The organism is Streptomyces achromogenes subsp. achromogenes, from assembly GCF_000720835.1.
GTDB classification, from domain to species: domain Bacteria; phylum Actinomycetota; class Actinomycetes; order Streptomycetales; family Streptomycetaceae; genus Streptomyces; species Streptomyces achromogenes.
The window spans coordinates 56142-113812 of the sequence record NZ_JODT01000026.1 but is presented as its reverse complement, the minus strand read 5'-3'; the positions used below and the strand labels follow the sequence as shown (position 1 = coordinate 113812).

Genomic DNA, 57671 nt, shown 5'->3' with positions numbered 1-57671 from the left:
CGGGCGCGGCGCGCGCCGAGGCGTCCGGGCCCGCCCGCGAAGGCCGTGATCCCCCTCCTGCTGCTGGCGCTCGTCTGCTACGCCGTGGGCTTCTGGGCCCTGACCCGACTCTGACCCGGCTCTGCCAAGGCGACCGGTCCCGCCGTCACCGTTTCCGGGTGTCCGCCCGCCGGGCCGCCACCGTCCAGCCGCCGAGGACCAGCAACAGCGCGGTCCCCGAGCCGATCCCCCCGACGGCGACCAGCCGCATCACCCCGTCACCGCCGCCGTCCCCGGCCCCCTGCCCCCCGGCGGCCCCGGTGACCGCGTCCCCGAGGCCCCCGCTCAGCGCGGCGGCACGGTCGGCTTCGCTGATCGTGAAGACGTCCTCGGGCACGGGCCCGCCGTCGTACCCGGGACCCGCGTGCGCCCGCCCGTCCACCCGCACCCGCAGGGTCACCTCGTACGGCCCCGGCCCGAACGGCTCGGCCAGCCGGGTGCTGAGGTGCACGACGAGGTAGTAGTCACCGGCGAACCGTACGGAGGTCACCCCGGCCGGTACCGCGTACCGGTTGGCGTACTCCACCGGCGGCAGCGGGGCGAGCGCGGTGGGCTTGGCGGTGCCGGTGTAGCCGGCGGAGGTGTCGTCGACGGCGCCGCGGACGGGGTTGTAGAGGGAGAGGGTCAGGGCCCCGCCGACGTAGCCGTGGCCCTGGGCGCCGCCCAGCTCGGCGGAGGCGTGCAGCCGCCGGCCCCAGTCCAGCGGGACCTTGTAGAACCGGGTCTCGCCGGGGGTGAGCGCCGTGTGCCAGACGCCCTGGCCCACGGTCCGCGCGGTCGCGAACCCGGAGCCGCCCGAGCGTTCGCGGGGCCGGCCGGAGGGCGGCTCGGGACTGGCCGAGTCCCCGTCGGGCGGCGGGGTCGTGGAGCCGGCCCGGACCAGGCCCGGTTCCGTGACGGGCGCGATCTCCAGGTCCCACCCCCCGGCTCCGGCCGTCGCGTCCGGGCGCCCGCTGTCGAGGCGCTCGACGAGCAGGTAGTACGTGCCGCCGCCCTGGCACAGCGCCTTGCCGGTCTCGCGCTGCCCCAGGGCCGTGACCGGGCGCGGGCTGATCCCGGCGCCGAAGCGCGCGGAGGCGTAGGAGCAGGAGGTGCCGTTCGCGTTCCGGAGCGAGACGCGGATGCCGTCGGTGGCGGAGACGACGGCGTCGGAGGGCGGTACGGCGGTGACGGGGACGTACGCCGTCTCCGCGGCGGTGAGCCGGAGACGGTAATACAGCCTCCCGGCGCGGGGGAGCGAGCTGCGGTAGGTGTGGCGGGCGTCCAGCTCGACGGCGCTCGCGGTGTCCGGCGCGCCCACGACGGTACGGGCGCCGGGCGTGAAGGCGTAGGCGCCCCCGGCCCGCGTACCGGCTCCCTCGGCGCGCGCGCCGGCCGTCGGACCGACGAGGGACCACAGTCCCAGCAGCAGCACCACCGCGCACCGGGCGGCGTTCCCGCACCCCCGCGACGTACCCCCTCGGCCCCGCACGCACCACACCCCCACTCGTCGGTCCACCGCACCGCGTCGCGCGCTCCATCCTGCCCCGGCCCGCCCTGCGCCATCCGGGCAACGCGTACACCCGTCCGAAACGTCCGGCGCCCGCCGCACCAGGCCCCGCCCCGGCTACCCCGGCCCGCGGACCCCCGCAACCCGGGACGCCCCCGGACAACGCAGAACCCCGGCCGCTCGGGCGACCGGGGTCTGTACAGATCAGGTATCGGCTTCGACAGGGGGACTCACGAACCCGTGGGCACGGAGTCGGTCGCCTCCGTCCACAGGTCCTGCTCGGCGCGATCCGCCTGGATCTGGCGGTACACGAGGAGCCCGCCGATGGCGGCCAGTGCGACCAGGAGCAGCTTCTTCACCGCGCGACCTCGTCTTTCCTTGACGTAGGGGACCTCTGGCGCCCGACTATACACACCGCCCGATATCGGTCGGTGACCTGCGTCGGCGCTCAACTCCCGCACCCGGCGGCGCAGTAGGCGGGGCGGGATACCGCTCCGGCCGGAGCGTGACCGGGCCCCCACGGACCGTCACTTTGCTCCCCTTTTGATCTCACTCATCGCCTTTTAGGGGGCTTTCTCCCTCCTTGCGTCCATCCGAGTGGTGTTCATCGGAACATCGACGCGCCACGGGCGTCGGTCCACCACATCGCGACCCTCATACACATCATGAACAAAGTACGCAAATCGCCCAACCCGAAAGTGAGGGGATCATGGCCCGGACCAAGGTCATGAAGATGTGGACCGCCATCGTCACCGCCTTCCTCGCGCTGTGCACGGCGCTCGGACTCGTCTCCGCCGGCGCCGCCCCCGCCACCGCCGCCCCGGCCGGACCCCGGACCGAGAGCGCCGACACCGGCACCGCGCACCGCACGCTCCCGACGATCCCGGTGACACATCCCTGGGCCTGGTCCCACGCCAGGGCCCTGCCCCCCACGATGAAGCAGCGGATCCGGGCCGAGGCCCACGGAAAGTCCCCCAGCTGCCGGCACCGGCCGCCGGCCGAGACCCAGCAGAGCGAGACGGAACTCCAGCAGCAGACCCGGCCCCGGACCCGGGCCGAGGAACAGGCCCAGAGCCCCGACCACGCCCCGGCGGCGCTCGACTGCTGAGCCCCCGCCCCGCCGCAGTACCGCAACGTCTCGACAACAAGGCGACTTGCGTACGCACCAGTCGACACGGAAGACCCCCGGCCGCCCCGGCCGGGGGTCTCGCGCTGTTTCCGGGACCCGCCGGGTGCCCGGACCCGTCGTACGCCATGCTGGCAGCGACCACAGGCTCCGACCGCACGGAAAGGTGGTGAGCGCTGCCGTGAGCCGGCGCGTCACCGTAGTCACCGCTGTCCACGGCCCGTCCGCCCGGTTCCTGCCGGACGCGTACGCGTCCCTGTGCGCGCAGCGGCTGCCCGCCGGCTGGGACTGGGAGTGGGTCGTCCAGGAGGACGGGACGACGGACCAGGTCCGCCCGTACGTCCCGGACGACGCGCGGGTGTCCTTCCGCCAGGGCCGGCCGGGCGGTCCCGGCGTGGCCCGGACCATCGCGCTGTCCCGCGCCGAAGGCGCCTTCGTCAAGGTGCTGGACGCCGACGACCGGCTCACCCCGGGCGCGCTCGCCCGCGACCTGGCCGTGCTGGAGGCGCGCCCCGCCGTCGGCTGGACGACCTCCGGCGTGCTGGACCTGCTGCCCGACGGCAGCACGGCCGGCTTCCCCGGCGATCCCGACGAGGGCCCGCTGGAGCGCGGCACCGTCCTCGAGCACTGGAAGCGGAACGACTTCCGCCTGCCGGTCCATCCGGCGACCCTGTGCGTACGGCGCGAACTGCTGCTCGCGCTCGGCGGCTGGATGGCGCTGCCGGCCTCCGAGGACACCGGGCTGCTGCTGGCGCTGGACGCGGTGAGCCGCGGCTGGTTCACGGCGCGGGCCGGTCTGCTGTACCGCAAGTGGGACGGGCAGGTCACGGGCCAGGCGGCCCATGTCGACCCCGCCGAGCGGGCGGCCCGTACGACGGTCGCCGAGGCCCGGGCCCGGGCGCTCGCCGGCCTCGGCTGGACCTGGCCGCCGACGGCACCCGCACCTCCCGCGTCCGCCTAGCGACCGGCGCCCCGCGCTACTCCGGCGCCCGCGTGACGTCCCGCTCGCCGGGCCCGCCGGTCCGCTCCCCTGGCGCGGCGGCCGGTTCCCTCAGCTCCCTCAGCGCGATGGCCTGCGAGGGGCACTTCTCGGCCGCCTCCAGGACCGCCTCCCGTATCCGCGGATCCCCGACGGCCCGGACGGCCGCGGGGCGCACCACGCCGTAGCCGTCCTCGAACGCGAACACGTCCGGTGCCCGGTGCGCGCACTCGGCCGAGCCGTAGCACAGGGCGCGGTCGACGGAGACCTCCATACGTCCTCCAGCCGTCGGCGGTGACCTTCGCTACGTCACTGCCCGCCGGACCGCCCTCCCAACCGGCCCGGAAAACCGACCGGTCGCTCCGGACCACCGCCCCGGCCCCATGGCCGGGCCCACCGTATGGATCGACCGATTCCGTTTCCGCTTCCCGCCCGCCCGGCACCGGTCCCTCCCCTCGCGGGGACCGGTGCCGAACGGTGCGGGAACGTCGACCCACGCCATGTCGGCGCGGCGCGGGCCGAAGTGCGAGGACGGGTTCCGGGGCGCTCGCGGGCTCATCCGCCCGGGCGCGGCACAGGGTGGCCGAATTTGACCGAGAACATTCGGCGCCATGGGCCGTCTCTGCGAGCACCGGGCCGGTGGCCTGTCCGGACGGTGTGTGACGAGTCAGCTACCGGGTTCGGATCCTGCCATTTGTCGTCACCGGAGAGGAGGTTCCGGACCGCGATCCACCCCTTAACCGCAGGTCAGACGTATAGGGTGAGTTTTCCGGTCCGGACGTCCGACACGCGGGGGAAGTAAGGGGTGGAACCTTGAGTTCCGACTCAGGGGCACGCACAGCCTTCGCCGAGCGGCTCGCGCTGCTCTACAAGGAGGCCGGAAATCCTCCCCTCAAAAGCGTCGCCCAGGCGGTCGTACGGCTCCAGCGGGTCGACGAGCGCGGCCGGCCCGTACGGGTGTCCGCGCAGCGGATCAGCGACTGGCGGCGGGCCCGGAACGTACCGGCCCAGTTCACGGCCCTCGCGGCGGTCCTGCACATCCTGATCCCGGAGGCCCGGCGGCTGCGGCCCACCCCCGTCTCGGCCGGCCTGTACGACCTCGCCCACTGGCAGCGGCTGTGGGAGCTGGCCCTGGCCGGCCCCGCCGCCGACCGGGCCGCGCCGCCCGCGCAGGAGAACCGGCGGCCACCGGCCCAGGCGCCCCCGGTCGCCGGCGGCGTGTGCCCGTACCGGGGGCTGGCGCCGTACCGGCGCGAGGACGCCCGCTGGTTCTTCGGCCGGGAGCGCAGCACGAAGGCCCTCGTCGCCCAGCTCCGCGCGGCCGAGCGGTCCGGCGGCCTGGTCATGCTGGTCGGCGCCTCCGGCGCGGGGAAGTCGTCCCTGCTCAACGCCGGCCTCGTCCCCGCGATCCGGGACGGCGCCCTGCACGACGGCACGGCTGCGGACCCACCGGACCCGTCCGCCACCGACGACTCCCCCGAACCCGCCGAGGCCCCGGCCGCCCCCGGCCCCGTCCTCCAGCTCGTCCCCGGCGCCGATCCGCTGGGCGAGCTGGTCCGCCGGGTCCCCGAACTGGCCGCCGTCGCCGCCGAGGCCCGCCGGGCCGAGCGGGAGGCGGCGCGGAACCCGTCGCTGCCGGGCAGCGACGCCCCGTACGTCACCCGGGCCGTGCGCGCGGCGGTCGCGGCCTGGGCCCGCCGGACGTTCGCCCCGGGCACCCGGCCGGTCGTCATCGTGGACCAGTTCGAGGAGGCGTTCACCCTCTGCGCCGACGAGGCGGACCGGCGCTCCTTCATCCAGTTCCTGCACGCCGCCTGCACCCCGCCGGCCGGTTCCGCCGAGCCCGCGCCCGTCCGGGTCGTCCTCGGCATACGGGCCGACTTCTACGAGCAGTGCCTCGGCTACCCGGACCTGGCCGACGCGCTCCAGCACCGGCACATGGTGCTCGGCCCGCTGACCAGCACCGAGCTGCGCGAGGCGGTGACCGGGCCGGCCAAGGCGGTGGGCCTGGAACTGGAGCCGGGGCTCACCGAGCTGATCGTGCGCGAGGTGAGCGCCGACGGCCCGCGCGGGGCGCACGACGCGGGCGTGCTCCCCCTGCTGTCACACGCCCTGCTGGCCACCTGGCAGCGCCGCAAGGCGGGAAAGCTGACGCTGGCCGGCTACCGCGCGGCCGGCGGCATCCAGGGCGCGGTCGCGGCGACCGCCGAACGCGCCTGGTCCGGCCTGGACCCGGCGGCCCGGACCGCCGCCCGCCTGCTGCTGCTGCGGCTGGTCCGGCTGGGCGAGGACACCCAGGCCACCCGGCGGCGCGGCACCCGCCGGCAGCTGGCCGAGGAGTCGGCGGACCCCGGCAAGACGGAGGAGTCGCTGGAGGCCCTGGTGCGGGCCCGGCTGGTGACCCTGGACGCGGACACCGTGGAGATCACCCACGAGGCGCTGCTGCACGCCTGGCCCCGGCTGCGGCACTGGATCGACGAGGGCCGCGGCGACCATCTGCTGCGCCAGCGGCTGGAGGAGGACGGCCGGGCCTGGGAGGACTCGGGCCGGGACAGCTCGCTGCTGTACCGGGGTTCGCGGCTGGAGCAGGCCCGCAGCTGGGCCCGGTCGGCCGGGGACACCTATCTGACCCGCAGCGCGATGGAGTTCCTGGCCGCCTCGGTACGGCTGCGCAAGCGGACGGTGTGGCTCAGCCGGGCCGCGGTCGCCGCGCTGGTGGTGCTGGCCGTGCTGGCCGCCGGTTCCGCCGTGATCGCCTGGAAGCAGCGCGACGACGCCGTGTTCGAGCAGGTCCTCGCCGAGGCCGACCGGGTCCAGCACACCGACCCGTCCCTGGCCGCCCAGCTCGACCTGGTCGCGCACCAGTTGCGCCCCGGCGACGAGGGCACGTACAGCCGCCTGCTGTCGATCGTGAACGCGCCGCTGGCCACCCCGCTGTCCGGGCACACCGGCGCGGTCTACCTCACCTCCTTCAGCCCGGACGGCCGCACCCTGGCCACGGCCGGCTACGACCACACGGTCCGGCTGTGGAACGTCACCGACCCGAACCGCCCGGCCCCGCTCGGCAAGCCGCTCACCGGCCACACCAGCTGGGTGAGCAGCGCCGTGTTCAGCCCGGACGGCCGCACCCTGGCCTCGGCCGGCGACGACGGCACGATCCGGCTGTGGAACGTCGCCGACCCCGCGCACCCCGTGCCGCTCGGCGATCCGCTCACCGGCCACCGGGGCACCATCTACCTGGTGGCGTTCAGCCCGGACGGCCGCACCCTGGCCTCGGCCGGGGAAGACCACACGGTACGGCTGTGGGAGGTGGCCGACCCGCGCCGCCCGAAGCCGCTCAGGACGCTGCGCGGACACACCGCCGCGGTGCGCTGCGTGACCTTCTCCCCGGACGGACGCACCCTCGCCACCGGCGGCGACGACAACTCGATCCGCCTGTGGAACGTGGCCGACCCGCGCCGGCCGGAGCCGCTGAAGACCCTGCACGGACACACGGACGTGGTGCACTCGGTGGCCTTCGGCCCCGACGGGCACACCCTGGCCAGCGGCAGCGCGGACGACACCATCCGGCTGTGGGACGTACGCCGGCCCGGCCGCGCGACGGCGCTCGGCTCCCCGCTGACGGGCCACACCGGGCCGATCTGGTCGGTGGCGTTCAGCCCCGACGGGGGCCGGCTGGCCGCCGCGAGCGCGGACAGCACGGCCAGCCTGTGGAACGTCACCGACCCCGCGTCCCCCTCCCAGCTCGGCGAGCCGCTCGCGGGCAGCAGCGGGGAGATGTACGCCCTGGGGTTCCGCCCGGACGGCCGTACCCTCGCCACCGGCAGCGGGGACGGCAAGGTGCGGCTGTGGTCGGTCCCGACCTCGGACATGGTCGGCCGCGGCGGGGCGTTCCGGCGGGACGGCCGGGTGCTGGCCACCGCCGCCCGGGACGGCCGGCTGCGGCTGTGGAACGTGACCCGGCCCGGCCGGCCCGAGCTGCTGGGCAAGCCGTTCATGCGGGCCGACGGCGACCAGCGCTCCATGGTGTTCTCACCCGACGGCCGCGTCCTGGCCGTCCTCACCGGTGCCCGCACGGTGCACCTGTGGGACGTCTCCGACCCCGCCCGCCCGGTCGCCGCGGGTCCGCCGCTGGCCCTGCGGACCCGCTTCATGGGCCCGGACGCCCTCGCCTACAGCCCGGACGGGCGCACCCTGGCCACCGCCTACGACGACCGCACCGTCCAGCTCTGGGACGTCACCGACCCCGCGCACGCGGTACCGCTCGGCAGGCCGCTCACCGGCCACCGGGGCTATGTCAACGCGCTCGCCTTCAGCCCCGACGGGCGCACCCTGGCCAGCGGCAGCGCGGACAGCGAGATCCGGCTGTGGAACGTCACCGACCCGGCGCACACCGTCCCCCTGGGCTCCCCGCTGGCCGAGCACACGGGCCCGGTGAACTCGCTGGCCTACAGCGCCGACGGCCACACCCTGGCCAGCGGCAGCGATGACGACACCGTCCGCCTGTGGAACCTCACCGACCCCGCGCACGCCGAGCCGCTCGGCAGGCCGCTGACCGGCCACACCGAGGCGGTGACGTCCCTGACCTTCAGCACCGACGGCCACACCCTGGCCAGCGGCGGCAACGACAACACCGTCCGCCTGTGGAACGTCACCGACCCGGCCAGGGCGACCCCGATCGGCCAGTCCATGAGCCCCAACGCCAAGACCGGCCACTTCCTCTCCTTCAGCCCCAACAGCCACGTCCTCGGCGTCTCCAGCGGCACCGACACGGTCCGCCTGTGGAGCCTGGACGCGGACACGGCGATCCGCCACATCTGCTCGGTCACCCGCGGCGTCCTGACGAAGCAGCGCTGGCAGGAGTACCTGCCCCGCCTCTCCTACGACCCCCCGTGCGGTCGATGATCGGCCAACCTGCCTGATTTCCCCCGCACTTGGCCCCACACAACCGACAACCTTGTTACCCTTGGCCATAGCCCGATCGCTGGTGCATCCCCCGTCGCCAGCGGTCGGGCCTTTTGCTTCCTCACCGAAAACCACCCACACACGCAGAAGACCCCCGGCCCATAGGACCGGGGGTCTTCTCGCTGGTGGGGCTAACAGGATTTGAACCTGTGGCCTCATCCTTATCAGGGATGCGCTCTAACCAACTGAGCTATAGCCCCGCCGCGCTGTGCGGTGTGTGTCCCGCGCGCTGACTCCTGAAGATTAGCGCACGACACCGTCAGTCCCAAAATCGGTTGCCGGGGGCCGTCAGGACGTCGCCGGCCGGCGCGTCACTCGTCCTCCGCGAGGGTCAGCTCGATGCCGCCCACGAAGCCCGCGGAGAGGTTGTAGATGAACGCGCCGAGCGTCGCCAGCGCGGTCGCCAGGACCACGTCGATGACCGCGATGACCGACGTGAACGTCAGGACGTGCGGAAGGGACAGGAACGCCTGGAGGTCGAAGCCGTTGGCCTCGTTGGAGCCGGTCGCCTCCGAGATCGTGCCGCCGACCGTGGAGAACACGCCCATCGCGTCCATCACCATCCACAGCACCGCCGAGGCGACGATCGTGCAGATGCCGAACGCGATGGACAGCAGGAAGCTGACCTTCATCACCGACCACGGATCCGCCTTGGCCACCCGCAGCCGTGCCTTACGGGTGCGCGGCGCCGTCGGCCGCATCCCCGTGCGCGGCTTGCGCACCGCGCCCTGCGCCGGATAGGCCTGCGGCGGGTGGTACGGACCGCCGGACTGCTCCGGGTGCCGCTCGCCGGGCAGCGGCGACGCCGCCCGTGCCTCGCCGGCCGCGGCCGGGCCTCGGGTGTCCGTCACCGTTCCCCCCTGGGGTCCAGACGTACGGGAGGAGTCCGCCTCGGGCCCCTTCACCGGCTTCAGGTTGGTCGTGTGCGGGTCGCTCGCACCCGCCGCGCGCGCGGCGGAGCCACGGCCGCCGCCGTCCGTTTCCGTACCCGTGGAGGTACCGGCCGATCCGGCGCCCGTGGCTCCGCTCACGCTGACTCACTCCTCGTGCTACTCGGCCGAGGGTGCCTCACCCTCGTCCGTGCCGGTGGTCGCGGCACCTTCCGCGGGCTCGTCCACGGCCACGTCGCCGTCGACTTCCTCCGCCTCGCGCCCCGCCTCGGCGTTACGTGCGATACCGACCACGGCATCGCGCTTGCCCAGGTTGATCAGTTGGACGCCCATGGTGTCACGGCCCGTCTCCCTGACCTCGCTGACTCGCGTACGAATCACACCGCCGGAGAGGGTGATCGCGAGGATCTCGTCGTGTTCCTCGACAATCAGCGCGCCGACGAGCGAACCGCGGTCCTCCACGATCTTGGCGGCCTTGATGCCGAGGCCGCCGCGACCCTGGACGCGGTACTCGTCGACGGCGGTCCGCTTCGCGTACCCACCGTCGGTGGCAGTGAACACGAACGTACCGGGTCGGACGACATTCATCGAGAGAAGCTCGTCGCCCTCGCGGAAACTCATCCCCTTGACACCGGAGGTGGCGCGGCCCATCGGGCGCAGGGACTCGTCCGAAGCGGTGAACCGGATCGACTGCGCCTTCTTGCTGACCAGGAGCAGATCGTCCTCGGCGGAGACCAGCTCGGCGCCGATCAGCTCGTCGTCGCTGCCGTCCTCGCGCTCACGCAGGTTGATCGCGATGACACCGCCGGAGCGGGGCGAGTCGTAATCCTTCAGTGGCGTCTTCTTGACCAGACCGGACTTGGTCGCGAGGACCAGGTACGGCGCCGCCTCGTAGTCCCGGATCGCGAGGATCTCCGCGATCGCCTCGTCCGGCTGGAAGGCCAGCAGGTTCGCCACGTGCTGGCCGCGCGCGTCCCGGCCGGCCTCGGGCAGCTCGTACGCCTTCGCCCGGTACACCCGGCCCTTGTTGGTGAAGAACAGCAGCCAGTGGTGCGTGGTGGAGACGAAGAAGTGGTCGACGATGTCGTCTTCCTTCAGCTTCGTGCCGCGCACGCCCTTGCCGCCGCGCTTCTGCGCCCGGTAGTCGTCCGTCTTGGTCCGCTTGACGTAACCGCCGCGCGTGACGGTGACGACGATGTCCTCCTCGGCGATCAGGTCCTCGATGGACATGTCGCCCTCGTACGGGATCAGCTTGGTCTGGCGGTCGTCGCCGTACTTCTCGACGATCGCGGCCAGCTCCTCGCTGACGATCCCGCGCTGGCGGACCGGCGAGGCCAGGATCTGGTTGTACTCGTTGATCTTCGCCTGGAGTTCGTCGTGCTCCTGGACGATCTTCTGCCGCTCCAGGGCCGCCAGGCGCCGCAGCTGCATCTCCAGGATCGCGTTGGCCTGGATCTCGTCGATCTCCAGCAGGTCCATCAGGCCGCCGCGCGCGATCTCGACCGTCTCGCTGCGCCGGATCAGCGCGATGACCTCGTCGATGGCGTCCAGGGCCTTCAGCAGGCCGCGCAGGATGTGCGCCCGCTCCTCGGCCTTGCGCAGCCGGAACTTCGTCCGGCGGACGATGACCTCGATCTGGTGCGTCACCCAGTGCCGGATGAACGCGTCCAGCGACAGCGTGCGCGGCACGCCGTCCACCAGCGCCAGCATGTTGGCGCCGAAGTTCGTCTGGAGGTCGGTGTGCTTGTACAGGTTGTTCAGCACGACCTTGGCGACCGCGTCCCGCTTGAGGACGATCACCAGGCGCTGGCCGGTACGGGAGCTCGTCTCGTCGCGGACGTCCGCGATGCCGCCGATCTTGCCGTCCTTCACCAGGTCGGCGATCTTCTGCGCCAGGTTGTCCGGGTTCACCTGGTACGGCAGCTCGGTGACCACCAGGCACTGCCGGCCCTGGATCTCCTCGACCTCGACCACCGCGCGCATCGTGATGGAGCCGCGCCCGGTGCGGTACGCCTCCTCGATGCCCTTGCGGCCCACGACCAGGGCGCCGGTCGGGAAGTCCGGGCCCTTGATGCGCTCCATGAGCGCGTCCAGCAGTTCCTCGTGGGAGACCTCGGGGTTCTCCAGGTACCACTGGGCGCCGGCCGCGACCTCGCGCAGGTTGTGCGGCGGGATGTTGGTGGCCATGCCGACCGCGATACCGGCCGAGCCGTTGATCAGCAGGTTCGGGAAGCGGGCCGGCAGGACGGTCGGCTCCTGGGAGCGGCCGTCGTAGTTGTCCGTGAAGTCGACGGTCTCCTCGTCGATGTCCCGGACCATCTCCATCGACAGCGGCGCCATCTTGCACTCGGTGTAGCGCATGGCCGCCGCCGGGTCGTTGCCCGGGGAGCCGAAGTTGCCGTTGGAGTCCACCAGCGGCATCCGCATCGACCACGGCTGGGCGAGGCGCACCAGGGCGTCGTAGATCGAGGAGTCGCCGTGCGGGTGGTAGTTGCCCATGACGTCGCCGACGACACGGGCGCACTTGTAGAAGCCGCGCTCGGGGCGGTAGCCGCCGTCGTACATCGCGTACAGCACACGGCGGTGGACGGGCTTGAGACCGTCCCGGACGTCCGGCAGCGCGCGGGAGACGATGACGGACATCGCGTAGTCGAGGTACGAGCGCTGCATCTCCGTCTCGAGCCCGACGGGCTCGACACGCATCACGAGTTCGCCGCCCTCTTCCGGGGTGACGGGAGTGTTCTCGTCGGCCATTGCTGGTGAAGATCCTTCCTGGTGCGGTCAGCTGAGACCGACTCAGATGTCGAGGAAGCGGACGTCCTTGGCGTTGCGCTGGATGAACTGGCGGCGGGCCTCCACGTCCTCGCCCATGAGGACCGAGAACAGGTCGTCGGCCTGGGCGGCGTCGTCCAGGGTGACCTGGCCGAGGACCCGGTGCTCCTGGTCCATGGTGGTCACGCGCAGCTCCTCGGCGTTCATCTCGCCGAGGCCCTTGAAGCGCTGGATGGAGTCCTCGCGCACGCGCTTGCCGCGCTGGCGGCCCATCTCGATCAGCGCGTCGCGCTCGCGGTCCGAGTAGGCGTACTCCACGTCGTCCCGGCCCCACTTGATCTTGTACAGCGGCGGGCGGGACAGGTACACGTGCCCGGCCTCGACCAGCGGCCGCATGAAGCGGAACAGGAAGGTCAGCAGCAGGGTGGAGATGTGCTGGCCGTCGACGTCGGCGTCCGCCATCAGGATGATCTTGTGGTAGCGGAGCTTCTCGATGTCGAAGTCCTCGTGCACACCCGTGCCGAAGGCCGAGATCAGCGCCTGGATCTCCTGGTTCTGCAGGATCTTGTCGATCCGCGCCTTCTCCACGTTCAGGATCTTGCCGCGGATCGGGAGGATCGCCTGGTACTGCGGGTTGCGGCCGGACTTGGCCGAGCCGCCGGCGGAGTCGCCCTCGACGATGAAGATCTCGCACTTGGCCGGGTCGTTGGACTGGCAGTCGGCCAGCTTGCCCGGCAGCGACGCCGTCTCCAGCAGGCCCTTGCGGCGGGTCAGGTCACGCGCCTTGCGGGCCGCCACGCGCGCGGTGGCCGCCTGGATGCCCTTGCGGATGATGTCCGCGGCCTCGACCGGGTTGCGGTCCAGCCAGTCGTTGAGGTGTTCGTAGACCGCCTTCTGCACGAAGGTCTTGGCCTCCGTGTTGCCCAGCTTGGTCTTCGTCTGGCCCTCGAACTGCGGCTCGCTCAGCTTGACCGAGATGATCGCGGTCAGACCCTCGCGGATGTCGTCACCGGTGAGGTTGTCGTCCTTCTCGCGCAGCAGCTTCTTGTCGCGCGCGTACTTGTTGATCAGGCTGGTCAGGGCCGCGCGGAAGCCCTCTTCGTGGGTGCCGCCCTCGTGGGTGTGGATGATGTTCGCGAAGGAGTAGACGCCCTCGCTGTAGCCGCTGTTCCACTGCATGGCGACTTCGAGGGACAGGCTCTTGTCCTTGTCCTCGGCCTCCAGCGAGACGACCGTCGGGTGCACCGCGTCGCCCTTGCGGGAGTTGAGGTACTTCACGAAGTCGACGATGCCGCCCTCGTAGTGGTACGTGACGGTCTTGACCTCGGCCTTCTCGTCGGCGCCCGCCTCGTCCGCGCCGCTGGTGGCCTTGGCCGACTCGCGCTCGTCGGTGAGCCGGATCGTCAGGCCCTTGTTGAGGAACGCCATCTCCTGGAAGCGCCGGGACAGCGTCTCGAAGGAGTACTCGGTGGTCTCGAAGATCTCCGGGTCGGCCCAGAAGGTGACCGACGTACCGGTCTCCTCGGTCGCCTCGTGCTGGACCAGCGGGGCCGTCGGCACGCCCATCTTGTAGTCCTGCGTCCAGCGGTGCCCGTCGGTCTTCACCTCGACGGCGACCTTCGTGGACAGCGCGTTCACCACGGACACGCCCACACCGTGCAGACCACCGGAGACGGCGTAGCCGCCGCCGCCGAACTTGCCGCCCGCGTGCAGCACGGTCAGCACGACCTCGACGGCCGGCTTGCCCTCGGAGGGCACGATGCCCACCGGGATGCCACGGCCGTTGTCGACGACGCGCACACCGCCGTCGGCCAGGATCGTCACGTCGATGGTGTCCGCGTAGCCGGCCAGCGCCTCGTCGACCGAGTTGTCGACGACCTCGTACACCAGGTGGTGCAGACCGCGCTCGCCCGTGGAGCCGATGTACATGCCGGGCCGCTTGCGGACCGCGTCCAGCCCTTCGAGCACGGTGATGGCGCTGGCGTCGTACGAGGCTGAGGCCGCGCCGGACTCGGTGGCCTCGCCGTTGACGCCGGCGTCGGTGGACGGGATGTTCTCGTTGGGGTTGCCGGAATCGGCCACGAAGCGCCCTTTCTGGCACAGCACGAGCCGGGCTCGTCGGCAGGTTGCCGGAGCGGCTGCGGCATGTTGCGTTGGTAAGCCTTGATCAGCGTTGCTCAGCTTTTCCCGGGCGGTCCCCACGTTGGGGCGGGATTGTCTTCCAGTCTACCGGTAGCACTGACATCGATGGGGGTTTGCGGGCACCTGAGCTCCCATGTGCCGCCCTGAACCGGTCTCGGGCGGGTCCCGATATACGGATGGGGGCTCCAAGGGGCTCACAGCGGCACTCAGCGCTTCGCGCCGTCAACCCGTGGCTACTGGCGGGTCAGAAGGCCATCCGGGGACGATCCGGACGCCGTCCCCACCGCCTCGTACGGCTACGGCGGCCTTCTCCCGCACCCTCGCGGACGTGAGGTACGTCACCCGTACGTATCGCCGGGACCGGTGCTGCCGGGCGCCCGCAGCGGGCCGTAGCGGCGGGCCGGGCCGCCGGGGTTGAGCACCTTGATCACGCGTACGCTGCCCTGCCCCAGATCCTGGTTGAGGCGGGCCACCAGCGCGGGCGCGAGGTGCCGCAGCTGGGTCGCCCAGGCCGTGGAGTCGCAGGCCACGACCAGCACCCGCTCGTCCTCGTCGTACCGCTGCGGCACACAGTGCTTGGCCAGGTCCTCGCCGACGATCTGCGGCCAGCGGCCCATCACCCCGCCGACCGCGGCGGGCGTCTCCCAGCCGCGCTCGGTGATCAGCCGGTTGATCGCGGCCCCCAGCTTCAGCGGGTCGCGCCCGTCGGCGTGGGCACCGGAGCGCAGACCGCCGCCGCGCCGGGCCTGCTTCTTCTGCCGTGCCGCGTCCCCCCGCGCGCGTGCCTGCTCCTTCGCGGCGCGCAACGCCACGCGCGCGAGGTCGACACCGGAGGGCTCCTTGGCGTTCGCCGCCTTCGGGGAGCCGGGGGCCTTCGGGGTGTTCGGGGTGGCCGGGGCGGGGTCGTCGGGGTTCATACGCGCTCCACCGTCCCGCCGGCCACCGCGTACCGGGCGCCGGCCAGCACATGGGGTACGTCGTCGTCCACGGCGGCGGTGACCAGCACCTGCTCGCCGGGGGCGACCAGTTCCGCCAGCCGTTCCCGGCGGCGGGCGTCCAGTTCCGCGAAGACGTCGTCCAGGATCAGCACCGGCTCGTTGCCCTCCGCGCGCAGCAGGTCGTAGGAGGCCAGCCGCAGGGCGAGGGCGTAGGACCAGGACTCGCCGTGCGAGGCGTAGCCCTTGGCGGGCAGCTGTCCCAGTTTCAGCACCAGGTCGTCCCGGTGCGGACCGACCAGGGTGACGCCCCGCTCGATCTCCTGCTTGCGCGCCTCGGCGAGAGCCGCCGTCAGCTGCTCGTACAGCTCCTCGCGGGTGTGAGCCTCGCCCGGCGCCGACGGCTTGTACTCCAGCGCGACCGGGCCGCCGCCGGGGGCCAGCTGTTCATAGGCCTTGTCGGCCAGCGGTCGCAGGGCGGCGATCAGGTCGAGCCGCTGGACGAGCACCTCGGCGCCCGCGCGCGCGAGGTGCTGGTCCCATACGTCGAGCGTGGACAGGTCCATGGACCGCCCCCCGTGCCGGCGGGCGAGAGCGGCCGACTTCAGCAGGGTGTTGCGCTGCTTGAGCACCCGCTCGTAGTCGGAGCGCACGCCCGCCATCCGCGGCGAGCGCGCGGTGACCAGCTCGTCGAGGAACCGCCGCCGCTCACCCGGGTCGCCCTTGACGAGGGCGAGGTCCTCGGGCGCGAACAGCACGGTCCGTACGATCCCCAGCACGTCCCGCGGTCTGACCTGCGAGGACCGGTTGATGCGGGCGCGGTTGGCCCGGCCCGGGTTCAGCTCCAGCTCGATCAGCTGCTGCCGGTCGCCCTGGCGGACCTGGGCCCGTACGATCGCCCGCTCGGCGCCCATGCGCACCAACGGCGCGTCGGAGGCGACCCGGTGGCTGCCGAGCGTGGCCAGATAGCCGATCGCCTCCACCAGGTTGGTCTTGCCCTGCCCGTTGGGGCCGACGAAGGCGGTGACGCCCGGGTCGAGCGGGACCTCGGCCCGGGCGTACGAGCGGAAGTCGGCCAGCGAAAGATGCGTGACGTGCATGGTCGTCCCGCCGACCTCCCTGCTTGTGCTGCGGCTTACTTCTTCTCTACGGCGTGGCCGCCGAACTGGTTGCGCAGCGCGGCGATCATCTTCATCTGCGGCGAGTCCTCCTGCCGGGAGGCGAATCGCGCGAACAGCGAGGCGGTGATCGCCGGCAGCGGCACGGCGTTGTCGATGGCCGCCTCCACCGTCCAGCGTCCCTCACCGGAGTCCTGTGCGTAACCGCGCAGGGCATCCAGGTGCTCGTCCTCGTCGAGGGCGTTGACGGCGAGGTCCAGCAGCCAGGAGCGGATGACCGTGCCCTCCTGCCAGGAGCGGAAGACCTCGCGGACGTTCTCCACGGAGTCGACCTTCTCCAGCAGCTCCCAGCCCTCGGCGTAGGCCTGCATCATGGCGTACTCGATGCCGTTGTGGACCATCTTCGCGAAGTGGCCCGCGCCGACCTTGCCCGCGTGCACCGAGCCGAAGTCGCCCTCCGGCTTCAGGGCGTCGAAGACCGGCTGCACCTTGGCGACGTGCTCCGCGTCGCCGCCGTACATCAGCGCGTACCCGTTCTCCAGGCCCCACACGCCGCCGGAGACACCGCAGTCGACGAAGCCTATGCCCTTGGCGGCCAGCTCCTCGGCGTGCCGCTCGTCGTCGGTCCAGCGGGAGTTGCCGCCGTCCACGACCACGTCGCCGGGCTCGAGCAGCTCGGCGAGCCGGTCGATGGTCGACTGGGTGGCCTCGCCCGCCGGGACCATCACCCAGACCACGCGCGGGCCGCTGAGCTTGCCCACAAGTTCTTCCAGGCTGTGGACATCCGCGACGTCCGCGTTGCGGTCGTACCCGATGACGGTGTGGCCCGCGCGGCGGATCCGCTCGCGCATGTTGCCGCCCATCTTGCCGAGGCCGACGAGACCGAGCTCCATCAGTTGTGTTCCTTAGGTCGCTGTGTGGCGTGAGAGGCACCGAGGTGCCGAGCCGAGCCTAAACCCGGACGCTCACGCACAGCTGTGGGCATACGCGCTCATGCGAGACACGCGCTGACCTGCGGAAACGTGGCCGCGAGCGGTCGTGGGCCATCCCGCGAGCGGGAGTCCGCCGCACCCACCGGCCACGGTGCCGGACATCCACAGGGACGCCCGGCGCCGTGCACACCTGTGGAAAACGTCAGCCGCTGAGCCGGACCGGCATGATCAGGTACTTGTACGCGTCGTCGGCCTCGGCGTCCACCGCCGGCTTCCCGCTGAGCAGCGCCGGCTTCGTGGACGTGGTGAACGACAGCTGCGCCACCGGCGAGTCGATCGCGCTCAGGCCGTCCAGCAGGAACGTCGGGTTGAAGGCGATCGAGATGTCGTCGCCCTCCAGCTGGGCGTCGACCCTTTCCACAGCCTGTGCGTCGTCGCTGGACCCGGCCTCCAGGATCAGCACGCCCTGCTCGAAGCTCAGCCGCACCGGGGTGTTCCGCTCGGCGACCAGGGCCACACGCTTGACCGCCTCCACGAACGGCGCGGTCTCGATCACGGCGACGGAGTTGAACTCGGTCGGGAACAGCGTCCGGTACTTGGGCAGGTCGCCCTCCAGCAGACGCGTGGTCGTACGCCGGCCCGCGCCCTCGAAGCCGATCAGGCCCTCGCCGGCACCGGCACCGGCGAGCGCCAGCGTGACGCTGTCCCCGGCACCGAGCGACTTGGCGGTGTCCAGCAGCGTCTTGGCCGGGACCAGGGCGACGGCGGAGGCGTCCGGGTTCTCCGGCTTCCACAGGAACTCGCGGACCGCGAAGCGGTAGCGGTCGGTGGAGGCCAGGGTGACCGTGTCGCCCTCGATCTCGATGCGCACACCGGTGAGCACCGGCAGCGTGTCGTCACGGCCGGCGGCGATGGCCACCTGGGAGACGGCCGCGGCGAAGACCTCGCCGGGGACAGTGCCGGTCGCGTTCGGCATCTGCGGCAGGGCCGGGTACTCCTCCACAGGCAGGGTGTGGAGGGTGAACCGGGAAGTGCCGCAGACCACGGTCGCCCGTACACCGTCTGTGGAAATCTCCACCGGCCGGTTGGGCAGGGCGCGCGAGATGTCGGCGAGCAGCCGGCCGGAGACCAGGACGGTGCCCTCCTCCTCGACCTCCGCCTCGACGTTCACCCGTGCGGAGACCTCGTAGTCGAAGCTCGACAGACTCAGCTGGCCGTCCTCGGCCTTGAGCAGCAGGCCGGCGAGGACAGGCGCCGGCGGACGGGCCGGGAGGCTGCGTGCCGCCCAGGCCACTGCCTCCGCGAGTACGTCGCGTTCCACCCGGATCTTCACCGTAAGCCGCCTCCTGCTGTTGCTACTGAGTCCTCCGACTCGGTGTCACCGCCCTCTGTGACGGGAAGGACACCGGGGACCAGTCTGACGCACGGCACTGACAGTAGGTGCCCGTCGGGGTCAAGTCGGTCCGAGCGGCAGCCGGGCGCGAGAGGGCGAGTTGTGCACAGCCCCCGCTTCAAAACGATTGCCGAGCTCTCTCTAGTCGGGAGTAGTAGTAGGGCCTGTGGATACGGTGGATAACCACGTTTGCCCAGCTCAGCGCGGGTTTTTTATCCACCGACCCTGTGGGTGGAGCCGGTGGACAACCAGGGCCCTCTGTGGAGAACGGAAAGTTCTGCACACACCGCCCACAGGCTGAGGGCAGTTCTCCCCAGCTGTGTCCCCAGGAATACCCAGGTTTCCCACAACCCAATCCGGCAGCTTCCTGTGACGCCTTTCACTCGACCCGGTGAGCGGGGGCGTCGGGTTGCCGAACAGTGGACAGCCATGTGGAGAAGCCCGGATTTGCTGGGGACAACCGCCCCCAGCCTGTGGGGCACCGGTGGAAAACGCGACGCACGCCCTGGGGACGACGTAGTTATCCACAGTCTGTGGAGATCGTTCGTCCACGAATCCACAGGCCCTTGAGCTGGGGGGATGTCCTGGACCCAGCCTCCCTGTGGACGCAGTTCGGGACAACTTCGCGGTCCCCAGTCTGTGGACGGAAGAAAGTCGCCGAATCTGTGGAGGAAGGCCGTAACCAGGCAGGTAATCGAACAAGGGATGACGGGGAGGAAACGGCTCACGGCACCGAATCCGGCGCCTCGGACCCCGCTGAGGCAGCCGGAAGGGGGTCCGAGGCGCCGCTGAAGCGTGTTCGGAGAGGCTCATGGAGGGGCGTCGGGAGGATGGCGGAGGGATGGCGGGGGATCCGGAGGGGGCACGGAGGGCCGTCCGAGGGGGTCGGGTGGGTGCCACCGCGCGCGGACGTCCTCGGCTTCGGAACCGGCCGGTGCGCGCCTCAGGGGGCTCAATGGGGCCTCAGCGCCTCAGTACGTCAGCGCTTCGGCGCTTCGGCGCTTCAGTGGCCTCAGTGGGGCTCGGTGGGCTTGATGCGGCCTCCGTGGGCCGGGAACGCCGGAGGGCGCCCCGGAGGCGTGTGTGCCCCGGGGCGCCCTCCGCGCCCGCGTACGGCCGGCTCAGCCGTTCTTGATGCGGTTGGTCAGCTCGGTGACCTGGTTGTAGATCGAGCGCCGCTCGGCCATCAGCGCGCGGATCTTGCGGTCGGCGTGCATCACGGTCGTGTGGTCCCGCCCGCCGAACTGCGCGCCGATCTTCGGCAGCGACAGGTCCGTCAGCTCGCGGCACAGGTACATCGCGATCTGCCGCGCGGTCACCAGCGCGCGCCCGCGCGACGTGCCGCACAGGTCCTCCACCGTCAGCCCGAAGTAGTCCGCGGTGGCCGCCATGATCGCCGTGGCGGTGATCTCCGGCGCGCTGTCCTCGCCGCCGGGGATGAGGTCCTTCAGGACGATCTCGGTCAGGCCCAGGTCCACCGGCTGCCGGTTGAGCGACGCGAACGCCGTCACCCGGATCAGCGCGCCCTCCAGCTCACGGATGTTCCGCGAGATCCGGGAGGCGATGAACTCCAGCACCTCCGGCGGCGCGTTCAGCTGCTCCTGGACCGCCTTCTTGCGCAGGATCGCGATCCGCGTCTCCAGCTCGGGCGGCTGGACGTCGGTGATCAGGCCCCACTCGAAGCGGTTGCGCAGCCGGTCCTCCAGCGTGACCAGCTGCTTGGGCGGCCGGTCGCTGGAGAGCACGATCTGCTTGTTGGCGTTGTGGAGCGTGTTGAAGGTGTGGAAGAACTCCTCCTGCGTCGACTCCTTGTCCGCGAGGAACTGGATGTCGTCGACGAGCAGGATGTCCATCTCGCGGTAGCGCTTGCGGAAGCTGTCGCCCTTGCCGTCGCGGATGGAGTTGATGAACTCGTTGGTGAACTCCTCCGAGCTGACGTACCGCACCCGCGTGCCCGGGTACAGGCTGCGCGCGTAGTGCCCGATGGCGTGCAGCAGGTGCGTCTTGCCGAGCCCGGACTCCCCGTAGATGAACAGGGGGTTGTACGCCTTCGCCGGCGCCTCGGCGACCGCGACCGCCGCCGCGTGCGCGAAGCGGTTGGAGGCGCCGATCACGAAGGTGTCGAACAGGTACTTGGGGTTCAGCCGCGCGGTCGGCTCGCCGGGGCCGCTCGCCGGCGCGGGCTGCGCGGCCAGCGGGCCGGGAGCCCCGGTGGAGGACCCGTCCGGACGGCCGGGGCCGCCGCGGTGCGCCGCCGGATCGGACAGCTCACGGCGGACCGGGTCGCGCTGGTCGTACTCGGTACGGGACGGCTCGTACTCGCCCCGCGCGGAGTCGTACTCGCCGCGCTGCTGCTCGTACGGCGGCCGGTCCCCACCCTGCGGGCGGTAGTCCTGGGACGGCGCGCCGTACGCGTCCGCGCCGGAGCCGTAGCCGTCCTGGGAGGACGGCGAGGCGTACGGGTCCCGCTCGGGGAAGCCGAGCCGGGGCTGCTGCCAGGCGTAGTCGTCCTGCCCGGAGCGCGGCCAGGCGCCGGGCTCGGGCCGCTGGTACTCGGACGGGTAGACCGGGCGGACCGTGGGGAGCTGGTCGGGGCGGCCGGCCGGGGGCTGCTCGGATCGCTGCTCGCCCGGGCGCTCGCCGCCGCGGGACCGGCCGTAGCCCTCGTACGGACCCGAGGGCAGCTCCGGCTCCTCGTAGCGCGGCTTCGCCGGCTGCTGGACGGGAGGCGCCGGGGGTTCGCCCGCGGAGTCGTCCACGGTGATCGCGATCCGGATGGGACGGCCGCACTCCCGGCTCAGGGTCTCGCTGACGACGGGCGCCAGACGCCCCTCGAGGACGCCCTTCGCGAATTCGTTCGGCACGGCGAGAAGGGCGGTGTCCGCGACCAGGGCGAGCGGCTGGCAGCGCCGGATCCAGTGCTCGTCCTTGGCCTCCACGCCCTGTCCACGGCCCTCGCCGAGCAGCTGTTCCAGTACTCGCGGCCACACTGCGGCAAGATCGGCAGGTACGTCAGCCACAGGGCACGCTCTCTCACAGGTCCCACGAACGTGTGGTTCGGGGACGGGTCGGGATGAAAATCGGGTCGGGCGGGGATAAGGGAACGAATCGGAGTCCAGCCACGGTAGTCAGCGCGGCGGGTGCGGTTCAAGTTGTTGTCCCCAGCCTGTGGACAGTGTCTCTCGGAGACCCTCGGTTTGACCTGACGGCTCGGCCCCGCGTACCGTAACCAGGTCGAGTTGTCGATGGCTGCTGCCGCCTGCCTCCGATGGGCACAGGTCACGTCAGGTGATCGGGAAGCGGTGCACTCGGGCGTGACGCGAGCTACTCGTGGGCGCACGGTGACAGCCAGGACGGCACCCCGCCACTACCGATTTTCTGGAGCCCCCGAGTGAGCAAGCGCACCTTCCAGCCGAACAACCGTCGTCGCGCGAAGACCCACGGCTTCCGGCTGCGTATGCGCACCCGTGCCGGCCGCGCGATTCTCGCGTCCCGCCGTAGCAAGGGTCGCGCCCGTCTGTCCGCCTGATCCCGGTCAGGTCATGACATCGTGCTGCCCACCGAGAACCGGCTGAGGCGGCGCGAGGACTTCGCGACCGCGGTCCGACGAGGCCGCCGGGCAGGCCGCCCGACGCTCGTCGTCCACCTTCGTAGCGGTGCCACGGACCCGCACGCGCCTGGGGAGAGCGCTCCCCCGACGCGTGCGGGTTTCGTCGTCAGCAAGGCCGTGGGTGGTGCGGTCGTGCGCAACAAAGTGAAGCGCAGACTGCGCCACCTGATGCGTGACCGAGTCGGCCTGTTTCCCCCCGGTAGCCTGGTAGTCGTACGAGCGCTGCCCGGAGCGGGCGACGCAGACCACGCACAGCTGGCCCGAGACCTGGACGCCGCCCTTCAGCGGCTACTGGGAGGGGGCGCGCGATGAAGTACCCGCTGCTGGCTCTGATCAAGCTGTACCAGTGGACGATCAGTCCGCTGCTGGGGCCGGTATGCAAGTACTACCCGTCGTGCTCCCACTACGGCTACACGGCCATCGACCGGCACGGTGCCGTCAAAGGGACCGCACTGACCGCCTGGCGCATCCTCCGGTGCAATCCGTGGTCGCCGGGTGGCGTGGACCATGTTCCGCCGCGTAAGCGTCCGCGGTGGCACGAAATGCTGCGCGACGCCTGGCGCGCACGCAGGGGCGGGTCCTCCGCCGCCGAAACGGCCACCGAAGCGAAGCCACCAACGGAGTCTCCTTCGAGCCCGGCCGCAGAGACCTCGTCCCATGCCCAAGGAGCATGATTAGTGGACACGATTGCCAGCCTTTTCAGTTTCATCACCTGGCCCGTCTCCTGGGTCATCGTCCAGTTCCACAAGGTGTACGGGGCGATCTTCGGACCTGACACCGGGTGGGCCTGGGGCCTGTCCATCGTGTCGCTGGTGATCCTGATCCGCATCTGCCTGATCCCGCTCTTCGTGAAGCAGATCAAGGCGACCCGCGCGATGCAGACGCTCCAGCCGGAGATGAAGAAGATCCAGGAGCGCTACAAGAACGACCGGCAGCGTCAGTCCGAAGAGATGATGAAGCTGTACAAGGAGTCGGGCACCAACCCGCTCTCCTCGTGCCTTCCCATCCTGGCGCAGTCCCCGTTCTTCTTCGCCCTGTACCACGTGCTCGCCGCCATCGCCTCGGGCAAGAAGATCGGCGTCATCGACGCCGGCCTGCTCGAGAGCGCGCGGAACGCGCACATCTTCGGCGCCCCGCTGGCCGCCAAGTTCTTCAGCAGCGACAGCCAGGTCAGCGCCCTGCACGCCTCGCTGACCGACGTCCGTATCGTGACCGCGATCATGATCGTGCTGATGTCGGCGTCGCAGTTCTACACGCAGCGCCAGCTGATGACGAAGAACGTCGACACCACGGTGAAGACGCCGTTCATGCAGCAGCAGAAGATGCTGATGTACGTCTTCCCGATCATGTTCGCCGTCCTCGGTGTGAACTTCCCGGTCGGTGTCCTCATCTACTGGCTGACCACCAACGTGTGGACCATGGGCCAGCAGATGTACGTCATCCACAACAACCCGACCCCGGGTTCCAAGGCCCAGGCCGCCTACCTGGAGCGCCTGACCAAGCACGTCACGCAGCACGGCAAGATCCGCCGGCGCAGCGAGAAGGCCATCGTGAAGGCGATCGTCGCCAAGGGCCGCGACCGCAACGAGTTCGAGCGCAAGTTCGTCAACGCGCTCAACAAGGCCGGTCTCGCCGCGCAGCCCGACGGCACCGTGACGAAGAGCGTGGCCCAGGCCGCGGCGCAGACCGAGGACGGCGCGGTCGCCGGTACCACCACGGCCACCGCCACCGCCGCCGCCGCCCGGCGCCAGCAGCCCAAGCGCCAGAGCAAGTCCCAGCGTCAGTCCGGCGGGACCAAGGCGGGTGACTCCCCGTCGCTGGAGAAGTCCGACGCACCGCAGGACGCCAAGCCCGCGGCTGCCAAGCAGCCCGAGAAGCCCGGCTCCGGCACCCGCAGCAAGGCCCAGTCCGGCCAGCGCAAGGGTGGCCCGCAGCGGCCCAAGTCCCCGTCCAAGAAGTAAGAAGGAGCCCATCCCGTGACGGAAGGCACCACCTCCGCCGCTGCCGAGGGTGCAGACACCCTCACCCGCCTGGAGCAGGAGGGCGAGATCGCGGCGGACTACCTGGAAGGTCTGCTGGACATCGCCGACCTCGACGGTGACATCGACATGGACGTCGAGGCCGACCGCGCCTCCGTGTCGATCGTCAGCGACACCGGCAGTCGTGACCTGCAGAAGCTGGTCGGCCGGGACGGCGAGGTGCTGGAGGCCCTGCAGGAGCTGACGCGGCTGGCCGTGCACCGGGAAACCGGTGACCGCAGCCGGCTCATGCTGGACATCGCGGGCTACCGCGCCAAGAAGCGCTCCGAGCTGTCCGAGCTGGGCGCGAAGGCCGCCGCCGAGGTGAAGAACACCGGCGAGCCCGTGAAGCTCAAGCCGATGACCCCGTTCGAGCGCAAGGTCGTGCACGACGCGGTCAAGGCCGCAGGGCTGCGCAGCGAGTCCGAGGGCGAGGAGCCGCAGCGCTTCGTCGTCGTGCTGCCCGCCTGATCGGCCCCCGTTCCACCGGCCCCGTCTGTTGCGCAGGCGGGGCCGAACTTTGTCAGCCTGGTAGTTCTGGTGGCCGGTGCGCGAAGCGCCGGCGCTGTACGGAAGGACGGTCCCCGTGACGGAGGCAGCGGAGCTTCCCCCCGCGCCCGAGCAGGCGCGGGAAGTGTTTGGTGAGCGCTTCGCCGATGCGGTCCGCTATGCGGAGCTGCTCGCCGAGGCAGGCGTGCAGCGCGGCCTGATCGGTCCGCGGGAAGTGCCCCGCCTGTGGGAGCGGCACCTGTTGAACTGTGCGGTGCTCTCGGAAGCCGTTCCGGAGGGGGTGACGGTCTGCGACGTCGGCTCCGGTGCGGGGCTGCCGGGCATCCCGCTGGCCCTGGTCCGCGACGACCTCAACATCACCCTGCTGGAACCCCTGCTGCGGCGCACCAACTTCCTCACCGAGGTCGTCGAGCTGCTCGGCCTGGACCATGTCACCGTCGTACGTGGCAGGGCCGAGGAGGTCATGGGCAAGCTGCCGCCGGTCCATGTGGTGACGGCACGGGCCGTGGCCCCGCTGGACCGCCTGGCCACCTGGGGCATTCCGTTGCTGCGCCCGTACGGCGAGATGCTCGCGCTCAAGGGCGACACCGCCGAGGAGGAGCTGAAGGCGGCGGCCACCGCGCTGAGCAAGCTGGGGGCGGTGGAGACGTCCATCCTGCATGTGGGTGAGGGCGTGGTGGACCCGCTGTCCACCGTGGTGCGGGTCGAGGTCGGGGAGAGCCCGGGCGGTGTGCGCTTCGCCGCCAAGCGGGCCAAGGCCGCCCGTACCGGTCGGGCCCGACGACGCCGGTGACCCGGAGGGCGGGTGCGCGTCGGTGGGCCGGAGGGCCGGCCGGCGCTGCCCCGTCCTGACGACGGAACGTACTCCACACAAGCTGCCGAACCCACCGAGCCGGAGTGTCGCAAAGGTCCGGTCGCAGCGGCTGTGCATCGTGTTTCACGTGAAACGTCGCTCACTGCTGCACGGCATCATCAGTCGTGGCCGCGCTGCGGCCGAACCTCGCGACCGGAAGCCTCTCGGCGCCCTCGGAGAGGATCCCGTTTCCCCGGAGGTCCCGTCCCGTTCCTTGGGGGCTTCGCCCCGCTCCCCGGCAGATTCGTCCCTCTTCAGGGGCACGGAGTTGTCCACAGAGGTGGATTTCTCCACAGATGGTCAGGCCTCACTGGTTCACGACCCCGAAGACATGGGAGGCTCTGTTCATCGCGAGCCTGAAGTCGAGGAGAGTGAATCCTTGCGGTCCGACGCCAACATCGCGGGACCGATGACCGATCCGGTCCCCGGTCCCCGTACCGAGTCGATGGGAGCGGATGTTTCACGTGAAACACCGCCCCCGATGGACGACACTCCCATCGGTCGAGCTGCCCAACTGGCGGTGGAGGCTCTCGGCCGCGCCGGCGCAGGCCTGCCGCGACCGGAGCAGACCCGAGTCATCGTGGTCGCCAACCAGAAGGGCGGCGTGGGCAAGACGACGACGACCGTCAACCTTGCCGCCTCGCTGGCTCTGCACGGTGGCCGGGTCCTGGTGATCGACCTCGATCCGCAGGGCAACGCGTCCACCGCCCTCGGGATCGACCACCACGCCGAGGTTCCTTCCATCTACGACGTGTTGGTGGAGAGCAAGCCTCTCGCCGAGGTGGTCCAGCCCGTCCTCGACGTCGAGGGCCTCTTCTGCGCGCCCGCCACCATCGATCTCGCCGGTGCGGAGATCGAGCTGGTGTCCCTGGTGGCCCGGGAGAGCCGGCTGCAGCGGGCCATCCAGGCGTACGAGCAGCCGTTGGACTACATCCTCATCGACTGCCCGCCCTCGCTGGGCCTGTTGACGGTCAACGCACTCGTCGCGGGCGCCGAGGTGCTGATCCCGATCCAGTGCGAGTACTACGCGCTGGAGGGCCTCGGTCAGCTTCTGCGCAACGTCGACCTGGTGCGGGGGCACCTCAACCCCGCCCTGCATGTGTCGACCATCCTGCTCACCATGTACGACGGCCGGACGCGTCTCGCCTCCCAGGTCGCGGAAGAGGTGCGCAGCCACTTCGGTGACGAGGTGCTGCGGACGAGCATTCCCCGCTCGGTCCGTATCTCCGAGGCGCCGAGTTACGGGCAGACGGTGCTGACCTACGATCCAGGATCGAGCGGTGCCCTCTCGTACCTTGAGGCGGCCCGGGAAATCGCGCTGAGGGGCGTCGGCATCAGCTATGACGCGAGCCAGGCCCACATCGGCGCCCAGAAAGACCAGAGCATGGTGGAGGGGATTCAGTGAGCGAGCGACGGAGGGGTCTGGGCCGTGGTCTCGGCGCACTGATCCCCGCTGCCCCGACCGAGAGGACGCCGGCCCCCGCGGCGCTGGGGGGTGGAGGCTCCACCTCCCCCGCGGCCGTCCCGGTGCTGACCGGAGACCGCGGAGTGGCCGCGGCCAAGGTGGCCACGCTGCCGCCCGCCGCACAGGACATCGAGGCGGTTCCGGCGAGCCCCGCCGTCGAGGTGCCGGCACACCCGGTGGGCGCCCACTTCGCCGAGATCCCCCTGGACGCCATCACACCGAACCCGCGCCAGCCGCGCGAGGTCTTCGACGAGGACGCGCTTCAGGAGCTGGTCACCTCCATCAAGGAGGTCGGCCTCCTGCAGCCCGTCGTGGTGCGGCAGCTGGGACCCGGCCGGTATGAGCTGATCATGGGCGAGCGCCGCTGGCGCGCGTGCCGTGAAGCCGGTCTCCAGGCCATCCCGGCCATCGTGCGGGCCACGGAGGACGAGAAGCTCCTCCTGGACGCGCTGCTGGAGAACCTGCACCGTGCGCAGCTGAACCCGATCGAAGAGGCCGCTGCCTACGACCAGCTGCTGAAGGACTTCAACTGCACCCACGACCAGCTGGCCGACCGGATCGGGCGCTCCCGCCCGCAGGTCTCCAACACGCTGCGTCTGCTGAAGCTGTCGCCGACCGTCCAGAAGCGGGTGGCCGCCGGGGTGCTCTCGGCCGGCCACGCCCGGGCTCTGCTGGCCGTGGAGGACTCCGAGGAACAGGACCGGCTGGCCCACCGCATCGTCGCCGAGGGCCTGTCGGTGCGGTCCGTGGAAGAGATCGTGACCCTGATGGGCTCCCGGCCTCAGAAGGCCTCACGGTCCCGGGGTCCCCGGGCCGGTTCCGTGCCTTCCCCGGCGCTGAGTGAGCTGGCCACCCGGCTGTCGGACCGGTTCGAGACCCGGGTGAAGGTCGAGCTCGGCCAGAAGAAGGGCAAGATCACCGTCGAGTTCGCCTCCGCCGAGGACCTCGAAAGGATCCTCAGCACCTTCGCCCCGGGCGAGAAGCTGGCCCTCCAGAAGAGCCTCCAGGACGGCGACGGCGACGGCGACGAGACGCAGGACTGATCCCGGTCGTTCGCGTCCCCCAGGGCAGCGGAGCGGGCCGTGTCCGGTGTGTACCGGAACACGGCCCGCTCTTTGCTTTGGCACGGTATCGAGTGAATCGGATCGTGGATACGATGCGATCAGCTAGGGCACATCCACCGGTCAGCAGCTGACAGCCGCTCGCGATGCGGCGGGCGAAGGAAGCGAGGATCAGCCTTCATGGGGCGTCGGCTCGTGCCGCTCACTCTGGACAACCTTCAGGATCTTCCTCATCGCTGTCGCTCCTGTGTCTTCTGGGAGCTGGACCCTGTCAGCGGCGAAGCGGCGGTGGCGGCGGGCACCACCGCGCTGGAGAAGGAAGCCTGGATCTCCGCCGTCCTGCTGGACTGGGGATCGTGCGGACGGGTGGTGTACATCGACGACGTCCCGGCGGGTTTCGTGCTCTACGCCCCGCCGGCCTATGTCCCGCGCTCGACGGCCTTCCCCACGAGCCCGGTCTCGCCGGACGCCGTACAGCTCATCACCGGGTTCGTGCTGCCCGGTTATCAGGGGCAGGGCCTGGGCCGGGTGCTGGTGCAGGCGGTCGCCAAGGATCTGCTGCGCCGGGGCTTCAAGGCGGTCGAGGCGTTCGGAGACGCCCGCGGGGAGCAACCCGCCTGCCTGCTGCCCGCCGACCATCTGCTGGCCGTGGGCTTCAAGACGGTGCGTCAGCATCCGGTGCACCCACGGCTTCGGCTGGAGCTGCGCTCGACGCTCTCCTGGAAGGAAGACGTGGAGATGGCACTGGACCGGCTTCTGGGAGCGGTCCAGAAGGAGCCCGCGCTGAGGCCGTTGTAGCGAGAGGCCGCTCCGGCGAGAGCCCGAGAGGCCGGTGATAGCGATGGGGCCGACCCAACCGGGTCGGCCCCATCGTGTTTCACGTGAAACATCACTTGGTGATGAACTCGTCCAGGTCACGCACGAGCGCCGCCTTGGGCTTGGCGCCCACGATGGTCTTGGCGACATCCCCACCCTGGTAGACGTTCAGGGTAGGGATGGACATGACGCCGTACTTGGCGGCCGTGTTCGGGTTCTCGTCGATGTTGAGCTTGACGATCTGGATCTTGTCACCGTACTCGTCCGCGATCGCCTCCAGGGACGGGGCGATCATGCGGCAGGGACCGCACCACTCGGCCCAGAAGTCCACCAGAACGGGCTTGTCGCTCTTGAGGACCTCCTCCTCGAAGGTCGCGTCGGTCACAGTCTTCACGTTGCCGGCCACAGTGGGCTCCTTACCTCGGTTACGCGGTGGGGCGGGGAAAGGGGAAGGTCAGACAGTCGTCTTCTCGGGCTCCGCCTGGTCCTCGTCCGCGAGGGCGGCGAGGTACCGCTCGGCGTCCAGGGCGGCGGCGCAACCGGTGCCGGCCGCGGTGATCGCCTGGCGGTAGGTGTGGTCGACCACGTCACCGGCGGCGAACACACCGGTCACGTTGGTACGGGTGGACGGCGAGGCGACCTTCAGGTAGCCCTCCTCGTCCAGGTCCAGCTGGCCCTTGAACAGCTCGGTGCGCGGGTCGTGGCCGATGGCGATGAACAGGCCCGTCACGGGCAGCTCGGAGAACTCGCCGGTCTTGAGGTTGCGCAGCTTCAGACCGGAGAGCTTCTGGTCGCCCTGGATCTCGGCGACCTCGCTGTCCCAGACGAACTTGATCTTCGGGTCGCCGAAGGCACGCTCCTGCATCGCCTTGGAGGCACGCAAGGTGTCCCGGCGGTGGACGATCGTGACCGACTTCGCGAACCGCGAGAGGAACGTGGCCTCCTCCATCGCGGTGTCACCGCCGCCGATCACGGCGATGTCGTGCTCCTTGAAGAAGAACCCATCGCAGGTGGCGCACCAGGAGACACCGCGGCCCGAGAGCAGGTCCTCGTTCGGCAGGCCCAGCTTGCGGTGCTGGGAGCCGGTGGTGACGATGACGGCCTTCGCCCGGTGGACGGTGCCCGCGGTGTCGGTGACGGTCTTGATCTCACCGGTCAGGTCGACGGAGACGATGTCGTCCGGAATGAGCTCGGCACCGAAGCGTTCGGCCTGGGCGCGCATGTTGTCCATGAGGTCCGGGCCCATGATGCCGTCGCGGAAGCCCGGGAAGTTCTCCACCTCGGTGGTGTTCATCAGCGCACCGCCCGCGGTGACGGCGCCTTCGAACACCAGGGGCTTCAGCGATGCACGGGCGGTGTACAGCGCCGCCGTGTAGCCTGCGGGCCCGGAGCCGATGATGATCACATTACGGACATCGCTCACGGCTTGATTCCTCGTCTCTGGTCTGCGTCAGTCGACCGGTGGGGGCCCCTTTCGGGACCCTCACCCCACCCAACGGATCCTACGGGGCGTGCATTCCCGGTGTGTCCGGGCACACGCCTGCCCCAGGGCGCCCGAAGGAGTGGTCCAACGGCCTAGGGACGCGCGAGGGACTGCTTCAGCAGGACCTTGCCGACCGACGTGGGTTGGCGCTGTACGCAGGACGCGTCGACCACATAGGCCGTGACCCGCTCGCTGTCACGGGCGTCGGCCACCACGACGAGGTAGGCGGACCTGCCGGCGTAGGTTCCCGTTTTGGCGCCGAGCACGTCGGCGCTCTGCCGGAGCGCCTGCCGGACACAGTCGGGAACCGGGACCGCGGTCTGGATCAAGGTGTTCGGCCCCTCGGTGGTCCCGAACGAGCGTGGCCCGTCATCCGGGTGCTGCCGGGTCCTGTCTCCGCCACGCGGCAGTTTCTTCTCGCCGCCGAGAAGGGAATGGACCTGGTTCTCCACGCTGTCGCCGGAGAAGGCGCCGGCCGAGGCGGTGGGGGTTCCCTGGGCCGACGGGTGCTGGGAGGTGCCGGACAGGGACGTCACGAGCAGACTCCCGGCGCCGAGGACCGCGGCCGTGAGCACAGCGCCCAGGGCGATGCGGCCGCGTCGCCGGCCGCGCTCGGTGTCCTTGCGCCCCGGCCCGGTCGTGGCACGGGGGCGCCCCGCAGGGCGGTCGGCGGGTTGACCGGCTGGACGCTCGGCACGCTGGTCCGCGGTGGGCGATGTTTCACGTGAAACATGGCCCGTGGCGTCCTCGGCGCCGGCGCTGCCCACGGCCTCGGCGGCGAGGGCGGCGTCGAGGCGTACGGCGACATCGTCCGGCATACGCTCCGGCTCCGGCATGGCACCGAGCAGGTCCCGGATCTCCTGCAACGAGGCATGCACTTCCGCGCACGAGTCGCACATGTCCAGGTGGCGCCGTACCTCTCTGTCCCGGTCCGGTGCGAGCAGGCCCTCGGTGAGGTCGGAGATCTCCGCGACGTCCGGGTGCCCGGTCGTGTCCGTCGTCGACATCACGCTCGCCCACCTCCGCCCTTCACTACGGCTGAATCGCTCGGTCCCGCGCCCCTGGAACGTTCGCTCGGTGACCCCGTCGCCGGTGGGACGGATGGCCCTTGCCGCCGGTTCCGTCCGGGGCCGCTTTCCTTCGCGCCCCCGGTGTCGCCCGGCCGTGGGCCTCCGGCGCCTTCGGGCCGTAGATGCGTGAGCAGGGGCAGCAGCCTGGCCCGGCCCCGGGCGCACCGGCTCTTCACCGTGCCCGTCGGCACATCCAGGATCCGCGCGGCCTCGGCCACGGGATAACCCTGCATGTCCACCAGGACCAGAGCGGCACGCTGTTCCGGCGGAAGGGTGCCGAGTGCTTCGAGGAGCTGACGGTGCACGTCGTTCCGCTCGGCCGGCGCCGAGGCGGACTCGTGCGGTTCCAGCAGCTGCTCCAGCCGCTCGGTGTCGTCCACCGGAGCCGTCTTGCGGGAGGCGGCCTTGCGCGCCCGGTCCAGGCAGGCGTTCACCGTGATCCGGTGCAGCCAGGTCGTGACGGCCGACTGGCCACGGAAGGTGTGGGCGGCCCGGTAGGCCGACACCAGGGCGTCCTGCACGGCGTCCGCCGCCTCTTCACGGTCCCCCAGCGTCCGCAGGGCCACGGCCCAGAGCCGGTCCCGGTGCCGTCGCACGATCTCGCCGAAGGCCTCCGGGTCACCGTCCACATGGCGGGCGAGCAGGTCCCGGTCGTCCACTCCGTCGTATCCGGCGCCCTCCGCCATCTGCCTCCTCCGGTCGGGGCGAGACGTCAGCCCGTGAACTTCACTTCGCCGATGGCCTGCTTGTAACCCGCACGGGAGTACAGGGCGGAGTCGTAGCCCGAATTCGGTACGGCCGTCAGCCAGACGAGGACGTACTGCGTCTTGACCTGCTTGGACACCTTCACGGTGGCGGTGGTGCCCATGGTCGTCGCGCTGCCGATTTTCGTCATGGAGTCCAACGAGGCCGGGGTCAGCGAGTCCGTGGCGTACAGCTCGACCGTCGTGTGGTCGCCGCCGTAGCGCAGATCGAGGGTGGCCGTGCTGACCTTCTTGGCCGAGCCGAGGTCGTACACGATGCCGACGCCCGGCTTGTACGGCGCGATCGTGGGGCCTTCGTTGAAGCTCTTGGTCTTCCAGTACGTCGACGCGTCACCGTCGTAGGTGTTGGGGACGTTGCCGGGGCTCTGGGCGCCGCCCTTGGCGACGAACTCCTGGCCGTTCTGGATCTTTATCGGAACCGGCTTCGGCTTCACGGCGTTCTTGCCGCCGCCGTCCGTCGTCTGGCTCTTGTTGGTGTCGTCCTGCTTGTCGCCGCGGTCCATCAGGGCGTCCGCCAGCTGCCAGCTGCCCAGGCCCAGCGCGGCGATGAGCAGCGCCGACACCGCCCACTTCAGGGCCTTGCCGGTGCGGCTCTGCAGCGGGGGCGGCGGGGGCACGAGGGGCTGGGCGGTACCGGCGTGCGCCGCCGGACGGCCGTAGCTGCCCTGCTGGTAGGACGTGCGCTGGTAGTCCGGCGGCGCCGTGAACGCGGGCTCGGGCGGGCGGATGCGGGGCATCTCGCCGATCGCCTTCACCAGCTCCTCCGGCGTGGTGCACGGTGCCTCGTGCCGGGAGGCGGTGGCGCCGTCGTTGACCAGGGCGCGCATGGACAGTTCGGACAGCCCGCGGTGCACACCGGCCCGCACCTGGTCCGGGGGGATGAGACCGATGTCCTTGGGCAGGCCGGCCAGGCCGTAGGCGTCGTTCTCGTACGGCCAGCGCTGGGTCAGCGCCGCGTACAGCAGGGCGCCGATCGCCTCGGTGTCGGCGCGTTGCGGGGTGGTGGAGCTGATGCCGCGCAGTGCGGCGTTCACGGCGAGGCCGCGGATGCGCCACTGGCCGGTGGAGGTGCGCAGGACGGCGTTCGGGTTCAGCCGCAGATGGGCGAGGCCTTCCCGGTGCGCGGCGGCCATGGCCGCGGCGATCTGGCTGACCATCTGGTAGGCGTCGTGCGGTTCCAGCGGGCCGCCGGCGAGGAGGGTGGACAGCTCGGTGGCGTCGGGCAGCCACTCGTGGACGACGTAGACGAGGTCGTTCTCCTCGACGGCGTCGAGGACCTGGACGAAGCGGGGGTCGCCGAGGAGCGCGGAGGAACGGGCTGCGGCGAGGACGGAGCGGGCCCGGGCGTGGCCCGCGGGCAGGACATGGACGCCGACGGCCCGGCGGAGCTTCTCGTCGACCGCACGCCAGCTGCTGAACCCGTCCAGACGGGTGACGCACTCCTCCAGCCGGTAGCGCCTGGCGAGCTTGTGACCGCTGTGCAACTCCGGCGTGGAGGCCTTCCGTCCGGGACCCTCGGTGCCGCCGCTCCCCTGTGCCTCGTCGCTGTCCGTGTCCCGCTCCGGGTTCTGGGCCACCCCGTCGGCCGTGGACTGGTCCGCCTCGGCGGTCAGCGGTTGCTCACCGCTGTTGTCTGCCACGTCGACGGCAGCTGTGCTCCGTTCCGCCACCGTCGTCCCTGCCTCCCCATCCGTTGCACGCTGTCCGACGCCGAAACCAATTGTGCCCACAGTCCGCCGCTATGCACGACACACGGCGGCGGACGATGGTTGTGCGCCTACCCTCGCCTCAGCGCCCCAGACGTCCCCGCACCATTCCGACGAGCGAGTTGAGTTCCTCGATGCGCATCCGCCGGGCGGCGACGAAGAAGACGCCGAACAGGACGGCACCGCCGGCGATCAGCGCGGCGAACGAGCCGACGACGCCCAGGCCCAGAGTGTGCCCGACGCCGTAGCAGGCGGCTCCGCTGAGGAGGGCGGCCGGCACCGAGGCGATGCCCAGACGCGCGTACGTACGCAGCACCCGGGCCCCGTCCAGGTCCCCGCCCAGCCGCTTGCGCAGCCGGCGCCAGGCGATGCCCACCCCGATGGCGTAGGCGAGCCCGTAGGCGGCGGCCATGCCCGCGACCGCCCAGCGCGCCGGCAGCACGAAGTAGCACAGGGCCGAGGCGCCGGCGTTGACGGCGGCCACGATGACCGTGTTGTAGAAGGGGGTGCGGGTGTCCTCGTAGGCGTAGAAGGCACGCAGGACGACGTACTGCACGGAGTAGGGGATCAGGCCGAGGCCGAAGGCCATCAGCATGTAGCCCATGTTGGTGGCCGCGCCCGTGCCGGCGGAGCCGAAGATCAGCGTGCACATCGGGACGCCGAGCGAGACGAAGCCGAACGCGATGGGCACGATGGCGACGGCGGTGGTGCGCAGGCCCTGGGAGATGTCGTCGCGGACGGCGCCCGTGTCGTCCTCGGAGGCCGAGCGCGAGATGCGCGGCAGCAGCGCGGCCATCAGGGACACGGTGATGATGGCCTGCGGCAGGCCCCAGATCAGCTGGGCGTTGGCGTAGGCGGCGAAGCCGGTGCCCTTGACGCCGGAGTCCGCGCCGGCGGCGGTCGACAGCTGGGTCACCACCATGGCGCCCGCCTGGTTGGCGAGGACGAACAGGACCGTCCACTTGGCGAGCATCGCGGCCTTGCCCAGGCCGTGGCCCTTCCAGTCGAAGCGCAGCCGGATCCGGAAGCCGGTCTCGCGCAGGTACGGGATCATCGCGAGGGCCTGGACGACCAGGCCGAGCAGCACACCGACGCCGAGCAGCCGCTGGCCCTCCGGCGGGATGCTGGTGACGTCCATGTGGGAGTTGGCGGCGGTGCCGTAGACCCAGATGAACATGCCGAGCGTCACGATGATGACGATGTTGTTCAGGACCGGGGTCCACATCATCGCGCCGAATTTCCCGCGCGCGTTGAGGATCTGCCCCATCACCACGTGGATGCCCATGAAGAAGATCGAGGGCAGGAAGTAGCGGGTGAAGGTGACCGCGACCTCGTTGGCCGCGGGGTCGCTGGCCACGGGGTTGGCCAGCAGCCGCACCAGCAGCGGCGCGGCGAACATCGCGAGCCCGGTCAGCGCGGCGAGCGCGACCATCACCAGGGTCAGCAGCCGGTTGGCGAAGGCCTCGCCGCCGTCCTCGTCCTCCTTCATGGAGCGCACGAGCTGGGGCACGAACACGGAGTTCAGGCCGCCGCCGACGGTGAGGATGTAGATCATGGTCGGCAGCTGGTAGGCCACCTGGAAGGAGTCGGCGAGGAAGCCGAGGCCGAGCGCGGCGGCGATCAGCGCGGAGCGGATGAAGCCGGTCAGGCGGGAGACCATCGTGCCCGCCGCCATCACGGCGCTGGACTTCAGCAGCCCGGCGGCCTTCCCGCCCTTCTTCGCGGGAGCCACCGGTGCCACGGGAGCCACGGCACCGGCGGGGGTGTCACCGGACGCGGCGACCTCCGGCCCGCCGGGATCCGCCGCGACGGCCGTCGCGGAATCCGGGGACTGCGCCAGATAGCCGGGCGCGGAGGGACCGGCCGGGTAGCCGCCGGCGTACGCGTGGCCCTGCTGCGGGCCCTGCCCGTACTGCTGCGGGTACTGGCCGGAGGTGACCGGGGGATCCATCGGCGCGTGTCCGCCGCTGTGCTGCTGGTCCTTGAAGAGGTGGGCGAAGGCGTCCGGCTCGTGGTACTCCTCGCCGGAGTGCGTGACCAGGTCGTCCACGCCCACGAACTGGGTCGTGCGCGGATCCTCGCCGTACGGCAGGTACTGGGTGGCTGCGGCACCCGGCTCGGGCGCGGGCGGCTGCGCCCACACGCGGGGGTCGGGCGCGTAGGGCGACTGGGCGGGCGGCGCGTACAGCGGCTGTTGCGGGTCGTACGAGCCCGGCGGCGGTGGCGGGTGCGCGGCGCGGTCGTAGAGCGCCTCGGCGACCGGGTCCTGGGCGGCCAGGTCGTGCGCCCGGTAGGGGTCCTGCTCGTAGGCGTCCTGGAGATACATGTCCGCCGCGTGCTGCGGCGGCACCTGGCCCGGCTCGGGCGGCGGCTCGGGGTAGCCCGAGCCGGCCGCGCCCTGGCCGCGGTCACCGTCGTACGGCGCGTTCATGCTTACCCCACCTCATCGTCCCGGGCCCACCGGCCACGACATCGCTCAACGGTCCACTCTCTCACCCGTCCCGGACGGGTCGGCGCTTTCCGGTGCGGTGTCCGGCGCAGGGTCACTCGGCTGCTCCGGGTCGCCTGCCCCGGAGCCGGAGTCCGACTCCTGGGGGAGACGGCCCCCGGGCGCCCCGGGGTTCCCGGGCTCGTCCGGGTCCTCCGCCGCCGTGCCGGGGCCGCCGTCCTCGGGCTGCCGGGCGGCGGCGCGCTTGCGCTGCGTGTACATCCGGAAGCCGGCGAGGACGAGGAGCAGGACGCCACCGCCGATGACCAGCATCACCGTGGGGGTGACCTCCGTGACCTTCACGTCGAAGGTGACGGGTTCGCCGTATTTGCGGCCGTCCTCGGTGTACAGCTGGGCGATGACCGCGACGCGGCCGTTGGCGTTGGCCGAGGTGGTGAACTTCACCGACTGGCTGTGCCCGCCGGAGATCTCCACGGGCTGTTCGTAGTAGGCCTTGCCGCCGATCTCCAGACGGGTCGGCATCGTCGACTCCAGGCGCAGCACCAGATGGCCGACGGGCTGGACCAGGTTGTTCTGGACCGTGACCGGGATGGTGGCGCTGCGGCCCGAGAGCTTGGTCTCGGACTTGTCGATCAGCTTGACCTGGTCGGCCAGTTCGTCGAGCCAGTCCTCCACGCCGTCCCGATAGTCTTCCGCCGCGTCACGGTGGCCCCGCCAGGACGTGGACATGTCCCGGTTTATGGCCCGCCCGAACGGGGTGACGACGCGGGACTGGTCGCTGAGGATCACGCGGAAGTTGTCGAGCTTGGCCTGGGTGCGGGCGATCTGCTCGAAGGCCGTGCGGGGCAGGTCCTGCCGGCGCAGCGAGGACGGGTAGGCGGACGCCGAGGGGATGCGGGTGGTGGCGGCCGGGTCCGGCTTGTCCTTGGCGGTCGCGGTGAGGCCCTGGGACTGGGTCCAGGTGCCGCCCTGGAGCGCCTTCACGGCTGCCGCCATCGCCTGCGCCTGGCTCGCCGTGGGCATGCGCTGCGGGGCGACGAGAATGCTGCGCTGCTTGTCCGTCTGCGAGTTCACTTCCAGGCTCTGGGCCAGGAACCGCTGCACGGCCAGGGTGGCCGAGCCCGCCTTCGACAGGTCGCCCTCGAACGCCGTGGACAGCCGGCTGTCGGCGACCACGGCCGTGGTGCCCCCGCCGACCGGCCGGGCGGCGGACGGCGTGTACGGCAGTCCGGCGGTCTCCTGGAGGCTGTCGCTGCGGGCGATCACCCGGTCGGCCCCCGCGGAGGTCGCGACCTTCATGATCGACCGGTCCACGGCGCCGTCGACCGGCCAGGCGAAGTCGGTGCTCGGGGTGACGTGGAGCACGGTCTTGACGGTGGTCGCGGCGACATCGGTGGCGTCCTTGAGATGGCTGAGCGAGCCGGTGACGCTGGTGCCGTTGTGCGCGAGGGAGGCCAGGTCGGGGTCGGCGAAGGGCAGGGCGACGACCTCCTTGCCGGCCACCGCCTTCTGCAGGGCGGCCAGCCACTGCTTGGCGACCGCCTGGTGCTCGCGCGGGCCCGGAGTGCTGGTGCCGTCGGCGGCCTGGAGCCGGTAGTTGCCCACGGCCATCGCGTCGACCGAGGCCAGCAGGTCCGGGTCGATCACCCAGGTGACGTCGAGGCCCTTGCCGAGGTCCACCATCTGGGCGAGCCGCCCGCCGGGCGCCAGGTCCTTCGCCAGGTCGTCGTTCAGGAACTCGGGGGTCTGCAGATCGCCCGCGCCGGTCTTGGCCGTCATGTGGACCGTGGAGAGCAGCGGCCACAGGAACGTCGTCTTGGTCTTGGTGTCCGCGTCCGACGGCTGCCACGGCAGGAAGGTCCGCTGGATGCCGAGCACCCGGGGCCAGGGCTGGGCGGAGGTCTCGCCCGAGAGGGCGACCCCGAACTCGTAGACCCCGTCGTCGTCGAGGCCGAGCTTGTCGACGGGGACGGAGATGCTGAAGTGCTGGGCGACTCCCGGGGCGAGCTTGTCGAACTTCTCCTCGTACTTGTCGCCGACCTCGGAGCCGGTGCTGCCCTGCGGATCGTCGGAGTGCCGGGCGACGGAGTCGATGTCCGAGCGGGTGGTCAGCCGGGGGCCGACCTGTAGTCCCACATGGGCGTCGGTGACGGCCTGCTTGCCGTTGTTGGTCACCGTGCCGGACACGGTCAGCGTGTCGCCGTCCGTGGGGGCACTGGGGGCGAGCGAGTCCAGGGAGACGGACACCGTGCCGGAGGAGGCGGCCTGCGCGGGCGCGGCGACGGGCAGCTGGAGCAGACCGGCCAGCAGTGGCGCCCCGGTGAGCAGTGCTCCGGCGCGCCGCAGCCACCGGCGGGCAGGTGAGGCACTGGTCCCCTGGAAGTCAGCCGCCTCGGCCACGCGCTCGCCCGTCCCTCGTCGTCGTCAGTGGTCGTCGGAATGTGCGTCCACGCATGGTAACGATGTGCGCTGAAGGGAAGTGCCGCGGTCTCCTTCACAAGATCGGCGAACAGCCGCGACGCGTCCTCTATATCCAGTATCGAGGGGAGAGCGGCCGTACGCCGCGAGAGCTGCGCTTACGGTGGGTATGCCGGGAGCTGTCCCACCGCGCCGGCAGGGTGCTCGGGGGCGGGCGCACGCCGATGACCGTCTCCGGCCAGGCCGCCTTCGGGCGCGCGGGGCACGTACTCTCTTCTGTTGTGCCGAACCCCAACGAAGACACTCCCTCTGCCCTGAGCCAGGCGCAGCAGCGCGCGGTCGCCGAGCTGCTGCGGGTGGCCCCCGTCGCCGACGATCTCGCCCGCCGTTTCCAGGAGGCCGGGTTCTCGCTCGCCCTGGTCGGCGGATCGGTCCGTGACGCGCTGCTCGGCCGGCTCGGCAACGACCTGGACTTCACCACCGACGCCCGCCCCGAGGACGTACTGAAGATCGTCCGGCCGTGGGCGGACGCCGTCTGGGAGGTGGGGATCGCCTTCGGCACGGTCGGCGCGCACAAGGGCGGCTACCAGATCGAGATCACCACCTACCGGTCGGAGGCGTACGACCGCACCTCGCGCAAGCCGGAGGTGTCGTACGGCGACTCCATCGAGGAGGACCTGGTCCGCCGCGACTTCACGGTCAACGCGATGGCCGTGGCGCTGCCGGAGAAGACCTTCGTCGATCCGCACGGCGGTCTGGAGGACCTCGCGGCCCGTGTGCTGAGGACCCCGGGCACGCCCGAGGAGTCCTTCTCGGACGATCCCCTGCGCATGATGCGGGCCGCCCGGTTCGCCGCCCAGCTGGACTTCACGGTGGCCCCCGAGGTCATCACCGCCATGACGGAGATGGCCGGGCGGATCGAGATCGTCTCGGCGGAGCGGGTCCGGGACGAACTCAACAAGCTCCTGCTGTCCTCGCACCCGCGCAAGGGGCTGACGCTGCTGGTCGACACCGGGATCGCCGAGTACGTCCTGCCCGAGCTGCCGGCGCTGCGGCTGGAGAGCGACGAGCACCACCGGCACAAGGACGTCTACGAGCACACGCTGATCGTCCTGGAGCAGGCGATCGCGCTGGAGGAGAACGGCCCCGACCTCACTCTCCGGCTGTCCGCGCTGCTGCACGACATCGGCAAGCCGCGCACCCGCCGCTTCGAGAAGGACGGCCGGGTCTCCTTCCACCACCACGAGGTGGTCGGCGCGAAGATGACCAAGAAGCGCATGACCGCCCTGAAGTACTCCAACGAGCTGGTGAAGGACGTCTCCCGGCTGGTCGAACTTCACCTGCGGTTCCATGGCTACGGCACCGGGGAATGGACGGACTCGGCGGTCCGCCGCTACGTCCGTGACGCGGGCCCGCTGCTCGACCGTCTGCACAAGCTGACCCGCTCCGACTGCACCACGCGCAACAAGCGGAAGGCGGCGGCGCTCTCCCGGGCCTACGACGGCCTGGAGAAGCGGATCGCCCAGCTGCAGGAGCAGGAGGAGCTGGACGCGATCCGCCCCGACCTCGACGGCAACCAGATCATGGAGATCCTCGGGGTCGGCCCGGGCCCGGCCGTCGGCAAGGCGTACAAGCACATGCTGGAGCTGCGCCTGGAGCACGGCCCCCTGGGACACGATGCCGCGGTGGCGGCCCTCAAGGAGTGGTGGGCCGCGCAGAGCTGAGCGGGGCCCGGTGGTGTTTCACGTGAAACATCCGTCCGGGACGGTGACACCGAGGGCCGATGTTTCACGTGAAACATCGGCCCTCGCTCTGTCCTGCCGGCCACGGGCTGCTTGTCGGCTCACCGCCGCCCGAAGCGGGCCAGGGCCACGGCGATCACGCCGTAGAGCAGGGCGACGAGCATCACCAGCACCGCCGAGCGGCCGTCCGGCGGCAGCATCAGCGCGGCCACCCCCGCCGCACCGACGAAGGCGACGTTGAAGAGCACGTCGTACACGGAGAAGACGCGGCCTCGGAAGCCGTCCTCCACGCACGCCTGGACGATCGTGTCCGTGGCGATCTTGGCTCCCTGGGTGATCAGCCCCAGGACGAAGGCGGCGGCCATGAGCGGCCCGGTGGCGAACGGAAGTCCCAGCGCGGGCTCCAGCACCAAGGCCGCACCGGAACACACCACGATCCAGCGCCGGGGGCCCAGCCGTCCCGCCGCCCACGGTGTCACCACGGCCGCAGCGAAGAACCCGGCGCCGGACAGCGCCAGCGCCGCCCCCAGCAGTCGCAGCCCTTTCTCGGGGGTGTCGGCCAGGGCGTGCCGGCAGAGCATGAGCAGCAGGACGAGGAGCGCCCCGTAGCAGAAGCGCATCAGCGTCATCGCGGCCAGCGCCCATGCCGCCTCGCGGCGCCGGGGTGCCGTCAGGTGCCGGATGGCCGCCGGCAGCTCGCGCGCGGTCCCGGCGAGCGCCGCGCCGAGCCGGGGCCGGGCCGGGCGCCGGTCGGGGCCGAGGAGGCCGGAGGGCAGGCGCAAGGACGCGAGGCTCGCGCCCAGATACAGAAGGGCGCCGCACAGGACCACCGCCGCGTCGGAATCCGCCGCCACCATCCGGACGCCGAAGGCCAGGCCCCCTCCGGCGGTCGCGGCCAGGGTGCCGGCCGTCGGGGAGAGCGAGTTGGCCAGTACCAGGCGCTCGGCGTCGACGACCCGGGGCAGGGCGGCGGAGAGCCCGGCGAGTACGAAGCGGTTGACAGCCGTGACGCACAGCGCGGAGACGTAGAACATCCAGTCGGGGGCCTCGCTGGTGATCAGTACGGCGGTGGCCGCCGCCAGCAGGGCCCGCAGCAGATTGCCGTACACGAAGACCTGCCGGCGCCGCCAGCGGTCCAGCAGGACACCGGCGAAGGGGCCGACGAGGGAGTAGGGGAGCAGCAGGACGGCCATGGCCGAGGCGATGGCGGCGGCCGAGGCCTGTCGCTCCGGGGAGAAGACGACGTACGCGGCGAGCGCGACCTGGTACACACCGTCGGCGCCCTGGGACAGGAGGCGGACGTACAGCAGGTGCCGGAAACGCCGCAGGCTCCACAGCAGGCGCAGGTCACGTACGACGGGCATGGGCGACAGCCTCACACATGCGGAAGGTCCCCGGGTCGCGAGACCCGGGGACCTTCACAGCCCTGGCAGGAGCGTTTCGTGCGAGCGGTCCTCAGCGCCTCAGCGCTCGACCTCGCCGCGGATGAACTTCTCGACGTTCTCGCGGGCCTCGTCGTCGAAGTACTGGACCGGCGGGGACTTCATGAAGTACGAGGAGGCCGACAGGATCGGGCCGCCGATGCCACGGTCCTTGGCGATCTTCGCGGCGCGCAGGGCGTCGATGATGACACCGGCGGAGTTCGGGGAGTCCCAGACCTCGAGCTTGTACTCCAGGTTCAGCGGGACGTCACCGAAGGCGCGGCCCTCGAGGCGGACGTAGGCCCACTTGCGGTCGTCCAGCCAGGCCACGTAGTCGGACGGGCCGATGTGGACGTTCTTCTCGCCGAGGTCCCGGTCGGGGATCTGGGAGGTGACGGCCTGCGTCTTGGAGATCTTCTTGGACTCCAGGCGCTCGCGCTCGAGCATGTTCTTGAAGTCCATGTTGCCGCCGACGTTCAGCTGCATCGTGCGGTCGAGGATGACACCGCGGTCCTCGAACAGCTTCGCCATGACGCGGTGCGTGATGGTCGCGCCGACCTGGGACTTGATGTCGTCACCGACGATCGGGACGCCCGCCTCGGTGAACTTGTCCGCCCACTCCTTGGTGCCGGCGATGAAGACCGGGAGGGCGTTGACGAAGGCGACCTTGGCGTCGATGGCGCACTGGGCGTAGAACTTCGCCGCGTCCTCGGAGCCCACGGGCAGGTAGCAGACCAGGACGTCGACCTGCTTGTCCTTCAGGACCTGGACGACGTCGACCGGCTCCTCGGCGGACTCCTCGATGGTCTCGCGGTAGTACTTGCCGAGACCGTCCAGGGTGTGGCCGCGCTGGACCGTGACACCGGTGCTGGGCACGTCGCAGATCTTGATGGTGTTGTTCTCGGAGGCGCCGATGGCGTCCGCCAGGTCCAGACCGACCTTCTTGGCGTCGACGTCGAACGCCGCGACGAACTCGACGTCGCGCACGTGGTAGTCACCGAACTGCACGTGCATCAGGCCGGGGACCTTGGACGCCGGGTCGGCGTCCTTGTAGTACTCGACTCCCTGCACCAGCGACGCGGCGCAGTTGCCCACGCCGACGATGGCTACGCGAACCGAACCCATTCCGGTTGCTCCCTGTGTGTACGAGTGAGGCCCTGACCGGGTCTCACGTGGCGGTGTCGTCGGGCGTATCCGTGCGGGGGGCCTCCCCGCGACGGGGCAGGCCGCCCGTCGATCCATTGGTGGTGTCCTGCTGAGCGGGCCCCCCGGATGCGGAACCCCTCAGGTCCCGCCCGGCCCGCTCGCTCTCGATGAGCTCGTTCAGCCAGCGCACTTCGCGCTCCACGGACTCCATCCCGTGGCGCTGGAGCTCAAGCGTGTAGTCGTCGAGGCGCTCCCGGGTGCGTGCCAGCGAGGCGCGCATCTTCTCCAGGCGCTCCTCCAGGCGGCTGCGCCGGCCCTCCAGGACGCGCATGCGCACATCGCGCGAGGTCTGCCCGAAGAAGGCGAACCGCGCGGCGAAGTGTTCGTCCTCGTAGGCGTCGGGGCCGGTCTGCGAGAGCAGCTCCTCGAAGTGTTCCTTGCCTTCCGCCGTCAGCCGGTAAACGATCTTGGCGCGGCGTCCGGCCAGGGGAGCGGCGAGGGCGTCGTCATGGGTGTTCCCGGGCTCCTCGATCAGCCAGCCGTTGGCGACCAGCGTCTTGAGGCAGGGGTAGAGCGTCCCGTAGCTGAACGCACGGAACACGCCCAGCGACGTGTTCAGCCGTTTGCGCAGCTCGTAGCCGTGCATCGGGGACTCCCGCAGCAGGCCGAGCACGGCGAACTCGAGGATGCCGGAGCGCCGGCTCATCGTCGCCTCCTCCCGGCCCGCGGGGTGGTCCCGCAGGTCTCGCAGTGCCTGTCAGCGCCTTATCTCACGCTGATGTATCGGTTCGATACATCACGACGATAGAACGGCTCGTCACATGCGACAAGGGGGGCGGCGGTGAACGGGATCACATCACCGATTCGTAGGAGGCAAGTTGCCTGTTTTGGGGTGAACTTCGGAGCTCGGTGCGTTTTGGCGATGCGTAGTCTGTGCGGCATGGACACCACCGGGAACCGCGTGACGCCTGGGGAGCGTCCTCGTCCCCGGTGCAGTACGGGTGAATGCGGGACCGACCACATCCGTACTCCGGGGGGACCGGAAACCAGCCGCCGTTCCAGGCGCGCACGGGTGCGCCTGCCCGAGGAGTAATCGTTCGATGAGCGAGCACCGTCGCAAACCGCCGCAGCCGCAGGGAGGCGGACGTGCCGCGGCCCGACGCGGCCAGTCCGGCTCGTCCTCCGGCCGCCGTGCGGCACCGCGAGGCGCCACCGGGTCTCCTGCCGACTCCTATGGGTTCCGCTCCCATGGGCCGGACTCCGCCGGCCCGGGCGGCGAGGAGCGCCCCTACGGCGGCCGGGCCGAGGCGCGCCGTGCGGCGCAGAGAGGCGGCCGGCGCAGAGGGGCCGACAACACGGGTCCGGGACGCGGCAGGGGCCGCGCGACGACGGCGCCCGGCAAGAAGCGGTTCATCGACTACCCCCGGGCCGGCAAGGACGGCTGGCGGCGCTGGGTACCGTCCTGGAAGCTGGTCAGCGGGCTGTTCGTCGGCTTCGTCGGCAGCCTCGTGGTGATGATCGGCGTCGGCTACGCGATGGTCGCGATCCCCAACGAGAACGACGCGGCGAAGTCGCAGAACAACGTCTACTACTGGTCCGACGGCACCCAGATGGTGGCCACGGGCACCGGCGTCAACCGGCAGAACGTCAGCATCGACCAGATCCCCGAGGCGATGCGGTGGGCGGTGATCTCCGCCGAGAACAAGTCTTTCTACGATGACTCCGGCGTCGACCCCATGGGCATCGCGCGCGCCATGGCCAACATGGCCCGGGGCGGTCAGACGCAGGGTGGCTCCACGATCACCCAGCAGTACGTGAAGAACACGTACCTGAGCCAGGAGCAGACCGTCACCCGCAAGTTCAAGGAGATGTTCATCTCCATCAAGGTGGGCACGAAGCTCGAAAAGAACCAGATTCTCCAGGGCTACCTGAACACCTCGTACTTCGGGCGGGGCGCGTACGGCATCCAGGCCGCGGCGCAGACCTACTACGGCAAGAACGCCGTCGACCTGAAGCCGAGCGAGTGCGCCGTCCTGGCCGCGCTGCTCAAGGGCCCGACGTACTACGACCCCGCGGGCAACCAGGACCTCGACAAGACGGCGACCCCGCAGGCCAACGAGAAGCGCTCCAAGGAGCGCTGGGCCTGGATCCTCGGCGAGATGCACAAGGACAAGCACCTCAGCGACGCCGCGTACAAGGAAGCCATCGCCCAGTACCCCAAGCCGGACGGCCGCAAGGCGACCAGGGGGATGACCGGCCAGGTCAGCTACCTGGTCGACACGGCGAAGAAGTACGTCCTCGCCCACTCCGACATCACGGAGGCGCAGTTCGACCGGGGTGGCTACCAGATCTACACGACCTTCGAGAAGGACAAGGTCAGCGCGCTGGCCAAGGCCGTGAAGAACGTGCAGAAGGAGAAGCTCGACCCGGAGCACCGGGAGCTGGACAAGTACGTCCAGTTCGGCGCGGCCTCGGTGAAGCCCAAGGACGGCGCGATCGTGGCGCTGTACGGCGGTGAGGGCTACGAGAACGGGCACTTCACCAACAACGCCGACACCTCGGGTGTCCCCGTGGGCTCGACCTGGAAGCCCTTCGTGCTCGCCGCGGCCATGGAGTACGGCACGTACAAGTCCGGCGGGCAGGGCGTCTCCCCGCTGAGCAAGTACAACGGCAACGACCACCTCAAGGTGCGCAAGCCGGACGGGACCTACTACCTCAACAAGGACAACTCCTACTTCTTCCAGAACAACGAGGGCCCCCGCCCTTGGGGGTACATCACCCTGCGCAAGGCGATGGAGCAGTCCATCAACACCCCCTTCGTCCAGCTCGGTGTCGACGTGGGGATGACCAAGGTGCGTGATGTCGCCCGGCGGGCCGGCATCCTCGACCAGAGCATGTCGCAGGACCTCAACCCGTCCTTCGCCATCGGTACCTCCACGCCCAGCGCGATCCGTATGGCCGATGCCTACGCGACCTTCGCCGCGTCCGGTCAGCAGACGGACCCGTACTCCGTGACGGCCGTCAAGTTCAACGGCACCGACGCGCCCAGCTTCGTCAAGCCGAAGCCCGCCCCCAAGGAGGCGATGGACCCCAACATCGCCAACAACGTCACGGACGTCCTGGAGAACGTCATCCAGAACGGCACCGCCACGAAGGCTCTCGCGCTCGGTCGCACGGCGGCGGGCAAGACCGGTACCACCGACGAGAACAAGTCGGCCTGGTTCGTCGGCTACACCCAGCAGCTGTCGACCTCGGTGGCGATGTTCCGTGAGAACCCCAAGGACCACAAGCTGCTGTCCATGAACGGCACCGCGAACACGGACTCGATCCACGGTGGTGACATCCCGACGCAGGTGTGGACCGACTACATGAAGGCGGCGCTCAAGGGCCAGAACGACCCGGGCTTCCCGAAGGCCACCCCGATCGGCACGGTCCAGGACCAGGCGGGAGCCCCCTCGCCGACCCCGAGCTTCACCCCCACCCCGAGCCGGACGCCGAGCGCCACACCGACCCCGACCCCCAGCAAGACGACGCCCACGCCGACCCCCTCGGCGAGCGAGACCTGCGGCTTCGGGTGGGGCGACAACTGCGGTGACAACGGCAACGCCAACGGCGGCGCCGACGGTGGCGGCAACGGCATCGGAGGCACGGACACGGGTGGTACCGACGGAGGCACCTTCCCGACGCCCACCGGCACGGAGACCACCGCCCCCGGAACCAGCCGGGGCAATGGCAACGGCAACGACGGCGGAGGCTGGTTCGCGGGCCAGGAGGGCTAGCCCGGTTCCGGCCGGTTGGCGCGGTACAGCCCGCCAGGAGCGTTTCACGTGAAACATGGGCCGTCGCACCCACGAGGTGCGGCGGCCCTCGGCGTGTTCCGGGACGGGTACGGCTTCCCGGACGGGTACGGCAGGATGTGCCCCATGCCCAGTGCAGAGACGACGCCCGCGAGCCAGCACGAGCCCGAGCCCGTGCGGCCCGGCACGGCAGAACAGGTGCCGCCGACCAGGGAGGACGAGGTCGCCGCCGCCGGCAGCGAGCTGATCGGCGGCCCCCTGGGACGACGCGCCCTGCCCGGGTTCTCCTGGTGGACCCCGGTACGGATCGTGGCGCTCGTGGCCATCGGCATGTTCGCCCTCGGTCTGGTCCAGAAGGCACCCTGCTACCACAACGCCTGGTTCTTCGGCGCGAGCAGCCAGTACACCCACGCCTGCTACTCGGACATCCCGCACCTCTACCAGGGCCGCGGATTCGCCGACGATCTCGTGCCGTACTTCGACAAGCTCCCCGGCGACATGGACTACCTCGAATACCCGGTGCTCACCGGTGTGTTCATGGAGGTGGCCTCCTGGCTGACCCCGCACAGCGGCTCCCTCCAGCACCAGGAACGGTGGTACTGGTTCGTCAACGCCGGGATGCTGATGGCGTGCACCGCCGTCATCGCCGTCACCGTGGCCCGGACCCACCGCCGACGCCCCTGGGACGCCCTGCTGGTCGCCCTGGCGCCCGCCTTCGCCCTGACCGCGACCATCAACTGGGACCTGCTCGCCGTGGCGCTGACGGCCGCCGCGATGCTGATGTGGTCGCGGGGCCGGGCCCTCGCCTTCGGTGTCCTGCTGGGCCTCGCCACGGCCGCCAAGCTGTATCCCTTCCTGCTGCTCGGCCCCTTGCTGGTGCTGTGCTGGCGGGCCGGGAAGTGGCGCGCGTTCTTCCAGGCCCTGGCGGGCGCGGTGGGTGCCTGGCTGGTGGTGAACCTGCCGGTGATGCTCACCCACGACGCGTCGGGCTTCCACATCCGCGAGGGCTGGGCGAAGTTCTACACCTTCAGCAAGGAGCGCGGCGTCGACTTCGGCTCCTTCTGGCTGATCTGGGCCCAGAACTCCAGCGACCCGCCCACCACCGGCTTCATCAACAACGCGGCCACCGTGCTGGTGGCGCTGTGCTTCCTCGGCATCGCCGCGCTGACGTTCACCGCCCCGCGCCGGCCGCGCTTCGCCCAGCTCGCCTTCCTGATGGTGGCCGCCTTCGTCCTCACCAACAAGGTCTACTCGCCGCAGTACGTCCTGTGGCTGGTACCGCTGGCGGTCCTGGCCCGGCCCAAGTGGCGGGACTTCCTGATCTGGCAGGCGTGCGAGGTGGCGTACTTCCTGGGCATCTGGATGTACCTCGCCTACACGACCAGCGGCGACGCCCACAAGGGACTGCCGACCCAGGGCTACCACTGGGCGATCGTGGTGCACCTGCTGGGCACGCTGTACCTGTGTGCCGTCGTCGTGCGGGACATCCTCATGCCCGAGCGGGACGTGGCGCGCCGGTCCGGGGACGACGATCCCTCGGGCGGGGTGCTCGACGGGGCACCGGATGCCTTCGCGCTCGGCGCCGCGGCGGCCGGCCCGCCCGGGCAGGACGCCCGGTTCGGAGCACCGCCGGTGGACTGGGGCCGTCCCGGCGCACCGTCCCCCGACGACCGCCCGCTCTGAGAGCACCGCGCACCCCGACGGCGGGGTGCGGGCACGCGGAAGGCCGTACCCGGAAACTCCGGATACGGCCTTCCCGCTGTCGTGACCCGGCTCAGCGGTCCACGATGCGGTCGAACTGGGTCGTGGTGTGCCGCAGGTGGGCCACCAGCTCGTCGCCCACATGGGGCTCGGGGGCGTCCGAGGGCACGAACAGGATCGACACCTGCATGTGCGGCGGCTCGGCGAACCAGCGCTGCTTGCCGCCCCAGACGAACGGGGAGAGGTTCCGGTTGACCGTGGCCAGACCGGCCCGGGCGACGCCCTTGGCGCGCGGCATGACGCCGTGCAGGGCCTTCGGGGCCTCCAGGCCCACCCCGTGCGACGTACCGCCCGCCACGACCACCAGGTAGCCGTCGGAGGCCGCCTTCTGCTGCCGGTAGCCGAACCGGTCGCCCTTCGCCACGCGCGTGACGTCCAGGACCGCGCCGCGGTACTCGGTGGCCTCGTGGTCCCCCAGCCACAGCCGCGTGCCGATACGGGCGCGGAACCGGGTCTGCGGGAACTGCTGCTGGAGGCGGATCAGCTCCTCCGCCTTGAGGTGGCTGACGAACATCGTGTGCAGCGGCAGCCGGGCCGCGCGCAGCCGGTCCATCCAGCCGATGACCTCCTCGACGGCGTCCGAGCCGTCGGTGCGGTCCAGCGGCAGGTGGATGGCGAAGCCCTCCAGCCGGACGTTCTCTATGGCCTGGTGCAGCTGCGGCAGGTCCTGCTCGCTGACGCCGTGCCGCTTCATCGAGGACATCACCTCGATGACGACACGGGCGCCCACCAGGCCGTAGACGCCGTCGACGGACGACACCGAGCGGATCACCCGGTCGGGCAGCGGGACGGGCTCCTCGCCGCGCCGGTACGGCGTCAGCACCAGCAGGTCACCGCCGAAGAAGTCCTTGATGCGCGCGGCCTCGTACGTGGTGCCTACGGCGAGCAGGTCGGCGCCGAGCCGAGTGGCCTCCTCCGACAGCCGTTCGTGTCCGAAGCCGTAGCCGTTGCCCTTGCAGACCGGGACGAGCCCTGGGAACTGCTCCTGCACGTGCTTGTGGTGCGCCCGCCAGCGCGCGGTGTCGACGTAGAGCGTGAGCGCCATGGCCGGACCCGGGACCTTTCTCGTGGCTGGGGTGAATCAGAGAGGGAAAAGCTGTGAAGGCTATGGAATCAAACGCCGGCGGCTCAGCGGCGCGACATGTAGATGTCGAGCGCCTTGTGGAGCAGCTTGTTCAGCGGGAAGTCCCATTCGCCGAGGTACTCGGCGGCCTGACCGCCGGTGCCCACCTTGAACTGGATCAGACCGAAGAGGTGGTCGGTCTCGTCCAGGGAGTCGGAGATACCGCGCAGGTCGTAGACGGTGGCGCCCATCGCGTAGGCGTCGCGCAGCATCCGCCACTGCATCGCGTTCGACGGCCGGACCTCGCGTCCGATGTTGTCGGAGGCGCCGTAGGAGTACCAGACGTGCCCGCCGACGATCAGCATCGTCGCCGCGGAGAGGTTCACGCCGTTGTGGCGCGCGAAGTACAGCCGCATGCGGTTGGGGTCCTCGGTGTTGAGGGCGGTCCACATGCGCTGGAAGTACGACAGCGGGCGCGGCCGGAACTGGTCCCGGACGGCCGTGATCTCGTACAGCCGCTGCCACTCGGGCAGGTCCTGGTAACCGCCCTGGACGACCTCGACGCCCGCCTTCTCGGCCTTCTTGATGTTGCGGCGCCACAGCTGGTTGAAGTTCTTGTGGACTTCTTCCAGGGAGCGGTTGGCCAGCGGCACCTGGTAGACGTACCGGGGCTGCACGTCACCGAAGCCGGCGCCGCCGTCCTCGCCCTGCTGCCAGCCCATGCGGCGCAGCTTGTCGGCCACCTCGAAGGCACGCGGCTCGATGTAGTCGGCCTGCAGGTCGCGCAGCCGCTTGACGTCCGGGTCCTGGATGCCCCGCTTGATCGTGTCGGCGTTCCAGCGGCGGATGATGACCGGCGGGCCCATCTTCACGGAGAAGGCGCCCTGCTGCTTCAGGTGCGCCAGCATCGGCTGGATCCAGTCGTCCAGGTTCGGCGCGTACCAGTTGATGACCGGGCCCTCGGGCAGGTAGGCGAGGTAACGCTTGATCTTGGGCAGCTGGCGGTAGAGGACCAGGCCGACGCCGACCAGGTGACCGCTCTTGTCGAACCAGCCGAGGTTCTCCGAGCGCCACTCCGCCTTGACATCGGCCCAGGCCGGGACCTGCATGTGGCTCGCCGCCGGCAGGCTCTGGATGAAGGCCAGATGCTGCTCGCGACTGATGGTCCTCAGGGTCAGGGTCATTCGGGGCGCTCCTCGGGCTGGTGTGTCCCCATGGGTTCAGGGGCTCCGGCTCTCGCGCCGAAGCCTACTGCGCCTCGCGAGCGCCCCGACTGGGCATACGGGCCTGAAGGCCGGGGAGTCAGCCGACGACACCTCCGAACAGACCACCGTGCGCCATGCCGATCAGGAAGCCGACCCCCGCGGCACCGAGGCCCAGGATGAGGCCGAACCGCTGCCGCGTGGTCACCGAGATCCACTGTCCGTACACGCCGGTGCACAGCGCCACCAGGCCCGCCCACGAGGTCAGCAGGTGGAGGCTGTGGAAGAAGGCGGTGATGAAGGACAGCACGCCCAGGGCGAGCGTCACCGCCATCAGGGCGTCCTGCAGCGGATGAGGCTTGCCGTCCGAGGCGAAGAGGGAACCGGCGGTGTTGGGTTGCAATGCCTGTGCCATGGGCACCTCCTGCGGAAGGCGGCGCATCGTAGCGCCGTACGCACCCGTTGTGTACAGATTGTCCGGCCCGACGGCCGGATTTCAACCGGAAGCGCGTGTGCGGGTAGTCTGTACCCTCTGCACTGGTGTCTGCCCAGACCTGTCCAGGTCACACCGACCGGCTCCCCTGAGGGGAACCCCGCTTGTCAGTGGCGGCCGATACCGTTGCGTACGCATCACAACCCTCCTGCCACGGAACGACCGTGGCCGCTGAGTCCAAAGGAGGTGGGTTCCACATGCGTCACTACGAGGTGATGGTCATCCTCGACCCCGATCTCGAGGAGCGCGCTGTCTCCCCGCTGATCGAGAACTTCCTGTCTGTCGTCCGTGACGGCGGCGGCAAGGTTGAGAAGGTCGACACCTGGGGCCGTCGTCGTCTCGCCTACGAGATCAAGAAGAAGCCCGAGGGCATCTACTCGGTCATCGACCTGCAGGCCGAGCCTGCGGTCGTCAAGGAGCTCGACCGCCAGATGAACCTGAACGAGTCGGTCCTCCGGACCAAGGTCCTCCGTCCCGAGACCCACTGAGCCCCGCGCTCAGCTGATCCCGGGATTCGAGTAGCAGCAACCAAGCAGCCAGAGCAGCAAACCCGCCGAGAGGTTCCCCCATGGCAGGCGAGACCGTCATCACGGTCATCGGCAATCTTGTCGACGACCCCGAGCTGCGCTTCACCCCGTCCGGTGCGGCGGTCGCGAAGTTCCGTGTCGCGTCCACTCCCCGCACCTTCGACCGCCAGACGAACGAGTGGAAGGACGGCGAAAGCCTCTTCCTGACCTGCTCGGTCTGGCGCCAGGCGGCGGAGAACGTCGCCGAGTCGCTCCAGCGAGGCATGCGCGTCATCGTGCAGGGCCGGCTGAAGCAGCGGTCCTACGAGGACCGCGAGGGCGTCAAGCGCACGGTCTACGAGCTGGACGTCGACGAGGTCGGCCCCAGCCTGCGCAACGCCACGGCCAAGGTCACCAAGACCGCCGGTGGCGGTGCCCGCGGTGGCCAGCAGGGCGGTTACGGCGGCGGTGGCGGCCAGGGCGGCGGCTGGGGCGGTGGCCCCGGTGGCGGTCAGGGCGGCGCTCCGGCCGACGACCCGTGGGCGACCGGCGCTCCCGCCGGTGGCAACCAGGGTGGCGGCGGCTGGGGCGGCGGCTCCGGCGGCGGTGGCGGCTACTCGGACGAACCCCCCTTCTAAGCCTTCGGGCCAGGCCTTCCGGGCCGGTCCGGGCCGAGGGTGGGTCGTACCCCCACTTCTTGATCACACAGGAGAATCACCATGGCGAAGCCGCCTGTGCGCAAGCCGAAGAAGAAGGTCTGCGCTTTCTGCAAGGACAAGGTCACGTACGTGGACTACAAGGACACGAACATGCTGCGGAAGTTCATTTCCGACCGCGGCAAGATCCGTGCCCGCCGCGTGACCGGCAACTGCACGCAGCACCAGCGTGACGTCGCCACGGCCGTCAAGAACAGCCGTGAGATGGCGCTGCTGCCCTACACCTCCACCGCGCGATAAGGGAAGGGTGACCGACTCATGAAGATCATCCTCACCCACGAGGTCTCCGGCCTCGGTGCCGCGGGCGACGTCGTCGACGTCAAGGACGGTTACGCTCGCAACTACCTGATCCCGCGGAAGTTCGCTATCCGCTGGACCAAGGGTGGCGAGAAGGACGTCGAGCAGATCCGCCGCGCCCGTAAGATCCACGAGATCCAGACCATCGAGCAGGCCAACCAGGTCAAGGCCCAGCTCGAGGGCGTCAAGGTCCGCCTGGCCGTCCGCTCCGGCGACTCCGGCCGTCTCTTCGGTTCCGTCACCCCGGCCGACATCGCGTCCGCGATCAAGGCGTCCGGTGGCCCCGAGGTCGACAAGCGCCGCATCGAGCTGGGCGCTCCGATCAAGACCCTGGGCGCCCACGAGACGTCCGTGCGTCTGCACCCCGAGGTTGCCGCCAAGGTCAGCATCGAGGTCGTCGCGGCCTGATCGCCGCGTGATCGCAACGCTCGCTTGAGCCGTTGAGAGGGGCCGCATCCGTGAAGGATGCGGCCCCTTTCGCATGACCGCGCGGACCATGGCAGGAGCGGTCACCGCGGCATGTTTCACGTGAAACGGACCACGACCGGGAGCGGGGCGCAGCAGTCAGCGGGTCGCGCCCGTCACGATCCAGCGGCCCGAGCGGGTGCGCAGCCACAGCGTCAGCATGCGGACCGTCATCATCAGGGCCATCGCCGCCCAGACCGCGGTGAGCCCGCCGCCGAGCGTGGGCACCAGCAAGGCCACCGGTGCGAAGATCACCAGGGTGACGACCATGGCACCGGCCAGATAGGGGCCGTCTCCCGCGCCCATCAGGACTCCGTCCAGGACGAAGACGATTCCGCAGACCGGCTGCGCGAGCGCCACGAGCAGCAGGGCCGGCAGCGCGGCGTCCTTCACCCCGGAGTCGCTGGTGAACAGCGGCAGGAAGAGTGGCCGCGAGATCACCACGAGCACGCCCAGGACGACACCGGTCGCGATGCCCCACTGGACCATGCGGCGACAGGCCTGGCGGGCCCCCTGGGCGTCGTCCGCACCGAGATAGCGGCCGATGATGGCCTGCCCCGCGATCGCTATCGCGTCGAGCGCGAAGGACAGCAGGTTCCACAGGGAGAGGACGATCTGGTGCGCGGCGATGTCGGCGTCCCCGAGGCGAGCCGCGACCGCCGTGGCGATCATGGTCATCGCCCGCAGGGAGAGCGTACGGACCAGGAGGGGTACGCCGGCCTGGGCCGAGGCGCGGATGCCGGCGGCGTCGGGCCGGAGGGAGGCGCCGTGCCGGCGGGCCCCGCGGACGACCACCGTCAGATACACGGCGGCCATGCCGCACTGCGCGATGACCGTGCCCCAGGCCGAGCCGGCGATGCCGAGTCCGGCGCCATAGACGAGTCCGGCGTTGAGGGCGGCGTTGGTGACGAAGCCGGCGACGGCGACGTAGAGCGGGGTCCTGGTGTCGTGCAGGCCGCGCAGTACCCCGGTGGCGGCCAGGACGATGAGCATCGGGGGGATGCCCAGCGCGGAGATCCGCAGATAACTGGTGGCGTAGGGGGCCGCGGTGGACGAGGCGCCGAAGAGCTCGACGATACCGGGGGCCAGCGGCAGGAAGACGGCGATGACGGCGATGCCGAGCAGCAGGGCCAGCCAGATGCCGTCCATGCCCTGCCGGAGCGCCGCCGGGAGATCGCCGGCGCCCACTCGACGGGCCACCGCGGCGGTGGTGGCGTAGGCGAGGAAGACGAAGACGCTCACGGCGGTGGTGAGGAGCGCCGAGGCGACGCCGAGACCGGCCAGTTGGGCGGTCCCGAGATGGCCGACGATCGCACTGTCGGCCATGACGAAAAGGGGCTCGGCGACGAGGGCACCGAAGGCCGGCACGGCCAGCGCGACGATTTCTCGGTCGTGCCGCCGTCGGGTGGCCTGGGGTATGTCTGGAGCCTCTGTCATGCGCATCAATCTAATCGTCCACAGGTAAGCGATGCAACCGCATTACACTCCTTACCTTTCCTCTCGGGCCGTGTCGTTTCGGGCACCGTTCGAAGCGATCTTGGCCCGAGTGGGGAAGTTTTTCTTCTGCACAGCCGGTGGATCACAAAGGTGCAGGTCAGGGGTGCGATGCCGGAAAGATCGAGGGCTTGTTCACAGGGCTGTCCACCGGGTCGTGCACAGGTTTCGGTGAGTTCTCCACAGCATCGGGCCCGTCGTCCACATGGCCTGTGGATAACCAGATTGGCTGACGGTGCCGACGGGCCTACCGTGGTGCGGCGCCCGCTCCTTCGCGCGGCCCGGCGAGTGACCCTCGTCCGGCCCGGGAACCGTCACAAATCCGACGCGCGAGAACCGGAGTCGGGCTTCTCGATTTGTCAGTGTCGTGCCGTACAAAAGAGGCCACGGCGAGGTCCGCCGTGCGGACGGGAGGAGGTGGCTCGGTGAGTATTTCCGAGCCCTTGGACGATCCGTGGGCCGAGAGCGGACCCAGCGATCGTCTGCCGGCCTCCCGCCGGCGGGGTGACGGCGGCCGGGGCCGCGACGAGCAGCACGACCGGGGCCGGGAGTCCGGCTCCTGGGACGGCGGAGCCTCCTCCTTCGAGCGGGTACCGCCGCAGGATCTGGACGCCGAGCAGTCGGTGCTGGGCGGCATGCTGCTGTCCAAGGACGCCATCGCCGACGTTGTGGAGATCCTCAAGGGCCACGACTTCTACAAGCCCGCGCACGAGACGATCTACCAGGCCATCCTGGACGTCTACGCCAAGGGCGAGCCGGCGGACCCGATCACCATCGCCGCCGAGCTGACCAAGCGCGGCGAGATCAACAAGGTCGGCGGCGCCGCGTACCTGCACAGCCTCGTCCAGACCGTTCCGACGGCGGCCAACGCCGAGTACTACGCGGAGATCGTCCACGAGCGGGCCGTCCTGCGCCGCCTGGTCGAAGCCGGTACCCGCATCACACAGATGGGGTACGCGGCCGACGGCGACGTGGACGAGATCGTCAACCGCGCCCAGGCCGAGATCTACGCCGTCACCGAGCAGCGCACCAGCGAGGACTACCTCCCGCTCGGCGACATCATGGAGGGCGCCCTCGACGAGATCGAGGCGATCGGCTCGCGCAGCGGCGAGATGACGGGCGTGCCCACCGGGTTCACCGACTTCGACTCCCTCACGAACGGCCTCCACCCCGGGCAGATGATCGTCATCGCGGCCCGGCCCGCCATGGGTAAGTCGACGCTCGCACTCGACTTCGCCCGGGCGGCGTCCATCAAGCACAACCTGCCGAGCGTGATCTTCTCGCTCGAAATGGGCCGCAACGAGATCGCGATGCGTCTGCTGTCAGCCGAGGCCCGCGTCGCCCTGCACCACATGCGGTCCGGCACGATGACGGATGAGGACTGGACGCGGCTCGCCCGCCGGATGCCGGACGTGTCGGCCGCCCCGCTCTACATCGACGACTCCCCGAACCTGTCGATGATGGAGATCCGTGCCAAGTGCCGGCGCCTGAAACAGCGCAACGACCTGAAGCTCGTCGTCATCGACTACCTCCAGCTGATGCAGTCCGGCGGCTCCAAGCGCGCCGAGAGCCGTCAGCAGGAGGTCTCGGACATGTCCCGTAACCTCAAGCTGCTCGCCAAGGAGCTGGAGATCCCGGTCATCGCGCTGTCCCAGCTGAACCGTGGCCCCGAGCAGCGCACCGACAAGAAGCCGATGGTCTCCGACCTGCGTGAGTCCGGCTCCATCGAGCAGGACGCCGACATGGTCATCCTGCTGCACCGAGAGGACGCCTACGAGAAGGAGTCCCCGCGCGCGGGCGAGGCGGACCTGATCGTCGCCAAGCACCGAAACGGCCCCACAGCCACCATCACGGTCGCCTTCCAGGGCCACTACTCCCGCTTCGTGGACATGGCCCAGACCTGAGGTCCTCCCGACGCGCGAGTCCTCGGCCCGGGAGACGATGACGCTCCAGGGTTCCGGTGCACCGTACGCGCCACTAGGGTGAGCCGATGGTGTCGATCAAGCAGTTTCAGGTCACCTTCGACTGCGCGGAACCGGAGCGCCTCGCCCGTTTCTGGTGCGAGGTGCTGGGGTATGTCGTGCCCCCACCGCCGGAGGGGGTCACCAGCTGGGACGAGTTCAACCGCTCGCTGCCGCCGGAGGACCAGGGGTCGCGGTTCGCCTGCGTGGATCCCTCCGGCGTGGGTCCGCGCCTGTTCTTCCAGCGCGTGCCCGAAGGCAAGGTCGTCAAGAACCGGGTGCATCTTTGCGTGCGGGTCGGCACCGGCCTCGTGGGTGAAGAACGCCTCGCCGCGCTCGAAGCCGAGTGCGCACGACTGGTCCCGCTGGGGGCGGTACGCCAGCGACTGCTGTACGACGGCCACGATTCGTGCATCGTGATGCAGGACATCGAGGGCAACGAGTTCTGTCTGGACTGAGGGGCCCACGAACGTGACGAGCCGTACGACGGCAGGTGGCGCCACAGCGGCCCGGGCACGAGCAAATGGATTCGACGGCCGCCGCGGCGCCGGGGTGGACTGGGCGCATGACGACACCTCAGGAATCCCTGCTGCCGGGCACCCGG

The 57671-nt window shown here is 70.5% G+C and carries 47 protein-coding genes, 1 tRNA gene and 1 pseudogene (2 of these 49 cut by a window edge); 23 read left to right on the top strand and 26 right to left on the bottom strand.

Annotation, left to right across the window (positions count from 1 at the left end; all coding sequences use genetic code 11):
* A pseudogene (locus tag IH25_RS0125765) lies at nt 1–114 on the top strand (serine/threonine protein kinase) (its annotated part extends 234 nt beyond the left edge of the window); the annotation flags it as partial.
* A 31-nt stretch (nt 115–145) separates the two neighbouring features.
* Here the strand turns inward: IH25_RS0125765 and IH25_RS0125760 are convergent.
* Both IH25_RS0125760 and IH25_RS41945 read right to left on the bottom strand, forming a co-directional pair.
* A complete protein-coding gene (locus IH25_RS0125760) occupies nt 146–1456 on the bottom strand; it encodes a hypothetical protein (RefSeq protein ID WP_030615208.1) in 1311 nt (436 codons plus the stop codon).
* 302 nt (nt 1457–1758) lie between these two features.
* Nucleotides 1759–1887, bottom strand: coding sequence for a DLW-39 family protein (locus IH25_RS41945; protein WP_003999697.1), 129 nt, complete (start codon nt 1885–1887; stop codon nt 1759–1761).
* 350 nt (nt 1888–2237) lie between these two features.
* On the opposite strand from IH25_RS41945, the gene IH25_RS0125750 reads away from it, so the two are divergent.
* Nucleotides 2238–2636 (top strand): DUF6344 domain-containing protein, encoded by a 399-nt coding sequence (locus IH25_RS0125750; protein ID WP_245172879.1) that lies wholly within the window; start codon nt 2238–2240, stop codon nt 2634–2636.
* Nucleotides 2637–2823: 187 nt separating this feature from the next.
* Complete coding sequence (locus IH25_RS0125745) at nt 2824–3615, top strand: glycosyltransferase (protein ID WP_245172878.1); 792 nt, start codon at nt 2824–2826, stop codon at nt 3613–3615.
* Between the two features lie 16 nt (nt 3616–3631).
* Here IH25_RS0125745 and IH25_RS37795 read toward each other — a convergent pair whose 3' ends face one another.
* On the bottom strand, nt 3632–3907 hold the full coding sequence (locus IH25_RS37795) for a ferredoxin (RefSeq protein WP_037655596.1): 276 nt from the start codon (nt 3905–3907) through the stop codon (nt 3632–3634).
* Nucleotides 3908–4446: 539 nt separating this feature from the next.
* On the opposite strand from IH25_RS37795, the gene IH25_RS0125735 reads away from it, so the two are divergent.
* Complete coding sequence (locus IH25_RS0125735) at nt 4447–8538, top strand: WD40 repeat domain-containing protein (protein ID WP_030615192.1); 4092 nt, start codon at nt 4447–4449, stop codon at nt 8536–8538.
* Between the two features lie 183 nt (nt 8539–8721).
* On the opposite strand, the gene IH25_RS0125730 is transcribed toward IH25_RS0125735, so the two are convergent.
* The 9 genes from IH25_RS0125730 to dnaA all read right to left on the bottom strand — a co-directional run bounded on the left by IH25_RS0125730 (nt 8722) and on the right by dnaA (nt 21800).
* A tRNA-Ile gene (locus IH25_RS0125730) sits at nt 8722–8798 on the bottom strand.
* Between the two features lie 111 nt (nt 8799–8909).
* Nucleotides 8910–9629: a DUF3566 domain-containing protein gene (locus IH25_RS0125725; RefSeq protein ID WP_030615189.1), complete on the bottom strand. Its 720-nt coding sequence runs from the start codon at nt 9627–9629 to the stop codon at nt 8910–8912.
* An 18-nt stretch (nt 9630–9647) separates the two neighbouring features.
* A complete protein-coding gene (gene gyrA / locus IH25_RS0125720; protein WP_030615186.1) occupies nt 9648–12242 on the bottom strand; it encodes a DNA gyrase subunit A in 2595 nt (864 codons plus the stop codon).
* 42 nt (nt 12243–12284) lie between these two features.
* Nucleotides 12285–14366, bottom strand: a complete 2082-nt coding sequence (gyrB, locus tag IH25_RS0125715) for a DNA topoisomerase (ATP-hydrolyzing) subunit B (protein ID WP_030615183.1) — start codon at nt 14364–14366, stop codon at nt 12285–12287.
* A gap of 374 nt (nt 14367–14740) precedes the next feature.
* Nucleotides 14741–15319, bottom strand: a complete 579-nt coding sequence (locus tag IH25_RS0125710; RefSeq protein ID WP_030615180.1) for a DUF721 domain-containing protein — start codon at nt 15317–15319, stop codon at nt 14741–14743.
* A complete protein-coding gene (gene recF / locus IH25_RS0125705; protein WP_030615177.1) occupies nt 15316–16437 on the bottom strand; it encodes a DNA replication/repair protein RecF in 1122 nt (373 codons plus the stop codon). Before recF ends, IH25_RS0125710 begins: the two co-directional genes overlap by 4 nt.
* Before the next feature lie 35 nt (nt 16438–16472).
* Nucleotides 16473–17348, bottom strand: a complete 876-nt coding sequence (gene gnd / locus IH25_RS0125700) for a phosphogluconate dehydrogenase (NAD(+)-dependent, decarboxylating) (protein ID WP_030615174.1) — start codon at nt 17346–17348, stop codon at nt 16473–16475.
* Nucleotides 17349–17589: 241 nt separating this feature from the next.
* Nucleotides 17590–18720 carry a DNA polymerase III subunit beta gene (gene dnaN / locus IH25_RS0125695; RefSeq protein WP_030615171.1) on the bottom strand — a complete coding sequence of 377 codons (1131 nt, stop codon included), beginning with the start codon at nt 18718–18720 and terminating at the stop codon, nt 17590–17592.
* A 1181-nt stretch (nt 18721–19901) separates the two neighbouring features.
* On the bottom strand, nt 19902–21800 hold the full coding sequence (gene dnaA / locus IH25_RS0125690) for a chromosomal replication initiator protein DnaA (protein WP_078844400.1): 1899 nt from the start codon (nt 21798–21800) through the stop codon (nt 19902–19904).
* 371 nt (nt 21801–22171) lie between these two features.
* On the opposite strand from dnaA, the gene rpmH reads away from it, so the two are divergent.
* From rpmH to IH25_RS0125655, 9 genes are all read left to right on the top strand, one after another.
* Nucleotides 22172–22309 (top strand): 50S ribosomal protein L34, encoded by a 138-nt coding sequence (gene rpmH, locus IH25_RS39790; RefSeq protein WP_003956500.1) that lies wholly within the window; start codon nt 22172–22174, stop codon nt 22307–22309.
* A gap of 21 nt (nt 22310–22330) precedes the next feature.
* Nucleotides 22331–22702 carry a ribonuclease P protein component gene (rnpA, locus tag IH25_RS39785; RefSeq protein WP_078637608.1) on the top strand — a complete coding sequence of 124 codons (372 nt, stop codon included), beginning with the start codon at nt 22331–22333 and terminating at the stop codon, nt 22700–22702.
* Nucleotides 22699–23064 (top strand): membrane protein insertion efficiency factor YidD, encoded by a 366-nt coding sequence (gene yidD, locus IH25_RS39780; protein WP_078637607.1) that lies wholly within the window; start codon nt 22699–22701, stop codon nt 23062–23064. Before rnpA ends, yidD begins: the two co-directional genes overlap by 4 nt.
* A gap of 3 nt (nt 23065–23067) precedes the next feature.
* Complete coding sequence (gene yidC / locus IH25_RS0125680) at nt 23068–24351, top strand: membrane protein insertase YidC (RefSeq protein WP_030615163.1); 1284 nt, start codon at nt 23068–23070, stop codon at nt 24349–24351.
* Between the two features lie 15 nt (nt 24352–24366).
* Entirely contained in the window at nt 24367–24879 is a 513-nt protein-coding gene (locus IH25_RS0125675) for a Jag family protein (protein ID WP_030615160.1), read from the top strand.
* Nucleotides 24880–24994: 115 nt separating this feature from the next.
* The gene (rsmG, locus tag IH25_RS0125670) at nt 24995–25711 is read left to right on the top strand and encodes a 16S rRNA (guanine(527)-N(7))-methyltransferase RsmG (RefSeq protein WP_030615158.1); all 717 of its coding nucleotides are present in this window, start codon (nt 24995–24997) and stop codon (nt 25709–25711) included.
* Nucleotides 25712–26102: 391 nt separating this feature from the next.
* On the top strand, nt 26103–27176 hold the full coding sequence (locus IH25_RS0125665) for a ParA family protein (protein ID WP_078844403.1): 1074 nt from the start codon (nt 26103–26105) through the stop codon (nt 27174–27176).
* A complete protein-coding gene (locus IH25_RS0125660) occupies nt 27173–28279 on the top strand; it encodes a ParB/RepB/Spo0J family partition protein (RefSeq protein ID WP_030615152.1) in 1107 nt (368 codons plus the stop codon). The genes IH25_RS0125665 and IH25_RS0125660 overlap by 4 nt, the downstream gene beginning before the upstream one ends.
* A gap of 198 nt (nt 28280–28477) precedes the next feature.
* Nucleotides 28478–29095: a GNAT family N-acetyltransferase gene (locus IH25_RS0125655; protein WP_030615150.1), complete on the top strand. Its 618-nt coding sequence runs from the start codon at nt 28478–28480 to the stop codon at nt 29093–29095.
* Nucleotides 29096–29186: 91 nt separating this feature from the next.
* Here IH25_RS0125655 and trxA read toward each other — a convergent pair whose 3' ends face one another.
* From trxA to IH25_RS0125620, 7 genes are all read right to left on the bottom strand, one after another.
* Nucleotides 29187–29519: a thioredoxin gene (gene trxA / locus IH25_RS0125650; protein ID WP_030615148.1), complete on the bottom strand. Its 333-nt coding sequence runs from the start codon at nt 29517–29519 to the stop codon at nt 29187–29189.
* A 48-nt stretch (nt 29520–29567) separates the two neighbouring features.
* Nucleotides 29568–30536 (bottom strand): thioredoxin-disulfide reductase, encoded by a 969-nt coding sequence (gene trxB, locus IH25_RS0125645; RefSeq protein WP_030615146.1) that lies wholly within the window; start codon nt 30534–30536, stop codon nt 29568–29570.
* Between the two features lie 152 nt (nt 30537–30688).
* Nucleotides 30689–31603, bottom strand: coding sequence for an anti-sigma factor family protein (locus IH25_RS0125640; protein WP_342447376.1), 915 nt, complete (start codon nt 31601–31603; stop codon nt 30689–30691).
* Nucleotides 31603–32352 (bottom strand): RNA polymerase sigma factor SigM, encoded by a 750-nt coding sequence (gene sigM, locus IH25_RS0125635; RefSeq protein ID WP_030615143.1) that lies wholly within the window; start codon nt 32350–32352, stop codon nt 31603–31605. Before sigM ends, IH25_RS0125640 begins: the two co-directional genes overlap by 1 nt.
* A 26-nt stretch (nt 32353–32378) precedes the next feature.
* Nucleotides 32379–34100: a protein kinase family protein gene (locus IH25_RS0125630; RefSeq protein ID WP_030615141.1), complete on the bottom strand. Its 1722-nt coding sequence runs from the start codon at nt 34098–34100 to the stop codon at nt 32379–32381.
* A gap of 118 nt (nt 34101–34218) precedes the next feature.
* Nucleotides 34219–36567 carry a murein biosynthesis integral membrane protein MurJ gene (gene murJ, locus IH25_RS0125625; RefSeq protein ID WP_030615139.1) on the bottom strand — a complete coding sequence of 783 codons (2349 nt, stop codon included), beginning with the start codon at nt 36565–36567 and terminating at the stop codon, nt 34219–34221.
* A gap of 45 nt (nt 36568–36612) precedes the next feature.
* Nucleotides 36613–38985: a DUF6049 family protein gene (locus IH25_RS0125620; RefSeq protein ID WP_030615137.1), complete on the bottom strand. Its 2373-nt coding sequence runs from the start codon at nt 38983–38985 to the stop codon at nt 36613–36615.
* 299 nt (nt 38986–39284) lie between these two features.
* Between IH25_RS0125620 and IH25_RS0125615 the strand changes: the two genes are divergently transcribed.
* Nucleotides 39285–40727 (top strand): CCA tRNA nucleotidyltransferase, encoded by a 1443-nt coding sequence (locus tag IH25_RS0125615; protein ID WP_030615135.1) that lies wholly within the window; start codon nt 39285–39287, stop codon nt 40725–40727.
* A 119-nt stretch (nt 40728–40846) separates the two neighbouring features.
* Here the strand turns inward: IH25_RS0125615 and IH25_RS0125610 are convergent, their stop codons facing one another.
* The 3 genes from IH25_RS0125610 to IH25_RS0125600 form a co-directional block, all read right to left on the bottom strand.
* Nucleotides 40847–42109, bottom strand: coding sequence for an MFS transporter (locus IH25_RS0125610; protein ID WP_030615131.1), 1263 nt, complete (start codon nt 42107–42109; stop codon nt 40847–40849).
* 99 nt (nt 42110–42208) lie between these two features.
* Nucleotides 42209–43291, bottom strand: a complete 1083-nt coding sequence (locus tag IH25_RS0125605; RefSeq protein ID WP_030615128.1) for an inositol-3-phosphate synthase — start codon at nt 43289–43291, stop codon at nt 42209–42211.
* Nucleotides 43292–43334: 43 nt separating this feature from the next.
* Nucleotides 43335–44018 (bottom strand): PadR family transcriptional regulator, encoded by a 684-nt coding sequence (locus tag IH25_RS0125600; RefSeq protein WP_030615125.1) that lies wholly within the window; start codon nt 44016–44018, stop codon nt 43335–43337.
* A gap of 394 nt (nt 44019–44412) precedes the next feature.
* Here IH25_RS0125600 and IH25_RS0125595 point away from each other — a divergent pair, with 394 nt between their 5' ends.
* Nucleotides 44413–47091, top strand: coding sequence for a transglycosylase domain-containing protein (locus tag IH25_RS0125595; RefSeq protein WP_209445371.1), 2679 nt, complete (start codon nt 44413–44415; stop codon nt 47089–47091).
* 144 nt (nt 47092–47235) lie between these two features.
* Nucleotides 47236–48792, top strand: a complete 1557-nt coding sequence (locus IH25_RS0125590; RefSeq protein ID WP_030615119.1) for a glycosyltransferase family 87 protein — start codon at nt 47236–47238, stop codon at nt 48790–48792.
* Nucleotides 48793–48883: 91 nt separating this feature from the next.
* Here IH25_RS0125590 and IH25_RS0125585 read toward each other — a convergent pair whose 3' ends face one another.
* From IH25_RS0125585 to IH25_RS0125575, 3 genes are all read right to left on the bottom strand, one after another.
* The gene (locus tag IH25_RS0125585; RefSeq protein ID WP_030615117.1) at nt 48884–49915 is read right to left on the bottom strand and encodes an alanine racemase; all 1032 of its coding nucleotides are present in this window, start codon (nt 49913–49915) and stop codon (nt 48884–48886) included.
* Between the two features lie 83 nt (nt 49916–49998).
* The gene (locus IH25_RS0125580) at nt 49999–51117 is read right to left on the bottom strand and encodes a lipid II:glycine glycyltransferase FemX (protein ID WP_030615112.1); all 1119 of its coding nucleotides are present in this window, start codon (nt 51115–51117) and stop codon (nt 49999–50001) included.
* Between the two features lie 118 nt (nt 51118–51235).
* The gene (locus IH25_RS0125575; protein ID WP_030615110.1) at nt 51236–51550 is read right to left on the bottom strand and encodes a hypothetical protein; all 315 of its coding nucleotides are present in this window, start codon (nt 51548–51550) and stop codon (nt 51236–51238) included.
* Between the two features lie 275 nt (nt 51551–51825).
* Between IH25_RS0125575 and rpsF the strand changes: the two genes are divergently transcribed.
* The 4 genes from rpsF (at nt 51826) to rplI (ending at nt 53555) form a co-directional block, all read left to right on the top strand.
* Nucleotides 51826–52116 carry a 30S ribosomal protein S6 gene (gene rpsF, locus IH25_RS0125570; protein ID WP_014673750.1) on the top strand — a complete coding sequence of 97 codons (291 nt, stop codon included), beginning with the start codon at nt 51826–51828 and terminating at the stop codon, nt 52114–52116.
* Between the two features lie 80 nt (nt 52117–52196).
* Entirely contained in the window at nt 52197–52772 is a 576-nt protein-coding gene (locus IH25_RS0125565) for a single-stranded DNA-binding protein (RefSeq protein WP_030615107.1), read from the top strand.
* An 81-nt stretch (nt 52773–52853) separates the two neighbouring features.
* The gene (gene rpsR, locus IH25_RS0125560; RefSeq protein WP_003949403.1) at nt 52854–53090 is read left to right on the top strand and encodes a 30S ribosomal protein S18; all 237 of its coding nucleotides are present in this window, start codon (nt 52854–52856) and stop codon (nt 53088–53090) included.
* A gap of 18 nt (nt 53091–53108) precedes the next feature.
* Entirely contained in the window at nt 53109–53555 is a 447-nt protein-coding gene (gene rplI, locus IH25_RS0125555; RefSeq protein WP_030615103.1) for a 50S ribosomal protein L9, read from the top strand.
* Nucleotides 53556–53711: 156 nt separating this feature from the next.
* Here rplI and IH25_RS0125550 read toward each other — a convergent pair whose 3' ends face one another.
* Complete coding sequence (locus IH25_RS0125550; RefSeq protein WP_030615098.1) at nt 53712–55049, bottom strand: MATE family efflux transporter; 1338 nt, start codon at nt 55047–55049, stop codon at nt 53712–53714.
* 482 nt (nt 55050–55531) lie between these two features.
* Here IH25_RS0125550 and dnaB point away from each other — a divergent pair, with 482 nt between their 5' ends.
* The 3 genes from dnaB to IH25_RS0125535 form a co-directional block, all read left to right on the top strand.
* Complete coding sequence (dnaB, locus tag IH25_RS0125545; protein WP_030615087.1) at nt 55532–57010, top strand: replicative DNA helicase; 1479 nt, start codon at nt 55532–55534, stop codon at nt 57008–57010.
* An 86-nt stretch (nt 57011–57096) separates the two neighbouring features.
* On the top strand, nt 57097–57525 hold the full coding sequence (locus IH25_RS0125540; RefSeq protein ID WP_030615084.1) for a VOC family protein: 429 nt from the start codon (nt 57097–57099) through the stop codon (nt 57523–57525).
* A gap of 107 nt (nt 57526–57632) precedes the next feature.
* Nucleotides 57633–57671, top strand: partial view of a serine hydrolase domain-containing protein gene (locus tag IH25_RS0125535; RefSeq protein WP_030615081.1) — the 5' end (the start) only. Its footprint extends 1347 nt past the window's final position; only the first 39 of its 1386 coding nucleotides appear in the window; it begins with the start codon at nt 57633–57635; its stop codon lies beyond the right edge, outside the window.

Bases quoted from the DNA above. Each gene is read 5' to 3' on its own strand.
- IH25_RS0125575 (WP_030615110.1), bottom strand. From the start codon at position 51,550: ATGGCACAGGCATTGCAACCCAACACCGCCGGTTCCCTCTTCGCCTCG.
- IH25_RS0125580 (WP_030615112.1), bottom strand. From the start codon at position 51,117: ATGACCCTGACCCTGAGGACCATCAGTCGCGAGCAGCATCTGGCCTTC.
- IH25_RS0125540 (WP_030615084.1), top strand. From the start codon at position 57,097: ATGGTGTCGATCAAGCAGTTTCAGGTCACCTTCGACTGCGCGGAACCG.
- IH25_RS0125640 (WP_342447376.1), bottom strand. From the start codon at position 31,603: ATGTCGACGACGGACACGACCGGGCACCCGGACGTCGCGGAGATCTCC.
- rpsR (WP_003949403.1), top strand. From the start codon at position 52,854: ATGGCGAAGCCGCCTGTGCGCAAGCCGAAGAAGAAGGTCTGCGCTTTC.
- IH25_RS0125590 (WP_030615119.1), top strand. From the start codon at position 47,236: ATGCCCAGTGCAGAGACGACGCCCGCGAGCCAGCACGAGCCCGAGCCC.
- IH25_RS0125565 (WP_030615107.1), top strand. From the start codon at position 52,197: ATGGCAGGCGAGACCGTCATCACGGTCATCGGCAATCTTGTCGACGAC.
- gyrA (WP_030615186.1), bottom strand. From the start codon at position 12,242: ATGGCCGACGAGAACACTCCCGTCACCCCGGAAGAGGGCGGCGAACTC.
- IH25_RS0125750 (WP_245172879.1), top strand. From the start codon at position 2,238: ATGGCCCGGACCAAGGTCATGAAGATGTGGACCGCCATCGTCACCGCC.
- IH25_RS0125610 (WP_030615131.1), bottom strand. From the start codon at position 42,109: ATGCCCGTCGTACGTGACCTGCGCCTGCTGTGGAGCCTGCGGCGTTTC.
- recF (WP_030615177.1), bottom strand. From the start codon at position 16,437: ATGCACGTCACGCATCTTTCGCTGGCCGACTTCCGCTCGTACGCCCGG.
- IH25_RS0125585 (WP_030615117.1), bottom strand. From the start codon at position 49,915: ATGGCGCTCACGCTCTACGTCGACACCGCGCGCTGGCGGGCGCACCAC.
- IH25_RS0125550 (WP_030615098.1), bottom strand. From the start codon at position 55,049: ATGACAGAGGCTCCAGACATACCCCAGGCCACCCGACGGCGGCACGAC.
- IH25_RS0125655 (WP_030615150.1), top strand. From the start codon at position 28,478: ATGGGGCGTCGGCTCGTGCCGCTCACTCTGGACAACCTTCAGGATCTT.
- rplI (WP_030615103.1), top strand. From the start codon at position 53,109: ATGAAGATCATCCTCACCCACGAGGTCTCCGGCCTCGGTGCCGCGGGC.
- gnd (WP_030615174.1), bottom strand. From the start codon at position 17,348: ATGGAGCTCGGTCTCGTCGGCCTCGGCAAGATGGGCGGCAACATGCGC.
- IH25_RS0125665 (WP_078844403.1), top strand. From the start codon at position 26,103: ATGGGAGGCTCTGTTCATCGCGAGCCTGAAGTCGAGGAGAGTGAATCC.
- IH25_RS0125595 (WP_209445371.1), top strand. From the start codon at position 44,413: ATGAGCGAGCACCGTCGCAAACCGCCGCAGCCGCAGGGAGGCGGACGT.
- sigM (WP_030615143.1), bottom strand. From the start codon at position 32,352: ATGGCGGAGGGCGCCGGATACGACGGAGTGGACGACCGGGACCTGCTC.
- IH25_RS0125710 (WP_030615180.1), bottom strand. From the start codon at position 15,319: ATGAACCCCGACGACCCCGCCCCGGCCACCCCGAACACCCCGAAGGCC.
- IH25_RS37795 (WP_037655596.1), bottom strand. From the start codon at position 3,907: ATGGAGGTCTCCGTCGACCGCGCCCTGTGCTACGGCTCGGCCGAGTGC.
- IH25_RS0125600 (WP_030615125.1), bottom strand. From the start codon at position 44,018: ATGAGCCGGCGCTCCGGCATCCTCGAGTTCGCCGTGCTCGGCCTGCTG.
- IH25_RS0125605 (WP_030615128.1), bottom strand. From the start codon at position 43,291: ATGGGTTCGGTTCGCGTAGCCATCGTCGGCGTGGGCAACTGCGCCGCG.
- murJ (WP_030615139.1), bottom strand. From the start codon at position 36,567: ATGAACGCGCCGTACGACGGTGACCGCGGCCAGGGCGCGGCCGGCTCG.
- rpsF (WP_014673750.1), top strand. From the start codon at position 51,826: ATGCGTCACTACGAGGTGATGGTCATCCTCGACCCCGATCTCGAGGAG.
- yidD (WP_078637607.1), top strand. From the start codon at position 22,699: ATGAAGTACCCGCTGCTGGCTCTGATCAAGCTGTACCAGTGGACGATC.